Source organism: Pseudomonas sp. Tn43 (genome assembly GCF_014192635.1).
Classification (GTDB): domain Bacteria; phylum Pseudomonadota; class Gammaproteobacteria; order Pseudomonadales; family Pseudomonadaceae; genus Aquipseudomonas.
Window position 1 is genome coordinate 515,216 of the sequence record NZ_JACHYG010000003.1, and the last position, 57,034, is coordinate 572,249.

The 57,034-nt window shown below is 57.5% G+C and carries 56 protein-coding genes and 1 pseudogene (2 of these 57 cut by a window edge); 9 read left to right on the plus strand and 48 right to left on the minus strand.

What is annotated here, in order from left to right:
- Window positions 1–338: the 3' portion of a LysR family transcriptional regulator gene (locus tag FHW68_RS10965; RefSeq protein WP_095631635.1), read on the plus strand. 589 nt of this gene lie to the left of the window's left edge; 338 of the gene's 927 nt are visible here — the last part of the coding sequence; its start codon lies off the left edge, out of view; its stop codon occupies window positions 336–338.
- Here FHW68_RS10965 and FHW68_RS10970 read toward each other — a convergent pair.
- From FHW68_RS10970 to FHW68_RS10980, 3 genes are all read right to left on the minus strand, one after another.
- A complete protein-coding gene (locus FHW68_RS10970) occupies window positions 335–697 on the minus strand; it encodes a diacylglycerol kinase (protein WP_019580981.1) in 363 nt (120 codons plus the stop codon). The genes FHW68_RS10965 and FHW68_RS10970 overlap by 4 nt on opposite strands.
- Window positions 698–773: 76 nt before the next feature.
- A complete protein-coding gene (erdR, locus tag FHW68_RS10975; RefSeq protein ID WP_095631636.1) occupies window positions 774–1,424 on the minus strand; it encodes a response regulator transcription factor ErdR in 651 nt (216 codons plus the stop codon).
- Between the two features lie 229 nt (window positions 1,425–1,653).
- Complete coding sequence (locus FHW68_RS10980) at window positions 1,654–2,397, minus strand: tRNA-uridine aminocarboxypropyltransferase (RefSeq protein ID WP_095631637.1); 744 nt, start codon at window positions 2,395–2,397, stop codon at window positions 1,654–1,656.
- Window positions 2,398–2,586: 189 nt separating this feature from the next.
- Between FHW68_RS10980 and FHW68_RS10985 the strand changes: the two genes are divergently transcribed.
- Window positions 2,587–3,012: a PA3611 family quorum-sensing-regulated virulence factor gene (locus FHW68_RS10985; protein ID WP_095631638.1), complete on the plus strand. Its 426-nt coding sequence runs from the start codon at window positions 2,587–2,589 to the stop codon at window positions 3,010–3,012.
- Here FHW68_RS10985 and FHW68_RS10990 read toward each other — a convergent pair whose 3' ends face one another.
- Window positions 3,013–3,207: a hypothetical protein gene (locus tag FHW68_RS10990; RefSeq protein WP_095631639.1), complete on the minus strand. Its 195-nt coding sequence runs from the start codon at window positions 3,205–3,207 to the stop codon at window positions 3,013–3,015.
- A gap of 487 nt (window positions 3,208–3,694) precedes the next feature.
- Here FHW68_RS10990 and FHW68_RS10995 point away from each other — a divergent pair, with 487 nt between their 5' ends.
- Window positions 3,695–4,813, plus strand: a complete 1,119-nt coding sequence (locus tag FHW68_RS10995; RefSeq protein WP_183680390.1) for a TIGR00730 family Rossman fold protein — start codon at window positions 3,695–3,697, stop codon at window positions 4,811–4,813.
- A gap of 44 nt (window positions 4,814–4,857) precedes the next feature.
- On the opposite strand, the gene recX is transcribed toward FHW68_RS10995, so the two are convergent.
- The 7 genes and pseudogenes from recX to FHW68_RS11030 all read right to left on the minus strand — a co-directional run bounded on the left by recX (window position 4,858) and on the right by FHW68_RS11030 (window position 9,691).
- Window positions 4,858–5,325, minus strand: a complete 468-nt coding sequence (gene recX / locus FHW68_RS11000; RefSeq protein ID WP_183680392.1) for a recombination regulator RecX — start codon at window positions 5,323–5,325, stop codon at window positions 4,858–4,860.
- Between the two features lie 8 nt (window positions 5,326–5,333).
- Window positions 5,334–6,386: a recombinase RecA gene (gene recA, locus FHW68_RS11005; protein ID WP_095631643.1), complete on the minus strand. Its 1,053-nt coding sequence runs from the start codon at window positions 6,384–6,386 to the stop codon at window positions 5,334–5,336.
- 83 nt (window positions 6,387–6,469) lie between these two features.
- Window positions 6,470–6,970, minus strand: a complete 501-nt coding sequence (locus FHW68_RS11010) for a CinA family protein (RefSeq protein WP_095631644.1) — start codon at window positions 6,968–6,970, stop codon at window positions 6,470–6,472.
- An 80-nt stretch (window positions 6,971–7,050) separates the two neighbouring features.
- Window positions 7,051–7,346: pseudogene (locus FHW68_RS11015) on the minus strand (hypothetical protein).
- Window positions 7,328–7,870 (minus strand): glycoside hydrolase family 19 protein, encoded by a 543-nt coding sequence (locus tag FHW68_RS11020; RefSeq protein WP_183680394.1) that lies wholly within the window; start codon window positions 7,868–7,870, stop codon window positions 7,328–7,330. Before FHW68_RS11020 ends, FHW68_RS11015 begins: the two are co-directional and overlap by 19 nt.
- A 217-nt stretch (window positions 7,871–8,087) precedes the next feature.
- Window positions 8,088–8,435: a phage holin family protein gene (locus FHW68_RS11025; protein ID WP_095631646.1), complete on the minus strand. Its 348-nt coding sequence runs from the start codon at window positions 8,433–8,435 to the stop codon at window positions 8,088–8,090.
- 521 nt (window positions 8,436–8,956) lie between these two features.
- The gene (locus FHW68_RS11030; RefSeq protein WP_183680487.1) at window positions 8,957–9,691 is read right to left on the minus strand and encodes an XRE family transcriptional regulator; all 735 of its coding nucleotides are present in this window, start codon (window positions 9,689–9,691) and stop codon (window positions 8,957–8,959) included.
- Between the two features lie 395 nt (window positions 9,692–10,086).
- Here FHW68_RS11030 and FHW68_RS11035 point away from each other — a divergent pair, with 395 nt between their 5' ends.
- Entirely contained in the window at window positions 10,087–11,874 is a 1,788-nt protein-coding gene (locus tag FHW68_RS11035; protein ID WP_183680396.1) for a hypothetical protein, read from the plus strand.
- 44 nt (window positions 11,875–11,918) lie between these two features.
- Here FHW68_RS11035 and FHW68_RS11040 read toward each other — a convergent pair whose 3' ends face one another.
- From FHW68_RS11040 to FHW68_RS11065, 6 genes are read right to left on the minus strand one after another with little or no spacing between them, the layout of a single operon-like run.
- A complete protein-coding gene (locus FHW68_RS11040; RefSeq protein WP_183680397.1) occupies window positions 11,919–12,728 on the minus strand; it encodes a glycosyltransferase family 2 protein in 810 nt (269 codons plus the stop codon).
- 14 nt (window positions 12,729–12,742) lie between these two features.
- Entirely contained in the window at window positions 12,743–13,099 is a 357-nt protein-coding gene (locus FHW68_RS11045; protein ID WP_183680399.1) for an SMR family transporter, read from the minus strand.
- The gene (locus FHW68_RS11050; protein WP_183680401.1) at window positions 13,096–13,932 is read right to left on the minus strand and encodes a sugar phosphate isomerase/epimerase; all 837 of its coding nucleotides are present in this window, start codon (window positions 13,930–13,932) and stop codon (window positions 13,096–13,098) included. Before FHW68_RS11050 ends, FHW68_RS11045 begins: the two co-directional genes overlap by 4 nt.
- The gene (locus tag FHW68_RS11055; protein WP_183680402.1) at window positions 13,929–14,708 is read right to left on the minus strand and encodes an NAD(P)-dependent oxidoreductase; all 780 of its coding nucleotides are present in this window, start codon (window positions 14,706–14,708) and stop codon (window positions 13,929–13,931) included. The genes FHW68_RS11050 and FHW68_RS11055 overlap by 4 nt, the downstream gene beginning before the upstream one ends.
- Window positions 14,709–15,866 carry an FAD-binding oxidoreductase gene (locus tag FHW68_RS11060; protein WP_183680404.1) on the minus strand — a complete coding sequence of 386 codons (1,158 nt, stop codon included), beginning with the start codon at window positions 15,864–15,866 and terminating at the stop codon, window positions 14,709–14,711.
- Window positions 15,866–16,882 (minus strand): glycosyltransferase, encoded by a 1,017-nt coding sequence (locus tag FHW68_RS11065; protein WP_183680406.1) that lies wholly within the window; start codon window positions 16,880–16,882, stop codon window positions 15,866–15,868. The genes FHW68_RS11060 and FHW68_RS11065 overlap by 1 nt, the downstream gene beginning before the upstream one ends.
- A 303-nt stretch (window positions 16,883–17,185) precedes the next feature.
- On the opposite strand from FHW68_RS11065, the gene mutS reads away from it, so the two are divergent.
- A complete protein-coding gene (mutS, locus tag FHW68_RS11070) occupies window positions 17,186–19,753 on the plus strand; it encodes a DNA mismatch repair protein MutS (RefSeq protein ID WP_183680489.1) in 2,568 nt (855 codons plus the stop codon).
- A gap of 142 nt (window positions 19,754–19,895) precedes the next feature.
- Window positions 19,896–20,219, plus strand: a complete 324-nt coding sequence (fdxA, locus tag FHW68_RS11075; RefSeq protein WP_095631648.1) for a ferredoxin FdxA — start codon at window positions 19,896–19,898, stop codon at window positions 20,217–20,219.
- 497 nt (window positions 20,220–20,716) lie between these two features.
- Here the strand turns inward: fdxA and rpoS are convergent, their stop codons facing one another.
- The 8 genes from rpoS to FHW68_RS11115 all read right to left on the minus strand — a co-directional run bounded on the left by rpoS (window position 20,717) and on the right by FHW68_RS11115 (window position 27,990).
- Window positions 20,717–21,724 (minus strand): RNA polymerase sigma factor RpoS, encoded by a 1,008-nt coding sequence (gene rpoS, locus FHW68_RS11080; RefSeq protein WP_095631649.1) that lies wholly within the window; start codon window positions 21,722–21,724, stop codon window positions 20,717–20,719.
- Window positions 21,725–21,830: 106 nt separating this feature from the next.
- On the minus strand, window positions 21,831–22,688 hold the full coding sequence (locus tag FHW68_RS11085) for a peptidoglycan DD-metalloendopeptidase family protein (RefSeq protein ID WP_095631650.1): 858 nt from the start codon (window positions 22,686–22,688) through the stop codon (window positions 21,831–21,833).
- Window positions 22,689–22,898: 210 nt separating this feature from the next.
- Window positions 22,899–23,534, minus strand: coding sequence for a protein-L-isoaspartate(D-aspartate) O-methyltransferase (locus FHW68_RS11090; RefSeq protein WP_177409319.1), 636 nt, complete (start codon window positions 23,532–23,534; stop codon window positions 22,899–22,901).
- 41 nt (window positions 23,535–23,575) lie between these two features.
- Entirely contained in the window at window positions 23,576–24,325 is a 750-nt protein-coding gene (gene surE / locus FHW68_RS11095) for a 5'/3'-nucleotidase SurE (protein WP_095631652.1), read from the minus strand.
- Complete coding sequence (truD, locus tag FHW68_RS11100; RefSeq protein ID WP_095631653.1) at window positions 24,313–25,371, minus strand: tRNA pseudouridine(13) synthase TruD; 1,059 nt, start codon at window positions 25,369–25,371, stop codon at window positions 24,313–24,315. The genes surE and truD overlap by 13 nt, the downstream gene beginning before the upstream one ends.
- On the minus strand, window positions 25,368–25,841 hold the full coding sequence (gene ispF, locus FHW68_RS11105) for a 2-C-methyl-D-erythritol 2,4-cyclodiphosphate synthase (RefSeq protein WP_095631654.1): 474 nt from the start codon (window positions 25,839–25,841) through the stop codon (window positions 25,368–25,370). The genes truD and ispF overlap by 4 nt, the downstream gene beginning before the upstream one ends.
- A gap of 91 nt (window positions 25,842–25,932) precedes the next feature.
- Window positions 25,933–26,787, minus strand: coding sequence for an S-formylglutathione hydrolase (gene fghA / locus FHW68_RS11110; RefSeq protein WP_095631655.1), 855 nt, complete (start codon window positions 26,785–26,787; stop codon window positions 25,933–25,935).
- Between the two features lie 90 nt (window positions 26,788–26,877).
- Window positions 26,878–27,990 carry an S-(hydroxymethyl)glutathione dehydrogenase/class III alcohol dehydrogenase gene (locus FHW68_RS11115; RefSeq protein WP_095054145.1) on the minus strand — a complete coding sequence of 371 codons (1,113 nt, stop codon included), beginning with the start codon at window positions 27,988–27,990 and terminating at the stop codon, window positions 26,878–26,880.
- 106 nt (window positions 27,991–28,096) lie between these two features.
- Here FHW68_RS11115 and FHW68_RS11120 point away from each other — a divergent pair, with 106 nt between their 5' ends.
- Entirely contained in the window at window positions 28,097–29,005 is a 909-nt protein-coding gene (locus FHW68_RS11120; RefSeq protein WP_095631656.1) for a LysR substrate-binding domain-containing protein, read from the plus strand.
- On the opposite strand, the gene ispD is transcribed toward FHW68_RS11120, so the two are convergent.
- The 23 genes from ispD to rpsB form a co-directional block, all read right to left on the minus strand.
- A complete protein-coding gene (gene ispD / locus FHW68_RS11125; protein ID WP_095631657.1) occupies window positions 28,992–29,699 on the minus strand; it encodes a 2-C-methyl-D-erythritol 4-phosphate cytidylyltransferase in 708 nt (235 codons plus the stop codon). The two genes, FHW68_RS11120 and ispD, sit on opposite strands and share 14 nt — an antisense overlap.
- Complete coding sequence (ftsB, locus tag FHW68_RS11130; RefSeq protein WP_007907178.1) at window positions 29,696–29,974, minus strand: cell division protein FtsB; 279 nt, start codon at window positions 29,972–29,974, stop codon at window positions 29,696–29,698. The genes ispD and ftsB overlap by 4 nt, the downstream gene beginning before the upstream one ends.
- 242 nt (window positions 29,975–30,216) lie before the next feature.
- Window positions 30,217–31,506 carry a phosphopyruvate hydratase gene (gene eno / locus FHW68_RS11135; protein ID WP_095631658.1) on the minus strand — a complete coding sequence of 430 codons (1,290 nt, stop codon included), beginning with the start codon at window positions 31,504–31,506 and terminating at the stop codon, window positions 30,217–30,219.
- Between the two features lie 156 nt (window positions 31,507–31,662).
- Window positions 31,663–32,508, minus strand: coding sequence for a 3-deoxy-8-phosphooctulonate synthase (gene kdsA / locus FHW68_RS11140; protein WP_183680408.1), 846 nt, complete (start codon window positions 32,506–32,508; stop codon window positions 31,663–31,665).
- Between the two features lie 5 nt (window positions 32,509–32,513).
- Window positions 32,514–34,145 (minus strand): CTP synthase, encoded by a 1,632-nt coding sequence (locus tag FHW68_RS11145; RefSeq protein ID WP_095631660.1) that lies wholly within the window; start codon window positions 34,143–34,145, stop codon window positions 32,514–32,516.
- A gap of 274 nt (window positions 34,146–34,419) precedes the next feature.
- The gene (gene tilS / locus FHW68_RS11150) at window positions 34,420–35,748 is read right to left on the minus strand and encodes a tRNA lysidine(34) synthetase TilS (protein ID WP_183680410.1); all 1,329 of its coding nucleotides are present in this window, start codon (window positions 35,746–35,748) and stop codon (window positions 34,420–34,422) included.
- Window positions 35,749–35,895: 147 nt separating this feature from the next.
- A complete protein-coding gene (locus tag FHW68_RS11155) occupies window positions 35,896–36,843 on the minus strand; it encodes an acetyl-CoA carboxylase carboxyltransferase subunit alpha (RefSeq protein WP_095631662.1) in 948 nt (315 codons plus the stop codon).
- Window positions 36,844–36,994: 151 nt separating this feature from the next.
- On the minus strand, window positions 36,995–40,516 hold the full coding sequence (gene dnaE / locus FHW68_RS11160) for a DNA polymerase III subunit alpha (RefSeq protein ID WP_095631663.1): 3,522 nt from the start codon (window positions 40,514–40,516) through the stop codon (window positions 36,995–36,997).
- An 82-nt stretch (window positions 40,517–40,598) separates the two neighbouring features.
- Window positions 40,599–41,240, minus strand: coding sequence for a ribonuclease HII (rnhB, locus tag FHW68_RS11165; protein WP_095631664.1), 642 nt, complete (start codon window positions 41,238–41,240; stop codon window positions 40,599–40,601).
- The gene (gene lpxB / locus FHW68_RS11170; protein ID WP_095631665.1) at window positions 41,240–42,367 is read right to left on the minus strand and encodes a lipid-A-disaccharide synthase; all 1,128 of its coding nucleotides are present in this window, start codon (window positions 42,365–42,367) and stop codon (window positions 41,240–41,242) included. The genes rnhB and lpxB overlap by 1 nt, the downstream gene beginning before the upstream one ends.
- A 2-nt stretch (window positions 42,368–42,369) precedes the next feature.
- Window positions 42,370–43,146 (minus strand): acyl-ACP--UDP-N-acetylglucosamine O-acyltransferase, encoded by a 777-nt coding sequence (gene lpxA / locus FHW68_RS11175; protein ID WP_008010226.1) that lies wholly within the window; start codon window positions 43,144–43,146, stop codon window positions 42,370–42,372.
- The gene (gene fabZ / locus FHW68_RS11180; RefSeq protein ID WP_007907157.1) at window positions 43,143–43,583 is read right to left on the minus strand and encodes a 3-hydroxyacyl-ACP dehydratase FabZ; all 441 of its coding nucleotides are present in this window, start codon (window positions 43,581–43,583) and stop codon (window positions 43,143–43,145) included. Before fabZ ends, lpxA begins: the two co-directional genes overlap by 4 nt.
- Window positions 43,584–43,691: 108 nt before the next feature.
- On the minus strand, window positions 43,692–44,747 hold the full coding sequence (lpxD, locus tag FHW68_RS11185) for a UDP-3-O-(3-hydroxymyristoyl)glucosamine N-acyltransferase (RefSeq protein WP_095631666.1): 1,056 nt from the start codon (window positions 44,745–44,747) through the stop codon (window positions 43,692–43,694).
- Between the two features lie 3 nt (window positions 44,748–44,750).
- Window positions 44,751–45,254 (minus strand): OmpH family outer membrane protein, encoded by a 504-nt coding sequence (locus FHW68_RS11190; RefSeq protein WP_007907155.1) that lies wholly within the window; start codon window positions 45,252–45,254, stop codon window positions 44,751–44,753.
- Window positions 45,255–45,299: 45 nt separating this feature from the next.
- Window positions 45,300–47,690, minus strand: coding sequence for an outer membrane protein assembly factor BamA (gene bamA / locus FHW68_RS11195; RefSeq protein ID WP_095631667.1), 2,391 nt, complete (start codon window positions 47,688–47,690; stop codon window positions 45,300–45,302).
- 72 nt (window positions 47,691–47,762) lie between these two features.
- The gene (rseP, locus tag FHW68_RS11200; RefSeq protein WP_095631668.1) at window positions 47,763–49,115 is read right to left on the minus strand and encodes a sigma E protease regulator RseP; all 1,353 of its coding nucleotides are present in this window, start codon (window positions 49,113–49,115) and stop codon (window positions 47,763–47,765) included.
- 52 nt (window positions 49,116–49,167) lie between these two features.
- Window positions 49,168–50,358: a 1-deoxy-D-xylulose-5-phosphate reductoisomerase gene (gene ispC, locus FHW68_RS11205; protein WP_095631669.1), complete on the minus strand. Its 1,191-nt coding sequence runs from the start codon at window positions 50,356–50,358 to the stop codon at window positions 49,168–49,170.
- Window positions 50,355–51,161, minus strand: a complete 807-nt coding sequence (locus FHW68_RS11210; RefSeq protein WP_095631670.1) for a phosphatidate cytidylyltransferase — start codon at window positions 51,159–51,161, stop codon at window positions 50,355–50,357. Before FHW68_RS11210 ends, ispC begins: the two co-directional genes overlap by 4 nt.
- Complete coding sequence (gene uppS, locus FHW68_RS11215) at window positions 51,161–51,916, minus strand: polyprenyl diphosphate synthase (protein ID WP_095631671.1); 756 nt, start codon at window positions 51,914–51,916, stop codon at window positions 51,161–51,163. Before uppS ends, FHW68_RS11210 begins: the two co-directional genes overlap by 1 nt.
- A 13-nt stretch (window positions 51,917–51,929) precedes the next feature.
- Window positions 51,930–52,487, minus strand: a complete 558-nt coding sequence (frr, locus tag FHW68_RS11220; protein ID WP_095631672.1) for a ribosome recycling factor — start codon at window positions 52,485–52,487, stop codon at window positions 51,930–51,932.
- Complete coding sequence (pyrH, locus tag FHW68_RS11225; protein WP_003172271.1) at window positions 52,484–53,227, minus strand: UMP kinase; 744 nt, start codon at window positions 53,225–53,227, stop codon at window positions 52,484–52,486. The genes frr and pyrH overlap by 4 nt, the downstream gene beginning before the upstream one ends.
- Window positions 53,228–53,436: 209 nt before the next feature.
- Complete coding sequence (tsf, locus tag FHW68_RS11230; protein ID WP_095631673.1) at window positions 53,437–54,300, minus strand: translation elongation factor Ts; 864 nt, start codon at window positions 54,298–54,300, stop codon at window positions 53,437–53,439.
- Window positions 54,301–54,492: 192 nt separating this feature from the next.
- On the minus strand, window positions 54,493–55,230 hold the full coding sequence (gene rpsB / locus FHW68_RS11235; protein WP_007907989.1) for a 30S ribosomal protein S2: 738 nt from the start codon (window positions 55,228–55,230) through the stop codon (window positions 54,493–54,495).
- Between the two features lie 373 nt (window positions 55,231–55,603).
- On the opposite strand from rpsB, the gene map reads away from it, so the two are divergent.
- Both map and FHW68_RS11245 read left to right on the plus strand, forming a co-directional pair.
- The gene (gene map / locus FHW68_RS11240; protein WP_095631674.1) at window positions 55,604–56,386 is read left to right on the plus strand and encodes a type I methionyl aminopeptidase; all 783 of its coding nucleotides are present in this window, start codon (window positions 55,604–55,606) and stop codon (window positions 56,384–56,386) included.
- Between the two features lie 45 nt (window positions 56,387–56,431).
- Window positions 56,432–57,034, plus strand: partial view of a [protein-PII] uridylyltransferase gene (locus FHW68_RS11245; RefSeq protein ID WP_095631675.1) — the 5' portion only. The gene runs 2,100 nt beyond the window's last position; 603 of the gene's 2,703 nt are visible here — the first part of the coding sequence; it begins with the start codon at window positions 56,432–56,434; the stop codon falls past the right edge of the window.

Here is a 57,034-nt window from a genome sequence, read left to right on the forward strand (position 1 = left end):
GCTCGGGCACCCGGCTGACTTTCGACCAGGCCATGCGACACCATCGCAGCGCGCTGAACATTCGCCTGGAGCTGGAACACACCGAAGCGATCAAGCGCGCGGTGGAATCAGGTTTGGGGATTGGCTGCATTTCGCGCCTGGCGCTGCGCGATGCGTTCCGCCGCGGCAGCCTGGTGCCAGTGGAAACACCGGATCTGGACTTGGCTCGGCAGTTCTATTTCATCTGGCACAAACAGAAATATCAGACATCGGCGATGCGCGAATTCCTCGAACTGTGCCGCGCCTTCACTGCCGGGGTTCAGCGCAGCGACGAGATCGTCTTGCCCACTATCGCTTAAAGAAGAATCACCGCCCATACCAGCGCGATCATGCTCAACGCCACGAGTTGAGCAGCGCTGCCCATGTCCTTGGCGTTCTTGGACAGTGGGTGCAACTCAAGGGAAATGCGGTCGATGGCCGCTTCCACCGCCGAATTGAGCAACTCGACAATCAAGGCTAACAGGCAGACAGCAATCAGCAGCGCCTGCTCGACACGGCTGACGTTGAGGAAGAATGACAGCGGAATCAGGATGGCATTAAGCAATACCAACTGCCGGAAGGCCGCTTCACCGGTGAAGGCTGCGCGCAAGCCGTCCAGGGAATAGCCGGAGGCGTTGAGGATACGCTTGAGGCCGGTCTGGCCTTTGAAAGGTGACATAAAGTAGGCAACTGATCAAAAAGGAGTGGGGAAACTAGATGAAGCAAAGTCAAAAAAGCGTGAACACGTAGCGCCCTTAGTTACTCGAAATTGACTCAAGTTGTTGCAAGAGCAGCGCTGCCTGAGTCCGGGTCCGCACATTCAGCTTACGGAAAATGGCCGTGACATGGGCCTTGATCGTCGCTTCGGAAACGTTTAATTCGTAAGCAATCTGCTTGTTCAGCAAACCTTCACAAACCATGGTCAACACCCGGAATTGCTGAGGTGTCAGGCTGGCAAGACCTTCGCTGGCAGCCTTGGCTTCGGCGGAAACGCTCACCGTTTCAAAGGCCTGTGGCGGCCAGTAAACATCGCCATCGAGTACCGCGCGTACGGCTTTTTGAATGACATTCAAATCACTGGACTTGGGAATGAAACCGCTGGCGCCGAACTCACGGGATTTCACCATGATCGACGCTTCCTCCTGAGCCGACACCATCACCACTGGAATCTGCGGGTACTGCCCACGCAACAGCACCAACCCGGAAAAACCGTAAGCCCCCGGCATGTTCAGGTCCAGCAACACCAGATCCCAGTCGGCCTTTTCGTCCAGACGGGTTTCCAGCTCGGCAATGCTCGCCACTTCCACCAGACGGACATCCGGGCCCAGACCCAGGGTCAACGCTTGATGCAGGGCGCTACGAAAAAGAGGATGGTCATCGGCAATCAGGATTTCGTATGTGGCCATTTTTCAAATGATCCTGTTTTTTATGGGATGCCTGATGCATTTCAGGCCTCGCCAAAACAACTCGAGGTGCAGCCACGCAACGGCACCAACAGGGCACGTTCAACGCCAATTACCTAAAAAAAGCAGCGTTTCAAACTTGGCCGCGCCCTAATCGGCGCCCAGCATGCCCAGCCAAGCCAGGGTGGTCAAGTTGCCAGCAAGCCTGGTTCTTTTGCAGTATGGGCGATGATCAGAAAATGGCGGGCGCAGCGTGCTGTACAAAGGGCATCAGCTCAGCATGGGCCGGTGTTGCAACATTCATATCCAATTGATGTTTAGCGTCCAGGTAATGCTGGCTGAACACATCAAAATAAGCGTCCAGCGCCGACGCAGCGTCTGTATCGCCAGCCAGATCAAGGCACAGCGCCGCCACTTCGGCCGTGCACAGGTGCTCGCTGCGAGTGGACCTGCGTAACCGGTACCGGGAAAGCTTCTCGGGAAGCAGGCTCAGAATCGGGAACGCATCAAAATAGGGACTTTTGCGGAATATCTTCCGCGCTTCGGTCCAGGTGGCGTCCAGCAGAATGAACAATGGGCGTTTGGTGCTATCGACTTCGACGCTGTGGGTAACTCGCTCGGGTTCGACGTATTCGCCCGGAAACACCAGGTATGGCTGCCATTGCGGGTCGGCCAACAGCGCCAGCAATTGTTCATCGATTTCCGTGCGCGACCAAATGAATGCATGGTTGTCGCGCACCACATCGGCAATCAGCCAGCCGGTATTGCTCGGTTTGAACACTTCTTTATTGGTCATGATCAGGCACACACCGCTGCGGGTGTCGACCTGCGGGCGCCAGGCGCACAGGCAGTGGCTCTCGATCACACGGCAGGCCCGGCAACGGGTTGCTCGCCAGCCACGGGCCTGAATCGGCTTGATACCCTCTTCCTCTCGCTGATCGCGCAAGCGGGCTACGGCGTTGGGGGCGTGGTTCATCGTTGGCAACACCGGCAGACAGGAAAACTCGACACAAACGGTACTCGGCAAGGCAATAAAGGCCAGCAGTTTATCAGAGCAGCCGGCGCAAGCCTGTACCCTCCAGGCGGCCTCCCCTATAATTCGCCGCCACTGAACGCACAGTCACGTGACGGGTCGAATCACCAGTCACTGAACCAGGAGAGTTTCATGCTGCGCCTTATCGTTCCCACCGCTGCCATTCTGCTGGCGTCGTCCTTCAATGCTCAGGCTGCTTCCTTGAGTGAGCAGAATCTGAACAAAGAGCTGCGAAACGTCGCCGTACAAAGCAGCGTCGGCACTCCACGGGCGATCAACGAAGACCTTCTGGATCAGGGTTATACCGTCGAAGGCAATCAGCTGATCAATCATCTGAGCGTTCAGAGCAGCCACGCCGACAAGATGCGCGCCGATCCGAAAGCCGTGTACTTCCAGCTTGGCGCCTCCGTTTGCAGAAACGAGGGATTCCGCAAGCTGATGGCGAAGGGGGCGGTCATGCGCTACGACTTCACCGAAGTGAAAACCAATCGCCCGGTCGGCTCCGCAAGCTTTCAGGAATCGGATTGCCCGAAAGCCACCCCGACGAAGAAGAAATAATCAACGGGCGTTGGCGCGCCGCTGTTCATCTTCGGCGCGCAGCTCTGCCAACAACGCCTGCAGGTAACGCGAACGTCGCTCTCCGCCCTCCAGACGCCGACAGCACTCCTCTTCGAGACTCAAATGATTGGTCTCGGCTGATAACTTCAGCAATCGATACAATTGCGCATCGATTTCCAGAGTGATTCTGGGCATGGTTCCCGCCTCCGTGCACGCATTGATCATCTTGATCACGCGATTAAATCCCTGAATTACTTGAATATTACGTCTACCGTTGACGCAAATTTGTCGTGTCACGCCTGTCATTTAGTAAATCAGAGCGCAGGACAAACGGCTTGCGTTCAGACGAGCGGTGAAAGCACCTTGCAAATAGTCAATAAGCGATTGCCAGGAAAGACTTTGCGGCGCAATGATCAGGCAGCGCAAATCGTTGTGAGGGTCTAAATTCAAAGTGTTCACGTTGATTTTTTTCAGGGCAGAAAAGGGGCTGCCCATTGTGTGTCTTATTGTGCGAACGTTTCTTTCATTCAAGGAATAAGCAGAGCCCGTATGGATGGCTCGATTGCAAACGAGTCAAGTGGAGCGCCCAGGCAAGGGCTTGGGCAGACAGCGACACAAGGGGTGTCGCGGCACCGACGATTGTTTTGTCGGGCCAAGGGTTCTGTGCAGAAGGAGAAGTTGAATGCCTTACCAACCGAATGACCTCCTAAGCCGTCATTTTCAAGAAAGCGGCCACGACCTCACCAGCAAGGTCGAAGAACAACTCAACCTGGTTTCCCCCAATAGCCCCAACATCCCGATTTACCGCGACATGATCCTGACTGTGCTGCGCATGGCCCAGGAAGATCACAACCGCTGGAATGCCAAGATCACCCTGCAAACCCTACGCGAACTCGAACATGCCTTCCGTGTGTTGGAGCAGTTCAAGGGGCGACGCAAAGTCACCGTTTTCGGCTCGGCCCGCACGCCGATAGAACACCCACTGTATGGTTTGGCGCGGGAGCTTGGCGCCGCTCTGGCGCGCTCGGACATGATGGTCATCACCGGTGCCGGCGGCGGCATCATGGCGGCAGCCCACGAAGGTGCAGGCCTGGAACACAGCCTGGGATTCAATATCACCCTGCCTTTCGAGCAGCATGCCAATCCCACGGTCAATGGCACCGGGAATCTGCTGCCCTTCCACTTTTTCTTTACCCGCAAGCTGTTCTTCGTCAAGGAGGCCGATGCGCTGGTCCTGTGCCCGGGCGGCTTCGGTACGCTGGATGAAGCACTGGAAGTGCTGACTCTGATACAGACCGGCAAGAGTCCGCTGGTGCCCGTGGTGCTACTGGATGCGCCGGGCGGCAAATTCTGGCAAGGCGCGCTGGACTTCATTCACCATCAACTGGAGGAAAATCGCTACATCCTGCCGACTGACATGAAGCTGTTGAGTCTGGTCTACAGTGCCGAAGAGGCCGTGGAGCAGATCAATCAGTTCTACAGCAATTTCCACTCCAGCCGCTGGCTCAAACATCAGTTCGTGATTCGCATGAACCACAAACTCAGCGATCGGGCGCTGGAACACATGCAGAAGGCCTTCGCCGACCTGTGCCTGAGCGATCACTTCCATCAGCATGCCTACAATGGCGAGGAGCACGACGAACCGCAGTTCAGCCATCTGGCGCGACTTTCCTTCACCTTCAACGCCCGCGATCATGGCCGTCTGCGGGAATTGGTGGATTACATCAACCTGCCGGAAAATTGGGCCCAGTCCAAACCCCGGGCGCAACAACGCGCGCGTGAGCCATTCAAGGTGACGTGAGGCAAAAAAAAACGGCCCGCTATCGAAATAGCGGGCCGTTTTATTTAATCGTCGATCCCTCGGCCACTGAACAAGCGACTGATCATTTCCATGGAATATCCCCGATAACTCAGAAACCTGCCCTGTTTGGCACGTTCCTGAGCATCTATCGGTAAATGCCCGGAAAATTTGCGCCGCCAGGTGTCTTCCAGTTGTTCCTGCCAGTTGATTCCGCTCTCTCGCAAGGCGAGTTCGATGTCAGTACGTTGCAGGCCGCGCTGACTCAACTCTTCGCGAATTCGCAAAGGGCCATAACCGGAACGGGCACGATAGGAAACGAAGCTCTCGAGGTAACGGGATTCGGACAACAGACCCTCTTCCGTCAAGCGGTCGAGCGCTGTGTCGATCATTTCAGGGAGGGCGCCGCGCTGACGCAGTTTACGCGTCAGCTCGACTCGACCATGCTCGCGTCGCGCGAGCAGGTCCATTGCGGTTCGCCGCACCGCGACGAGTGTATCGAGTACGGCGGTCATCGGATCAATCAGATATCAGCGTCAGCCATGTCATCAGCCGTCTCTTGGATTGGCGATGCTTTGGCGTCCGGCGCTGGGGTCAGCAACTTGTCACGCAGTTGCTTCTCGAGCTTGGCGGCGATTTCCGGATTGTCTGCCAGGAACTTGGCCGAGTTAGCCTTACCCTGACCGATCTTGGTGCCTTCATAGGCATACCAGGCGCCGGACTTCTCAACGAAACCATGCAGCACACCCAGGTCGATCATCTCACCATTGAGGTAGATGCCCTTGCCGTAAAGAATCTGGAACTCGGCCTGACGGAACGGCGAAGCCACCTTGTTCTTTACGACTTTGACACGAGTTTCGCTACCGACAACTTCATCACCTTCTTTCACCGCGCCTGTACGGCGGATATCCAGACGAACCGATGCGTAGAACTTCAGCGCGTTACCCCCGGTGGTGGTTTCCGGGCTGCCGAACATTACACCGATTTTCATACGGATCTGGTTGATGAAGATCACCAGGCAGTTGGCGTTCTTGATGTTACCGGTGATTTTACGCAGCGCCTGGGACATCAGACGGGCTTGCAGGCCCACGTGCATGTCACCCATTTCGCCTTCGATTTCAGCCTTTGGCACCAGAGCGGCCACGGAGTCGACGATGATCACGTCAACCGCGTTGGAACGCACCAGCATGTCGGTGATTTCCAGGGCCTGCTCGCCGGTGTCCGGCTGGGAAACCAGCAGGTCGTCGACGTTGACGCCCAGTTTGCCGGCGTACTCAGGATCAAGAGCGTGTTCGGCGTCGACGAATGCGCAGGTCGCGCCGGCTTTTTGAGCCTGGGCGATCACCGACAGTGTCAGGGTGGTTTTACCGGAGGATTCAGGACCGTAGATTTCAACGATACGGCCTTTTGGCAGACCGCCAATGCCGAGCGCGATGTCCAGACCCAGAGAGCCAGTGGAAATAGCCGGGATCGCCTGACGGTCCTGATCGCCCATACGCATTACGGCACCCTTGCCGAATTGACGTTCGATCTGACCCAGGGCCGCAGCCAAGGCTTTCTTCTTGTTGTCGTCCATTAAAGTCCTCACGTAATCAATAAGGCCTGACGGCCAACACCTGTATAAGTAGCCAGTATTATTCCACAGCGTTTCAGGATCGCCTACCCCTGATTTGAGATTTCTCCAGCGGCATGGCGCAGCAGCCCCTCTAGCGCGGCCTTCACCGTTTGTCGGCGGACCTCGTCACGGTTACCGGCAAAGTACTGCACCTCGCTGAACACCTGCTCACCGACGCCCCAGGCCAGCCAAACCGTGCCCACAGGCTTGCTCGGCGAACCGCCATCCGGCCCCGCCACACCGCTAACGGCCACGGCAAAACGCGCCCGGCTTTTTTCCTGCGCGCCGCGGACCATGGCCTCGACCACCTCCCGACTGACCGCACCAACGGTCGAAAACAATTCGGCAGGGACATCCAGTTGCTGGGTTTTCTGACGGTTGGAGTACGTAACGTAACCTGCCTCGAACCAGGCCGAACTCCCTGGAATACGGGTGATCGCCTCGGCAATCCCACCACCGGTACAGGATTCGGCCGTGGTGACGTGGGCATTGAGAACCTGCAAGCGTCTGCCAAGTTCAGCGGCCAGCTGAGTGATATCTTTCACGGCTCTCTCCTGATCGAGCGGAATGAGGCCTACCGTACACGAGCCGATCACGCTTGCAAGGTTCAGAATCGATCAAAATGTTAGGGAGCGAGGGCTCTGACATGGGCCTGACACGCCTGCAGGGCAATCAGTCCGCTATCGCCTGCGTCGGTGATGGCGATAATTCGTTGAGCATGCGCCGGGGGCTCGCTACGTCGCGACTGCCACTGTCAACTGGTCGAGTTTCTCGGCCTGCAACCCGTTCCGCCAGTTGCCGGCCATAAAGCCAGTCCTGCAGTCGCCAGGCCAGCGCCGCCGAGCCGCCGGCCAACACAACCGGAAACACAACAACGCCAATGATGCGGTAAGACATCAGGATCAAACCGAAGGCTGGCATAACACCGCCCTCGCCCGCGCCCAGAGATGCAAGCGATCGTGCAAACCGTTCAGGCCGCCGTTGATGCGGCGGGTGATGCTGTTGAACTGGTCGCGGTCGGCCAGTTCATTGAAGCCATTTTGCTCCCAGAACCAGGCAGCCGATTCAGCGGCCCACCGGGGCTTTTCCAGAAGTTCTGGCAAAAACAGCAAACGATCATCACCGAAGAGTCCGAGACTGCACTGACGGTAATTGTCGCGACCCGTGATCTGAATCAGGCCTCGGCCACGGTATTTTTGACCGTCGCCGTCGGGCTCTGGCGTATTACCCAAGCGCATAGCCAGTGCGTATTGAGCGCAGCCCAACTCACGTATGTACTGCAACTGCCCCGACTCATGACCGAGTTGCGCAAGGAACGCAGCGATGCGTTTCGGGGTATTGATGTTGCGGTGGTTCATGGCGATGTTGAGCGCAGAAATGAAAACGCCTGCTTGGGAGCTGGCGTTGGGCATAACGATCTGTAGTTGTTGCTGCGTAACGGTCATATAGCCTCCAGAATGCCGGCGGCGACTCGATCTACAAGACTTGGGCAGTGATCACGCAGTTGGTCAATCAGTGGAATGATCTTCATCGTTTTCACCGGGTAATAAAACCCCGCTTGAGTGCGGGTTTGAGTGAAAGGTACTGGCCGTGGGAAACCCGCGTCCGTGCGGGTCGGATGCCGGTAGGCATCGCTGCTCGCCATTCCATTGGGCTTTGTATTCAGTGATCCTGGCGGGTATCTGGCGGCGGCACTTCGCAAACGCCAATCCGCTTGGCCGCCCAGCGCTCATAAAGGCCGATGGCGACATCCGCTCCAGCCATCGCCGTCAGACAACCGAACGCCCCAGCCGCCCAGATCGACATGCCGGCGGCGTACAGCAGCATGATGGCCGAGACCCCGCAGATCATGCAGGCCCCGGAGCGCAGCGCCAGGCGTCGCAGCAGCGACCAGCCACGGGCGCCCTCCTTGTCGGCGCGCCACATTTCGCCGGACACCCCGCCCACCAGGGCGAGAACGATGACCAGCCAGATCGGCATGTCCAGCAACGCTTGTTGCTCGTTTGTCATGTCACGCCTCCTGGGGGTGATTGATGAGTGATGTGTGTTGGGATCAAGCGATGTCTCTTGAGGTCGGCATTCCAAAAAGCCCGGTTGCCCAGGCTTTTCAGTAATGCGGTCCTTCGCCTTCCTTTAATCCTGTGTTCAAAAAAGGAAGCTGACCTTTCGGCGCTACTGGCGCGGTACGAGTCCATTCAAATTGTTTTTCCGACCGCGGTCCCTGCCCGCCGGATAACTGCTTGTGGTGCTTTACGCTGCACACCCGGGCCAGTTGCCAACCCTCTGAACCGTTGAGGCCGGTTCATCGCTGCCTTTGTGGTGGAACTAAAGAGCTTCGTTTCGAGCCGCCTTGTTGGGCCGCTTGAGACAAAGAATATGCATGGATGCATATACAATCAATGCACAAATGCATTTATTTATGCACTGGTAATGCACAGACGCATGAAAGCCCCGCAAGCAAAGGCGTTGGCGGTTTTTGACAGGCGAAAAAAAACCCGCCGAAAAGCGGGTTTTATCTGACAGCGGTGAGGTTAACGGGCGTACATGCCCCACCAGAAGACATGACCGAGGATGACAATCTGCTCTTCCTGGATTTCCTGGAAGCTGTAGTCCTCGTCCGGATGCTCATCGCGGTTGAAGCTGCGCAGGCGAATCCCTGTCGGCAGGCGATAAAGCTGTTTCACCCGCAACTGGCCGTTGTGATTGATGGCGTACAGGTCGCCGTCAATGATGTCGCCAATCCCGCATTTACCGGCATTCACCCCGACCGTGGCGCCATCGCGCAACACCGGCAACATGCTGTTGCCGCGCACGGTCACGCATTTGGCCTGGTCGAATTGCACACCATTGTGGCGCAGGCTGCGCTTGCCGAAGCGCAGGCTAGAGCGCTCACTCTCTTCGATGACGAATCTTCCTGATCCAGCAGCCAATTCAACCTCGCGAAGAAAGGGGACCGACACCTCGTCGTCATCGACTGGCGTATCGTCGTCCCACAGGCTTATGTCCTTGAGTTCCGAATGCGACTCATCGCGCCCAACGCTGGCGGCCTGCGCGACATCCGCACGGCCACGCAACTGGTCGGTGCTCACGGCAAAGTAGTCGGCAATTTTCGAAATATGTTTATCCGAAGGATCGACGATCTTCCCGCTGAGGATCCGCGAGAGAGTGGATTGAGGCACGCCGGTGCGACGGTGAAGCTCCGTGGGGGAGATCCCGTGCTGATCGAGCAGCGCTCTTAAGACAGTAGAAACATTGCGTTTTTGCATAACGCGCATAGTGCTTGATCTTTTTTCGGAAGACAAATGCTGATTCGCATAATACGAACATGGAACGTACATCGGAGGCATTCATGCCTGCGAGGTGCGGATCGCCCATGCTTGCGCCCGCCGCGAAAAGTCTGACAAGCACACTTCCTAATCCTTGACCGATTTTGCACCCTACGCAAAACGAGAAAGCCCCCGAATCTTACGATCCGGGGCTTTTTTGTGGACGATGATTTAGCAGCAAAATCTTGAACGGCCTGGAACCACTCCCAACCTTGGAGGATTCACCCTGAATTTCTTGAGCGTTTAAGTTAGTATCCCGGCGCTATCACTTAATTTGGCTCTGAGCCCAACAACGGTTTCAGAGGTTGATCGCACCTTCCAGGCAGGAGAAAAGGGTGACACAGGTATTAGTTGCGTATTTTGTTTTTTTGGGACTTAGCGCCTTCGTCTCGAGGCTATTTATTTCCAGGTACCACACCGAACACATCATCTCGCTGATTTTCACGATGATTGTTCTTTATGTATTCGGTTGCGTGCAACAACTGGGGGTCGGGATCAAAGTCGTGATCGCCTGTGCGGTGATTGGCGGCGGCCTCTCATTGTGGAGATTGCTCAAGGGTGGCGAGGGGCGCTTCGCATTACTGCGTCAGGCCGTCGAACTCGCCATTTTCTTTGCCATCGCACTGATTATTTCCTGGGGCGCGGAATATTGGGTCTGGGACGAGTTCTCGCATTGGGGAGCGGAAGTCGAGTTTTTATCCATCACCGGCAATTTGCCGATGGCCAAAGAATCACTGGTGTTTCCAAACTATATTCCCGGCATCACGCTACTGAGGTACTTCGCCACCACGCTATTGGACGGTAGCGGCGTGAGCGCGTCCTACTTCATGACTTGGCTGTTCAGTCTGGCGTGCCTGTACTGCGTTGCCTATTCACAATCCGTCAGCAAGTGGCTGGTCACTCTACTCGTCATATTCTTTACCTACCTGGCTCTTTTCCAGTCCCTGGTGCTGACGCTTCTGGTCGATCCGCTGCAGGCACTCCTATTCCTGTGCGCCCTACGGTTCGCGCGCGAGACCGACAATGAGAGCTTCTGGATCACGTTATTTTCGGTTGCTGGTCTGGTATTGCTCAAACATGTCGGCATCATTCTGGCGGTTTTCGTCTGCGCCTACTTCGTCGCCAACCGTTACTTGATCGCCAAACAAGACCTCAAATCCACGTTGATCAAGGGCTGTGTGCTCTTTGTTCCGGCGGTAGCGATCTATGCCTCATGGGAGATTTATGTAGCGGCCTATGACATGGTAATAAAATTTCGAGGGCCTTCAGTGCTGTTCATGGGCCCAGGGTTCGTCAGCAATACGGCATCGGGCATTCACCATGTCCTGACGAACCTGTTCCCCCACGCAAACTTCCTTGCTCCCGCCTATCCATTGGCGATTTTGACTCCAGGCATACCGCTGTGGGAGTTTATTTGCCTGATGACCGGTTTTGGGTGGCTGGTGAATTTCAGCACAAAGACTGATAAAAAATCAGCGGCGCTGGCATTCGCGCTTCTATTATTGACAGGCGTCGGTTACTTGTTTTTCCTGGCTTATGTGACAGTAGCCTCGGGTTGGTTCAACGATGTCCAATCTTTTTCTCGATACTTCCTTGTCGTGTTCTTCGCTACATTCCTCTTACTGTTCCTAGTGGCAAGGGAAAACCTCTCGATCGTGCGCGGCCTTTTGATTGCGATTGCCATGGCAGCGTTGAGTTATGTCGTTGCTCCGCCTATGGAATCGATTTTTGTTCAGAGCAAAAGACCGTCTGTTCCCCTGAACGAGGAATACCGGATCAAAGCTGCACAATTGAAAAAATACGCAACCGGCACCGAACTTATTTTATACATCGACGGGAAAGACTCGAGCTTCGGGTATTTCATGTTCCGGCAAAAAACGCTGCCTTTGAGATACATGTCGTATAACCAGACATACTTTATCCATCAGAGTGACAGTGAGATCCAAGACAGACTCAACCTTTTCCGCAAAAGGCTGTGCAGGTTTGATTATGTGTATGCCGACAACTCGTCGGAAGAGTTCTGGAAGCGCAATGCTTCCGTGTTCGACATACCCGGCGGCCATGTCTACAAAGTCACCCGAGTCGATGCCCAATATTGCTCTGCGACTCTGCTGGAAAAATAAGCATGGCTGGTAACGGCGCCACCCGGCGCCGTTACTGGTGGGTCTCACCGCGGGTTGAACTGCCCCCGACACGCCTTAAACAGTATCTCCAACACCGACAGATTGCCCTTGAAGGTGCTGATCTTCGTCGGTACCTCGCCTTTGGGGTAGCGCCGCACCGTCGGCAACTCCACGCAGCGGTAACCCAGTTTTGGCGCGCGATAAGACAGATACGCCAGCAACTCGTAAGTCATGAACACATCACGAAAAATTGCTACCTTCGGGTCCAGCAACAGCTTTCGGCTGTATGCGCGGAATCCCTGGGTGGTGTCGGTCCATTTGAAACCGGAAGTCAGACTCAACATCGGTGCGTGGATGAAGCGAATTGCAAAGTCCCGCGATGCAGGGGTGTTTTCCGCGACGCCACCGTCCACGAAGCGCGAGGCCTGGACAAAGTCGACACCCTGCTGGAGAGCCTCGATAAAACGCGGGATGGCATCAGGATCGTCCTTGTCGTTACCATCGATGGTGACAACACCTTCATAACCCTGATCCATCGCAAATGCATAGGCACAGCGCAATTGTGCACTGAGCTTGCCTGGGCCGGTCTTGACCAGCAGGCCACGAACACCGACCTGTTGCAACGCATCCAGCACCAGAGAGCCATCGGTGCTGCCACCATCGACAATAATGATGTCGGCGTGGGAGGCGATGCCCAGTGCAGCCATCCTGGCCAACAGGTTCTTGATCCGGTCACCTTCGTTGATCAGCGGAATGACCACGCAAAAGGCATGCTGACGGCCCAGCCACAGCGGTTTATCAAAGGCAGGTACCTGCCAGGTGCTGCGCACGACAGGGTCAATTACAGAAGACATAATTTTGTGTTCCATCAGGCCACGCGCGCCGTAATCAGCGCTACGCCGGAAATTACCAATAAAATCCCTGCCCCTGTCGTCCAGTGGAAGGGCTCACGAAAAATAAGGATGGAGGACAGTGCGACGGCCGCCACTGCGCCCGCCGTCAACACCGGGTGTGCAACGTTCAGTGGCAGGCGAGCGAGTGCCGCGGCATAGAGCAGGAACGCCGTGCCGTAAAGACCCAGTCCCAGCCAGAACGGCCAGTTGTTCAACGCGCTCATCGGATCGGCAGACGACGGAAACCGACGAGGCGGCGTCATGGCAATCTTGATCAGCACACTGGCCGACGCGTTGGACAAGATGCCCAGGATCAGAATCATCCACTTCATTGAACCCTCCCCTCATCTCGAACGCAGTAGAACTGAATGGCTTTGGCCAACGCACGTTCAATCGAGACGATATGCGGCTCGTTGGCAGTGGCGACCATTTCGATGGACACCACATGCTCCGGCAGATAGCACTGCACGGCAGCACTCATACTCCCGTGTTCGGTGCCACCGTCACCCAACGGCACCAGGTTCGGTTCACTGGCATGCACATGGCCGATCAGCTCGGCACTATCTTCCAACAGCGCCAGAGGGTTTTCCTCATTGATGGCCAGCGCACCGGTATCCAATTGCATTCGGATGGCGGGATGAGCAACCTGGCGCACCACATGCGCAGTTTCAGGACTGGTGGTCATGAAGTTCGCGCCGTAGCAGACCGGGTTCGGTTCCAGGCAAATGAAGACACCATTGGCTTGGGCGACATCGCCCAACTTGCGGAAAAACCTCACTGCTGCGTCCAGAGCCTGCTGATCATTCAGGCCGGTTCGATCGCGATTTTTCGGCGAACCGAACACCAGGCGCGTGGCCCCCAGCTCCCCGGCAATCCGGCAGATCGCGCTCAGGTGTCGCAACAACGCGGCCTGACTTTCATTAGAGCCAAACACGTTCAGCCCGGTGGTGCCAAACAGCAATGATTGCATGCCGGTGATTTCGATCCCCCGCTCAGCCCACCAGCCTTTGACCCGCGCGATGTCTTGGGCGCTAGCATCTGTTGGCACGGGGAAGTATTTGCCTGGCGCAATATCAATGGCATCGACGCCATAGCGTTGCAGCAATTCAGCCACCGCTTGATCTTCAGCGACGTCCCAAGCGATGTTGGAAATTGCCAGCCTCATGGATTCACGACCGCACGTGGCTCGGATTGCGCATAGGCCCTGACCGCCTGCAGGGTTTCACGGGTACTGTACTGATAGCGACCGGATGCCCCAAATACCGACGCATGGCGCGTTTGCATGTCGTAGAACCCGATCGGGTTACCCAATGTGGTGTCGAACGTCTGACCGAACCCGCCCAGCGAAACATCCGCCACGCTGATCGGCGCTGCGGTGAGATGTACCAGCTTCAGTCCAGCGTGCAGTGCCAATTGGATGTCATACCAGAGATTGACCATCGGATAGAACTGAAACACACCACGGCTATCGATCGCCTGCAGATTGTTGTCGTTCAAGAAGTCGAAGATCACGTTCTTGCGCAGGCCCGGGCCTACCAGCCCTGGGAGGCGAACGATCAGGTGCTCGGGGAAATGCGCCTCGACGAACTTCTCCAGCAAACGACGGTGCAAACCATAAGCGTGCAACTCGGTCTCATCCACGGGAGTGTCTTCATCGACGTCCACCGCTTTCTTGAACACATCGACTGTGCTGATGAGGATGAACCGGCGACAGGTGAGTGTCCTCAGGTGAGCGATCAAACCTTCGATTTTCAATCGATCGGCTTCCGGTTCACGGTTGGCGATCCACTTTTGCGCAGGTGCACCAGCGCATACCACCGTATCGAACGATTGCCCTTCAATATCGGCGATGTTGGTCGAACGATAAAGCGACTCGAACTGCGCTTGCTTGAGTAGCGTCCCTCCCACAAAACCCGAGAAACCTATCAATGCATTGTTCATTTATTGCTCCTGGCTGTTCCCCGGCTGACTCGTTGGAAATTCTTCTGAATCGAGCTTTTCCAGAACATCGTAAACATTGTCGATTTTTCCGCCCAATACCGAATAACAACCCGGCAGCTCGGCATGTTTCTCAAACAAAATGGGCCGACCATCGTCACTCTCATTCTTCACCAGCACTGTCTTGATTTCGAACAGCGACTCCACATAGCGCGCATCGAGCATCGCCGGGATGTACCGGCCGACGTCGCGAATCATCCGATCCACACGGCTGACACGGTCGTATTGCGACAGTTTTTGATAGGGATCGAGACCCTGCTGGTCATTCCAGTGCAAATGCGGGGTATAGCGGACATGGGACAGTGTATGCAGACCGCGAGCCGGGAATGGCATCATCGAAAAAAATGGCCCATCCATCACTGTTACCCCCAAGTCGTCCAGAGCCGGAGGCATCTGCATCAGTGCCATCTCGGTGATCTCCTGCTTCAGACCGGTGCTGACGCCGGGGAAATCTCCAGTCAACTGATTGAGGCCACTGTAACTGCAGTTGAATACATACCGGCTGGACAACTGCTCCAGGATGCCGTCGCGTCTCTGGACCGTAACGTTCAGCGCTGCGTCAGTCGATCTCGAAATCGCCGTCACTCGAGTCTGATAACGAATCTGCACTCCGCTCTCGCTGAGCTCACGCTCAGCCCAGGCGGCCAGTTTCGTACTGTCGAACGCGTATTCCTCGACCAGAAACACTTCTTCGATCAGTCGGGGATCAAACAGTGCATGCAAACCTGGGTCCGCTACCTGGATCTCGGCACCGATATTCCGGCAAAACCGTTCGAACTGCCGAGCCGTGCATTTCGAGTTGCGGCGGGCGATGGCATAGAGCTTGGTGAGATCAGTCTTGACCGCCTCTGGCCAGTCGCGGACAAAGCGGGGCAAATTGACCCGGCTGCGATAGGCCGTGGTAAAGCTACGCGGGTAGTGAAAACCGTTATGCACCCGCGCCTGATTATTATAGGAGGCGCGCGTCATTAACTGCGGTTCCCGCTCTACGAGTACTACGCGCTTGAGGCCACGTTGTCTGGCCAGGTAAACAGCGATGACAGCGCCGTAAAACCCGCCGCCGATCACCACCACATCCTGATCGGGATGCCGGTTCTGCATCAGGAAACCCTGTCACTGACGATCGTGGCCGGCTTTGAGCTCACCTCTTCAATATTCAGTTTCTCCAGACGAGTCATGCGCGCACTGGTGAACTCCTGACCCACATGGTATCTGGGCCCTTCGTTTGACAGACTGGCCATGTTCAGGATGTACTCGCCCAACACCAGTAGCACCAGGGAAATAAGGAAAAACATCCCTGACTGCTGCAACGAAACGCTGATCCAGCCCGGCGCTACATCGGTTTTCAGCAGGCCGACAGCGACGACATAAACGCAATAGACCAGATTGGCCAAGGCCCCGAACAGCGACAGCGTGGTTACCAGACGCATCGGCGCTCGGGTGGTCGAGACCAGCAGGCGCATCCCACGGTCGATGCTCTCACCCAAGCGTTTTTTCGGGCACGCTTTGGGCATCGAGCTATAACTCAGGTAGGCACGGGAAAACCCGCCCGTAGCGGGCAAGTGACGATAAGTGACCGTCGGCTGCGGGTGCTGAAGAATGAAATTGATCACACTTTTACTGAGGATTCGGTAGAACGGGGCCTCTTTGGCGAGGTGCACACCGTTGAACCAGTTATAAAGCCCATGAAACAGCGTGAACGCCCAGCGGTACGCCAGACTCTGAAGCGGTTTCTGCTCATTGTTGGCAAACACCACATCGGCACCTCTGACCGCCTGATCCAGCATTTCAGGCAAGAAGCCGATGTCATCCGCCAACGGATCGATTACCGCCACGAAATCCCCTAGCGCATTCTCCATTCCGACCCAAGAGGCCGCATCGGTGTCCACTTCCTGGGTCAGGGCATACACCTGCAGATTGGCCAGTCCCTGTTCACCGGCCAAACGTTTCATGACGGCAATACTGTCGTCATCCGAGGCGTTGTCGACGATGATCAGTTCATAATCACTGACAATCTGGCCGATAACAGACGCAGCATCCGTGAGGATTTTCTCGATCGAGAGCGCTTGATTGCGCACGACGAAAACCACGGATAGGAAACAGGGATAAAAATCCATTTAAAGTTCACTTCAATGTTTAAAGGAGTAATTAAAAAAGATCGCGCAGCATGATACACCGCTTAGGTTCGATCCAGGCACCTCTGCCGCTCGCCCCGCTATTTTCGCAATCCCGTCGAGACGCCGCCACAAGCGCAAATGCTCAGGCATCATACTGCCGGCTCCCGACTCACAATCACCAGGCATGTTAACCTTGCGTCATGTGCTGACCCCGCGAGCTATAGAGTCGCAATTTGCGAATCGAAACGCCCATTTCCGCCCAAGACTTTGATATTTATCCATAAGCCACTGATGAATAAAGCAATTTCAGATTTATCCAGCCACACCCCGATGATGCAGCAGTACTGGCGCCTGAAGAACCAGCACCCTGATCAATTGATGTTCTACCGCATGGGTGACTTCTACGAGATCTTCTATGAAGACGCGAAGAAGGCCGCCAAGTTACTGGACATCACCCTGACGGCTCGTGGGCAATCGGCGGGGCAGGCGATTCCGATGTGTGGGATTCCTTACCACGCCGCGGAAGGTTATCTGGCGAAACTGGTGAAGCTCGGCGAGTCGGTGGTGATTTGTGAGCAGGTCGGCGACCCGGCCACCAGCAAAGGGCCGGTGGATCGCCAGGTGGTGCGAATCATCACCCCCGGCACCGTCAGCGATGAAGCGCTGCTGGATGAGCGCCGGGACAACCTGATCGCAGCGGTGCTGGGCGACGAGCGCCTGTTCGGGCTGGCGGTGCTGGACATCACCAGCGGCAACTTCACCGTGCTGGAAATCAAGGGCTGGGAAAACCTGCTGGCGGAACTGGAGCGGGTCAATCCGGTAGAGCTGATGATCCCGGACGATTGGCCGAAAGACCTGCCAGCGGAAAAACGTCGTGGGGTTCGGCGCCGTGCGCCGTGGGATTTCGAGCGTGACTCGGCGCTGAAAAGTCTTTGCCAGCAGTTTTCCACCCAGGACCTGAAAGGTTTCGGCTGCGAGAACCTGACGCTGGCAATCGGTGCCGCCGGTTGCCTGCTCAGCTATGCCAAGGAAACCCAACGCACCGCCCTGCCGCATTTGCGCAGCCTGCGTCATGAACGCCTGGACGACACCGTGGTGCTCGATGGTGCGAGCCGTCGCAACCTGGAACTGGACACCAACCTGGCCGGCGGTCGCGACAACACCTTGCAATCGGTGGTTGATCGCTGCCAGACCGCCATGGGCAGCCGCTTGCTGACTCGCTGGCTGAACCGTCCGCTGCGGGATCTGAGCGTATTGCTGGCACGTCAGAGTTCGATCTCTTGCTTGCTCGACGGTTACCGCTTCGAAAAACTGCAACCGCAGCTCAAGGAAATCGGTGACATCGAGCGGATTCTGGCGCGGATCGGCTTGCGCAATGCCCGTCCTCGTGACTTGGCGCGTCTGCGCGATGCCCTTGGGGCGTTGCCAGAGTTGCAGGTAGCGATGACCGAGCTTGAAGCCCCGCACATCATCCAACTGGCGGTCACCACCAGCACCTATCCGGAACTGGCGGCGCTGCTGGAAAAAGCCATTATCGACAACCCGCCCGCCGTCATCCGTGACGGCGGTGTATTGAAAACCGGTTACGACAGCGAACTCGACGAACTGCAATCGCTCAGCGAAAACGCCGGGCAGTTCCTGATCGATCTCGAAGCGCGTGAGAAGGCCCGCACCGGCCTGTCGCACTTGAAGGTCGGCTACAACCGGATTCACGGCTACTTCATCGAGTTGCCGAGCAAGCAGGCCGAATCGGCGCCCGCGGACTATATTCGGCGGCAGACCCTCAAAGGTGCCGAGCGTTTCATCACGCCGGAACTCAAGGCCTTCGAAGACAAGGCGCTGTCTGCCAAGAGCCGCGCCCTGGCTCGCGAGAAAATGCTCTACGAAGCATTGCTCGAAGACCTGATCGCTCAGTTGCCGCCTTTGCAAGACACGGCCGCCGCCCTGGCCGAACTGGACGTACTGAGCAACCTCGCCGAGCGCGCACTGAACCTGGACCTGAACTGCCCGCGTTTTGTCAGCGAGCCGTGCATGCGCATCACCCAGGGTCGTCACCCGGTGGTCGAGCAAGTACTCACCACGCCGTTCGTGGCCAACGACCTGAGCCTTGACGACAATACCCGCATGCTGGTGATTACCGGTCCGAACATGGGCGGTAAATCCACCTACATGCGCCAGACCGCGTTGATCGTGTTGCTGGCGCATATCGGCAGCTTCGTCCCGGCGGCCAGTTGCGAATTGTCTCTGGTAGACCGAATCTTCACCCGGATCGGCTCCAGCGATGACTTGGCGGGCGGTCGTTCGACCTTCATGGTTGAAATGAGCGAAACCGCGAACATTCTGCACAACGCCACCGAACGCAGCCTGGTGCTGATGGACGAAGTCGGTCGCGGCACCAGCACTTTCGACGGTCTGTCCCTGGCGTGGGCGGCGGCTGAGCGTCTGGCACACCTACGGGCCTACACCCTGTTCGCTACTCACTATTTCGAGCTGACAGTGCTGCCGGAAGCCCAGCCCCTGGTGGCCAACGTGCACCTCAATGCCACCGAACACAACGAACGCATCGTGTTCCTGCACCACGTGTTGCCTGGGCCTGCCAGCCAGAGTTACGGCCTGGCGGTTGCGCAGTTGGCCGGCGTACCGAGCGAAGTGATCGTGCGGGCTCGCGAACATCTGAGCCGACTGGAATCCACAGCGCTGCCTCATGAAGTTCCCACGCCTGCCAAAGGCAAACCGGTCACGCCGCAGCAGAGCGACATGTTCGCCAGCCTGCCACATCCGGTGCTGGATGAACTGGCCAAACTGGATCTGGACGACATGTCACCGCGTCGTGCACTCGAAATGCTCTATACACTAAAGACACGGATCTAACGCACTTGCGTGCAAGCTGTTAGAATCTCGCGCGGTTTGGGATGCTGCAGGCCAATAGCCTGACCTGCAGACTATCGCTCCCAAACCTGGCGACCCCAACGTGAAGGGGCTCCGCTGCCGCCGCCTGAGGAGAAAATTAGAAATGACCTTCGTCGTCACCGACAACTGCATCAAGTGCAAGTACACCGACTGCGTAGAAGTCTGTCCGGTGGACTGCTTTTACGAAGGCCCGAACTTCCTGGTGATTCACCCGGATGAGTGCATCGACTGCGCCCTGTGCGAACCAGAATGCCCGGCACAAGCCATCTTCTCGGAGGACGAAGTGCCGGCCGGCATGGAGAACTTCATCGAGCTGAACGCCGAGCTGGCGGATATCTGGCCGAACATCACCGAGAGGAAAGATGCCCTGCCGGACGCCGAAGAGTGGGATGGCAAGCCAGGCAAGATTGCAGACCTCGAACGCTGATCCTTTCTGCATTCATCGAAAAGGCCCTTACGGGCCTTTTTGTTTGTTGGTGCTCAAGAAATCGCAGACAAAAAAGGGGCGGTATGACCCGCCCACATTTTTTCCCTATTCCTTGTGTTCCTTTTCATCGTCCTGATGAATCGCTTCCTGCGATGTCCGTTCCCCTCTTCCTTAAAGGGCGTGTCTATCCGTCGACACAGTTCAGATACTAGAGAATTCCCCATCAAGAGCAATCGGCCGCTGTCGCTGAAAGCGCCTGTCACACGCCGTTAATCTAAAAAAATACCTATATAAATCAATAATATAAAAAAATATCACAAATCAAATAGACAACTGCCAGCGTGTAAAAATAACGAACACTTACGAAAGAGTAAGCAAAGACTTACAGAACAAGACTACAAACCCGAGGTGATGTCGGGGGCAACTCACCTCCCATGTTTCAGGCAACAAAAAACCCCAAACCAGTCGGGGCTTTTGTTTCCTGCTGATCGAGTCGCTTATTGGAACAACGACTCACTCGACAGGCCGTTTTTCTCGAGAATCTCCCGAAGACGCTTAAGACCTTCAACCTGAATTTGTCTGACCCGCTCCCGGGTCAAGCCGATTTCCAGGCCTACGTCTTCAAGCGTGCTGCTCTCGTGACCTCGCAAGCCGAAGCGCCGAATGACCACCTCGCGTTGCTTGTCGGTCAGCTCCGAGAGCCATTGATCGATGCTTTGTGACAGGTCGTCATCCTGCAACAGTTCGCACGGGTCGGTGGGGCGGTCGTCGGTAAGGGTGTCCAACAGGGTTTTATCCGAATCCGGACCCAGCGAGACGTCGACCGAAGAAACCCGCTCGTTCAGGCCAAGCATGCGCTTGACTTCGCCTACCGGTTTCTCCAGCAGGTTGGCGATTTCTTCGGGTGAGGGTTCATGATCGAGCTTTTGCGTCAGCTCCCGTGCAGCCCGCAAGTACACGTTGAGCTCTTTGACCACATGAATCGGCAACCGGATGGTCCGGGTCTGATTCATGATCGCGCGCTCGATGGTCTGACGAATCCACCAGGTGGCGTAGGTCGAAAAGCGGAAACCGCGTTCAGGATCGAACTTTTCTACAGCCCGGATCAGGCCGAGGTTGCCCTCTTCGATCAGGTCCAGCAGCGACAGCCCACGATTGACGTAACGACGGGCGATTTTCACTACCAGCCGCAGGTTGCTTTCAATCATGCGCTTGCGTCCGGCCGGATCGCCACTTTGCGACAAGCGCGCAAAATGAACTTCTTCTTCCGGGGACAGCAATGGGGAAAAGCCGATTTCGTTGAGGTACAGCTGAGTGGCATCGAGTGCCCGTGTGTAATCGATGTACTTGTGTTGCTTAAGCGAAGCGGAGTGTTTGGATTTTGCACGAACGGAAGGTGATGCATCCCCTTCATCATTCGACATCGAATCCGTGGCGATGCCGGTCTCCATCAGGAGAACCTCATCGTCGATGTCAAACTCCGGCACTTCTTTACTGAGAGCCATTGTTATAGTCCTTTGGTGAGTTCGACCTCAAGCTCGAGCGGCGCCTTGATCCCTGGCAACGCTGGAGCCTGTTCCCTCTACGTGACGGAACAGGCTGGCTAACAAATCAACGACGTGGCAGGAATTGCAGCGGATCTACAGGTTTACCTTGTCGGCGAATCTCAAAATGCAGTTTCACCCGGTCTGTACCCGTTGACCCCATTTCGGCAATTGTCTGTCCGACCTTGACCTGCTGCCCCTCCCGAACCAACAGCCTGCGGTTATGTCCGTAGGCACTGACGTAGGTGTCGCTGTGTTTGATGATGACTAATTCGCCGTAGCCCCTTAAGCCACTCCCGGCGTATACCACCGTCCCATCAGACGCAGCTAAAACAGGCTGTCCCAAATCTCCGGCGATATCAATTCCTTTATTCAAACTACCGTTTGAAGAGAATTTTCCAATCAGAATGCCATTAGAAGGCCACCCCCAGCCCGTCGGGGCCGGACCGGCAGGAGGCAGTGGAGCAGGTGCCGGCTTGTTGGCGACGGACGGTGCAAGCACCGTTGTGGTAGTCGTCGCGCCATTTGCCTGACGCCGAATGACGGTGGTTTTACTCGATGACGAAGGCGAAGAACTGGACGAACTGACCACCGCCGTCGGCGTTGTACCGGTGCGACCATCGAAGCGAATTATCTGACCCGGATGGATCGTGTAAGGCGTAGGAATGTTGTTCCGTGCTGCGAGGGCTTTGTAGTCCCAACCGTAGCGAAAAGCGATGGAGAACAACGTGTCCTTGGGTCGGACAACGTATTGGCCAGTGGTCACGACCGGACGCTGGGCGACCGCCTTGTTGCGATCGACGACGCTCGCACTACCTGATTTGGTGCTGGAACATCCGACCAGCAAGGTACTCAAGACAAGGCCAGTCACCAGACGCTGAAAGCTCGTTATACCCATTCGCTGCGCAATGACTGTGAGACTCACCCGCCGCTCCCTTTGTGGTGGCTGAAATATGGATTGCCGTGCTCCGGCACGAAATGTCGCAAGTATAACGGGCCAAACAGGCTTTAACTTTAATGAAGCGGATTCGCTTCGCGCACACGTTTGCTGCCTGAAGATGAATTGCGTTTAACTAATCGATGCCGCTGTAAGACCCGGGCAATCGAAGAGAATTCAGCGCGTTGAAACAAATGCTCAGGCCAATGGCCCGTTGAGCAACGGGACAAAGCGCACTGCCCCCAGAACACGCCTGGAAAAGCCCTGCTCCTCCCGGATGATCAACATCAATTGTTGAACTTCACCAGAGCCGACCGGAATGACCAGTCGCCCACCCGGTGCCAACTGATCGAGCAATGCCTGAGGCACATCGGTGGCCACGGCGGTCACGATGATGCCGTTGTAAGGTGCCAATGCCGGCCAGCCTTCCCAACCATCGCCCCAGCGAAATACCACGTTGCGCAGGTTCAGTTCCAGCAGACGCTCCTTGGCCCGGTCTTGCAGAACCTTGATGCGCTCCACGGAAAAAACCCGTTCGACCAATTGCGACAGGACCGCCGTCTGGTAACCCGAACCGGTGCCGATTTCCAGGACCTTGTCCAACGGACCGGCTTCCAGCAGCAACTCGCTCATGCGCGCCACCATATAAGGCTGCGAGATGGTCTGGTTATGACCGATCGGTAGCGCCGTATCCTCATAGGCTCGATGAGACAACGCCTCATCGACGAACAGGTGACGCGGCGTGCGGCGGATGACTTCCAGCACCTTGGCGTTGGAGATACCTTCTTCATAGAGGCGCTGAATCAAACGTTCGCGGGTCCGTTGCGAGGTCATTCCGATACCGCGATGCAGAATGTGGTCTTGGTCACGAGCCATTAACGCAGCCCCTCCAGCCAGCCATCCAGACTTCTGAAGGCATCATTAAAGGTGCGATCCAGTTGCAGTGGCGTGATCGAAACATAGCCTTGCATCACCGCATGGAAATCGGTACCCGGGCCACCATCTTCCGCATCCCCGGCCGCGGCGATCCAGTAACCGGATTTGCCCCGCGGGTCGACCACTTTCATCGGTGCCGCAGCGCGGGCGCGATGGCCAAGGCGGGTCAACTGGATACCGCGGATGTGCTCCAGCGGCAAATTGGGAATGTTCACGTTCAGTACCGTGCGCGGTGGCAGATCAAGGTCCGCGTGAGCCTCTACCAGCTTGCGCGCAAAATAAGCGGCTGTGGGAAGGTTCTCTACTTGTCGTGAGACGAATGAAAAGGCAAACGAAGGACGCCCAAGGAAGCGCCCTTCGAGGGCCGCCGCCACAGTGCCGGAATACAGCACGTCATCCCCCAGGTTGGCCCCCAGGTTGATGCCGGACACTACCATGTCCGGCTCAAGCTCCAGTAAGCCGTTAAGGCCCAGGTGCACGCAGTCGGTGGGTGTGCCGTTAAGGCTGATAAAGCCGTTGGCCAGGGTTTGCGGGTGCAACGGACGGTCGAGCGTCAGTGAGCTGCTGGCGCCGCTTTTGTCCTGGTCCGGGGCGATAACCACACATTCGGTGTAATCCGCCAGCGCAGCATAAAGCGCGGCGAGACCGGGTGCGGCTACCCCATCGTCGTTAGAAATCAGAATACGCATGGGCTGTCCGTCTGCCCCACCGGCACCAGATCGACGAGTTCACGCACCAATACGGTGGCGAAGCATCCGGCCGGCAGGACGAATTCCAGTTGCAGAATGTCAGGCTCGGGATAATGCCACGTCAACCCACCAATGGGCAGCCGCAGGATGCGACGTTCGTGGCTCATTCCGGCGTTAATCAACCAATCGCGCAAATCCGCTTCGCGCGCGGCGATTGCCTGTTCCAATTCATGGACAGCGCCTGACGTCGGCGAGTCACCTTCGCCCCACTGCGGGCCGGTCGGGTGCAGGTCGAGAATCGCCAAGCGCGGGTCGTTGCATTCGGCTTCACCGGCCGGAAAAAAACTGCGGCTGTCAGTGAACGCCAGCAGATCGCCCACCTGCGCATGCTGCCAGGTGTCATCGGCGACGCGCGCCGCCAACACTTGATTGAACAGAAAACTGCGCGCAGCGGAAAGCAGCCGCGAACGCACATTGCGTTGCTCCGGCAGGGCTTTGCGCGCCGCCCAGGCACGAGCGTCGACGACGTTGCCGCCATCAAAGCCGAAACGCTGGGCGCCGAAATAATTGGGAATACCTTGCTTGGCGATCAGTTGCAGACGCGCGTCGATCGCCGCCTTGTCACCGGTGAACTGGGTCAAGCGCAAGGTAAAGCCGTTGGCCGAGTGGGCACCGCGTTGCAGTTTGCGTTTATGCCGACCGGTCTTGAGGATTTTCAACGTGTCGTTTTCCGCCGGCGACAGATCAGGGTCGGCCTTGCCCGGCAGTTGCACGCTGAACCACTGGCGCGTCAGGGCCTGGCGGTCCTTGAGGCCGGCATAACTGACGGTGCGCAATGGCACACCCGCCGCCTTGGCGATGCGCCGTGCCGCTTCCTCAGTATTCAGTCCGCGCTTTTCCACCCAGATCCACAGGTGTTCGCCATCGCCGCTCAAAGGAATATCAAGGACTTCATCGACCTGGAAATCTTCCGCCGTGGCTTTCAGTACCGCGCTGCCCAGGGCTTCACCATAGGCCCGCGGGCCCAGCAATTGCGCTTCGTTCATGCGCGCAACAACAGGGCAATGGAGTGCACCGCAATGCCCTCTTCGCGACCGACAAAGCCAAGCTTTTCGGTGGTGGTAGCTTTCACGTTCACTTGATCCAACTCAACTTGAAGATCCGCGGCAATCAGCGCGCGCATCGATTCGATATGGGGGGCCATTTTCGGCGCCTGGGCGACGATGGTGTTATCCACGTTGCCGACTTTCCAGCCTTTGGCATGGACCAGTGCGACGACGTGACGCAACAGTACGCGACTGTCGGCACCCTTGAATTGCGGGTCGGTGTCCGGGAAGTGCTTGCCGATATCACCCAGCGCAGCAGCGCCGAGCAACGCGTCGCTCAAGGCGTGCAGCAGGACGTCGCCGTCGGAATGGGCGAGCAGCCCGAAGCTGTGTGCAATCCGCACGCCGCCCAGAGTGATGAAATCGCCTTCAGCGAAACGGTGCACATCATAGCCGTGGCCAATACGCATAAAAAAACGCCCCGATTTTTGTCAGGGCGTGATTCTACCTGCATTAGGCGAGGGGGTGCTCCCAATTAGTTTCCCCGGCGCGGTAGGGAAACTAACTGAGCGTCCCACCTAGAGCGCGCGCATGATGTTGCAGGTGGTCGTCAATGAAGCTGGCGATGAAGAAATAACTATGGTCGTAGCCCGGTTGCAGACGCAACGTCAGCGGGTGACCCGCCAGTTTGGCGGCCTGCTGCAAAGCGTCAGGCTTGAGCTGGGTAGCCAGGAAATCATCGCGATCACCTTGATCGACCAGCAGTGGCAATTGCTCGTCCGCCTCGGCGATCAACACACAAGCATCCCACTCGCGCCACTTCGAACGGTCTTCGCCCAGGTAACGGGAAAAGGCTTTCTGCCCCCAAGGGCAATCAATCGGATTGTTGATCGGCGAGAACGCCGACACCGACAGATAACGCCCTGGATTACGCAACGCGCAGACCAACGCACCGTGGCCACCCATGGAGTGACCGCTGATGCCACGCTTGTCCGATGCCGGAAAATGCGCTTCGACCAATGACGGCAATTCCTGCACGACATAGTCATGCATCCGATAGTGGCGGGACCAAGGTTCCTGCGTAGCATTCAGATAAAACCCGGCTCCGAGACCGAAGTCCCAGGCCCCCTCCGGATCACCCGGCACATCGGGGCCGCGCGGGCTGGTATCCGGCGCGACGATGATCAGACCCAGTTCGGCGGCCATGCGCATGGCGCCGGCCTTTTGCATGAAGTTTTCGTCGGTGCAGGTCAGGCCAGACAACCAGTACAACACCGGCAGTTTGCCGCCCTGCTCCGCTTGCGGCGGCAGGTACACGGCAAACACCATGTCGCAGCCGAGCACGTCGGAGCGGTGCCGATAGCGCTTGTGCCAGCCGCCGAAGCTTTTCTGACAGGAGATATTTTCCAGGCTCATGGGCTTTTCAGCTGCAAGCTTCAAGCTTCGAGCTGCAAGTGGGCGTCGAGCTCACTTGCAGCTTGCGGCTTGAAGCTTTCTGCTGCTCCTTTAGAAATGGATGACAGTACGGATGCTTTTGCCTTCATGCATCAGGTCAAACGCCTTGTTGATATCTTCCAGTCCCATCGTGTGGGTGATGAAGGTATCCAGCGGGATTTCGCCGGTCTGGGCCATTTCGACATAGCTTGGCAATTCGGTGCGCCCACGCACGCCACCGAACGCCGAACCGCGCCACACGCGACCGGTTACCAGCTGGAACGGCCGGGTGGAGATCTCCTGACCGGCGCCTGCAACACCGATGATCACCGACTCACCCCATCCCTTGTGGCAGCACTCGAGCGCAGCACGCATCAACTGGACGTTGCCAATGCACTCGAAGGAAAAGTCGACGCCGCCATCGGTCATGTCAACGATCACTTCCTGAATCGGACGATCGAAGTCTTTCGGGTTTACACAATCGGTCGCGCCCAATTGCCTGGCGATCTCGAACTTGGCCGGGTTGATGTCAATGGCGATGATCCGCCCTGCCTTGGCTTTGACCGCGCCAATCACAGCCGACAGACCGATGCCGCCCAGACCGAAAATGGCAACAGTGTCACCCGGTTTGACCTTGGCGGTGTTGATGACCGCGCCGATGCCCGTGGTGACGCCACAACCCAGCAGGCAGACTTTTTCCAAGGGTGCTTCTTTAGGAATTTTGGCGACGGAGATTTCCGGTAGCACGGTGTACTCGGAGAAAGTCGAGGTGCCCATGTAGTGGAAAATCGTTTCGCCCTTGTAGGAAAAACGCGAAGTGCCATCCGGCATCAGGCCTTTACCCTGGGTCGCACGAATGGCCTGGCAGAGGTTGGTTTTGCCCGACAGACAGAATTTGCACTTGCCGCATTCCGGGGTGTACAGCGGGATCACATGGTCGCCGACCGCGACCGAAGTCACGCCCTCGCCAATCGCTTCGACCACCGCGCCACCTTCATGACCCAGGATCGACGGGAAGATGCCTTCCGGGTCAGCGCCCGAGAGGGTGTAGGCATCGGTATGGCAGACACCGGAGGCGACGACGCGCAGCAGAACTTCCCCAGCCTTGGGCATGGCGACATCGACTTCAACGATCTCGAGGGGTTTCTTGGCCTCGAAGGCAACGGCGGCGCGCGACTTGATCATGCTGACTCTCCAGTGAATAAAAACGAGACAAGGAGTGTAATACAGCGACATACGATGAATAATCAGGACAAAAGCAAAACATTATTGCCGTACAGGGATAATCCTGATGTCCGAAAACCGCTGGGAAGGCATCGATGAGTTCGTTGCTGTCGCCGAGTGCAGCCAATTCACTGCCGCGGCCGAACGCCTTGGGGTGTCTTCCTCACATATCAGTCGCCAAATCGTACGCCTGGAAGAGCGCCTGCAGACCCGCTTGCTTTATCGCAGCACCCGTCGGGTCACACTGACCGAAGCCGGGCAAACCTTTTTGCAACATTGCCAGCGTTTGCAGGACGGTCGCGAAGAAGCCTTGCGGGCTGTCGGCGACCTGACCAGCGAACCCAAGGGCATGCTGCGCATGACCTGTGCCGTGGCCTACGGCGAACGCTTCATCGTGCCACTGGTGACTCGCTTCATGGGGCTGTATCCACAACTGCGCGTCGACATCGAGCTGAGCAACCGTCCGCTCGATCTGGTGCATGAAGGGCTGGACCTGGCCATCCGCCTCGGCCGCCTGCAAGACTCAAGACTGGTCGCCACACGTCTGGCACCACGGCGCATGTACCTGTGCGCCTCACCGTCCTACCTGGAAAGGTACGGTCGCCCACACAGTTTGTCGGAACTGAGTCGCCATAACTGCCTCATCGGCAGCTCGGACATCTGGCAACTGGAACAGAACGGGCGGGAATTTTCCCAGCGAGTGCAGGGAAACTGGCGCTGTAACAGTGGGCAGGCAGTGCTGGATGCCGCATTACAAGGAGTCGGGTTATGTCAGCTGCCGGATTATTACGTCCTGGAATACCTGAAAAACGGTGGACTGATCTCGTTGCTGGAAGCCCATCAGCCGCCGAACACAGCCGTGTGGGCGCTTTATCCACAGCAACGGCATCTGTCGCCCAAAGTGCGCAAGTTGGTGGATTATTTGAAGGAAGGGTTGGCCGAACGGCCGGAGTATCGATCTTTTAGCGGCGGTTAGCCCAACGCTGGCGCAACCACTCAAGGTCTTCGGGACGAGTGACTTTGATGTTATCGGATCGCCCTTCAATCAAGCGCGGCGCCTGGCCTGACCACTCCATGGCCGAAGCTTCATCGGTGATAACAACGTCCGCCACCAGACTGTCCGCCAATGCCCGATGCAATGCACCCAGACGAAACATCTGCGGCGTATAGGCCTGCCAGATCACGCTACGATCGACCGTTTCCAGTACGCGTCCATGCTTGTCGACCCGTTTGAGGGTATCGCGAGCAGGCACCGCCAATAGACCGCCTACCGGATCGTCAGCCAGCTCACTGAGCAATTTATCGAGATCATCACGCGCCAGATTCGGTCGCGCGGCATCGTGAACCAACACCCAATCCTCATCGTCAGCGCCTTGGGCGTGCAGATGCAGCAAGGCATTGAGCACCGATCCGGAACGCTCGGCGCCGCCCTCAACCCGTTGAATACGCGGATCGGCAGCACACGCCAGGTTCGGCCAGTAAGGATCGTCGGTTGCAAGACTGACCACCAACCCTTTCAGGGCAGGATGATCGAGAAAACAGCCGAGGCTGTGTTCGAGAATAGTGCGCCCGCCCAGTTGCAAATATTGCTTGGGACGGTCCGCGACCATACGGGCACCAACGCCCGCGGCGGGAATCACGGCCCAGAAGGCCGGTAGCGAATTAATCATTGGGCCAACTGGTAAAGGGTTTCACCGTCCTTGACCATGCCCAACTCATGACGAGCCCGTTCTTCAACGGTCTCCATGCCCTTTTTCAGTTCGCTGACTTCGGCATCCATCACCCGATTGCGCTCCAGCAATGCCTCGTTCTCGGCGTGTTGATCCGCAATCTGCTGCTTCAGCTCAGCCACTTGCGCCAGGCTGCCATTACCCACCCACAGGCGGTACTGCAGGCCGGCCAGCAGCAAGAGCAAGACGAGAAACAACCAATTGGGACTGCGCATCGAATATCAGGTATCCAGTGAAAAAAGACAGCCATGCCATAACTTTGAAGCTTCTGATAGCACGAAGCCTGGAAAAACCAGGCTTGTGCTCTTAAGGCATCAGATTAGTGGCAAATCCGTCGCTGCTGCGATTTTTCCGACACAATCCGGTGTCTTTTTACTATCTCATGCCCCGCCTCGCTGATACGCAGCCTTTTGACACCGTCAAAAAGAATGAGTATTGGCGAGTCCGGGCACTTTACTCAGCCGCGGAATTCGCTACGACCGTTGTACTTGGCTTTGCCATTCAACTGCTCTTCGATACGCAGCAGTTGGTTGTACTTGGAGACGCGGTCGGAACGGCACAGCGAACCGGTTTTGATCTGGCCAGCCGCAGTGCCCACCGCCAGGTCGGCAATGGTCGAATCTTCGGTTTCGCCGGAGCGGTGCGAGATGACGGCGGTGTAACCAGCGGCCTTGGCCATCTGGATCGCTTCCAGGGTTTCGGTCAGGGTGCCGATCTGGTTGAACTTGATCAGGATCGAGTTGGCGATCTTTTTATCGATGCCTTCTTTCAGGATCCTGGTGTTGGTCACGAACAGGTCGTCGCCTACCAGCTGAGTCTTCTCGCCGATCTTGTCGGTGAGGATTTTCCAGCCAGCCCAGTCGGATTCGTCCAGACCGTCTTCGATGGAGATGATCGGATAACGCTCGGTCAGGCCTTTCAGGTAATCGGCGAAACCTTCAGCGGTGAACACCTGGCCTTCGCCGGACAGGTTGTACTTGCCATCTTCGTAGAATTCGCTGGCTGCGCAGTCCAGGGCCAGGGTCACGTCGGTGCCCAGCTTGTAACCGGCGTTGGCTACTGCTTCGGAGATCACTTTCAAAGCGTCTTCGTTGGAAGCCAGGTTCGGTGCGAAACCACCTTCGTCACCGACGGCAGTGCTCAGGCCGCGAGCCTTCAGAACGGCTTTGAGGTGATGGAAAATCTCGGTGCCCATGCGCAGACCTTCCGAGAAAGACTTGGCGCCAACTGGCTGAACCATGAATTCCTGGATGTCGACGTTGTTATCGGCGTGCTCGCCACCGTTGATGATGTTCATCATCGGAACCGGCATCGAGTAAACACCCGGGGTGCCGTTCAGGTTGGCGATGTGAGCGTACAGCGGCAGGTCCTGGTCCTGTGCTGCTGCCTTGGCCGCAGCCAGGGAAACGGCGAGGATCGCATTGGCGCCCAGAGTCGCTTTGTTTTCGGTGCCGTCCAGCTTGATCATCGCGTGATCCAGCGCTTTCTGGTCGCTTGGGTCGGTACCCAGCAACAGGTCACGGATCGGACCGTTGATGTTGGCGACGGCTTTCAGAACGCCTTTGCCCAGGTAACGGCTCTTGTCGCCATCACGCAGCTCGAGTGCTTCACGCGAGCCAGTGGAAGCACCGGATGGCGCGCAAGCGCTGCCGATGATGCCGTTATCGAGAAGCACATCGGCTTCCACAGTGGGATTGCCACGGGAGTCGAGAACTTCACGACCTTTGATGTCGACGATTTTTGCCATTGTTGTGAACACTCCAAAGTTGACGAAAACGACGCAGCTGAAGGAAATCTTTGATCGTCGGCAAGTGACAGACAGGGGGCAGGCTTGCAGACGACAAGGCTCAAGCCCGAGGGCCTGAGCGTTAAACCGTGCAGTACTTTACCGGAGAATCGGGGTTTACGCGGTTTCTACTGTCGGAAAACTTTTAACCAATTCGTCCAGTGCCTTGAGCTGGGTCAGAAAGGGCTCCAGTTTGTCCAGACGCAAGGCGCAAGGGCCGTCACATTTGGCATTGTCCGGGTCCGGGTGCGCTTCCAGGAACAGACCGGCCAGCGACTGGCTAATGCCGGCCTTGGCCAGGTCGGTGACCTGGGCGCGACGACCGCCGGCTGAATCGGAGCGACCACCTGGCATTTGCAGCGCGTGGGTCACGTCGAAGAATACCGGGTATTCGAACTGCTTCATGATGCCGAAGCCAAGCATGTCGACGACCAGGTTGTTGTAGCCGAAACTCGAACCGCGTTCGCAGAGGATCAACTGATCGTTACCGGCTTCTACGCATTTGTTCAGGATGTGTTTCATTTCCTGAGGCGCAAGGAACTGGGCTTTCTTGATGTTGATCACCGCGCCGGTCTTGGCCATCGCGACCACGAGGTCGGTCTGGCGCGACAGGAAGGCCGGCAACTGGATGATGTCACAGACTTCAGCGACAACCGCGGCCTGATCAGGCTCGTGGACGTCGGTGATGACCGGCACGCCGAAGGCTTGCTTGATGTCCTGGAAAATCCGCATGCCCTCTTCCAGGCCGGGGCCACGGTAAGAGGTCACAGAAGAACGGTTCGCTTTGTCGAAACTGGCCTTGAACACATAAGGGATACCGAGCTTTTCGGTGACCTTTACGTACTCTTCGCAGACCTGCATCGCCATGTCGCGGCTTTCCAGCACGTTCATGCCACCGAACAGCACCATTGGCTTGTCGTTGGCAATTTCGATGTTGCCTACGCGGATGATCTTCTGTGCCATCTGGTTTACGCCTTCTTCTGGTGTTGGGCCAAAGCGGCTTTGACGAAGCCGCTGAACAACGGGTGACCGTCGCGTGGCGTCGAGGTGAACTCAGGGTGGAACTGGCAAGCGACGAACCATGGATGATCCGGCGCTTCGACCACTTCAACCAATGCGCCATCACCGGAACGACCGGAAATTTTCAGACCAGCCTCGATGATTTGCGGCAGCAGGTTGTTGTTCACTTCGTAGCGATGACGGTGACGCTCGACGATCACGTCCTTGGCATAGCAATCGTGCACCAGGGAACCTGGTTCAAGCAGGCAATCCTGAGCGCCGAGGCGCATGGTGCCGCCCAGGTCGGAGCTTTCGGTACGGGTTTCGACTGCGCCGGTGGCATCTTCCCACTCGGTGATAAGGCCCACGACCGGGTGACCGCTGGTGCGATCGAATTCGGTGGAGTTGGCGTCTTTCCAGCCCATGACGTTACGAGCGAACTCGATAACGGCCACTTGCATGCCCAGGCAGATACCCAGGTACGGGACCTTGTTTTCACGAGCGAATTGAACGGCAGTGATCTTGCCTTCAACGCCACGCAGGCCAAAGCCGCCCGGTACCAGAATCGCGTCGACGCCTTCCAGCAGCGCGGTGCCCTGGTTTTCGATGTCTTCGGAATCGATGTAACGCAGGTTGACCTTGGTGCGGTTGCTGATGCCCGCGTGACTCATCGCTTCGATCAGCGACTTGTAGGCGTCCAGCAGTTCCATGTATTTGCCGACCATGGCGATGGTGACTTCGTGCTCCGGGTTGAGCTTGGCATCAACTACCGCTTCCCACTCGGACAGATCGGCGCTGTCGCATTGCAGGCCGAAACGCTCGACGACGAAATCATCCAGGCCCTGGGAATGCAGAATGCCCGGGATCTTGTAGATGGTGTCGGCGTCTTCCAGCGCGATCACCGCACGTTCTTCAACGTTGGTGAACTGCGCGATCTTGCGACGCGAAGAAATGTCGATCGGGTGATCGGAACGGCACACCAGCACGTCTGGCTGCAGGCCAATGGAACGCAGTTCCTTGACCGAGTGCTGGGTTGGCTTGGTTTTGGTTTCGCCGGCAGTGGCGATGTACGGCACCAGCGTCAGGTGCATCAGCATCGCGCGCTTGGCGCCGACTTCGAAACGCAATTGACGGATCGCTTCGAGGAACGGTTGCGATTCGATGTCACCCACGGTGCCACCGATCTCGACCATGGCCACGTCGGCATCGCCGGCGCCCTTGATGATCCGGCGCTTGATTTCGTCGGTGATGTGCGGGATCACCTGAATGGTTGCGCCCAGGTAATCACCACGGCGCTCTTTGCGCAGGACGTGCTCGTAGACACGGCCGGTGGTGAAGTTGTTGTTCTGGGTCATGGTCGTGCGGATGAACCGCTCGTAGTGGCCCAGGTCCAGGTCGGTCTCGGCGCCGTCGTGGGTGACGAACACTTCACCGTGCTGGAACGGGCTCATGGTGCCCGGGTCAACGTTGATGTACGGGTCCAGCTTCAGCATGGTGACCTTAAGTCCCCGCGCCTCCAGGATGGCCGCCAATGAAGCCGAGGCAATGCCTTTCCCCAATGAAGAAACAACACCGCCCGTGACGAATATGTAGCGCGTCATGAAAAACCCTAGAAGTCTGCGTTAAAGCGGTCCGAGCCGCCGGGGAAAGCGAAGGAAGGCCGAAGCCCCCGATCACCTGCATTAATTACAGTGCACCTTTCAAAAAAACCGCCGCGTTGGGACAGACCGGTAGATGAAACACCGGTAGGTTGCTCGCTACACATTTTTTGGAATCGCCCAGCAAAGACTGCTTGGTAATCGGCAACTCCTGCGATTCAGGCGAATCCACAGAAGTTGTATCAAGAAGGGAGCGTAGTCTACCGGAAAGCCCCTTTCAGCTCAAACCTTGATCTTCGACTTGCGGCTGCCAATGCAAATGCCAGCCATCTTGCTCACCGCCATTTAGCCCCCGCAGGTTCGCCACCGCCAGCAATTGCTGGCCGCTGTAGACCAGCGGCAATCTGCCACGGGCGAAGCCTGGCACACCGCTTTCGTTGAGCAAACGCTTCAGGTCACGGTGGCCGCGACCGGGCAGGCTCATGACCTCGCCTCCCTCACGATAGCGAATTTGCAGTGGGCCCGCGGGGATCTGACCGGTAAATTTGAGTACGCCATTATCCGGCAACGCCAGCGATACCGAGGGCTCAGCCCATGACACCGGGGATGGCGGAATGCGCAGCCAGCCACCCGACAACCACCACAGACGCCCACCGGCGCGATGCAATTCCCCCCCCGCCAGCCGCCAGACCGGACGCGCATCGCCGGTCGCATCGCGCACATTCTCCCAACCCGACCAATGGTCACTGTCCGGCAAAGTCGTCAGCGGTTTGAGCCAATGGCTTAGCGCGTTACGCTGACGTGCATCAGACAGTTTTTCCAGCGGTGCCAGCTCCAGCGACGGCAAACCCAGCCAATCGAAATCGCTGACAGTGCCGGCGTGGGCCAGATCGATTTGCGCCAATTCGTCGAGCAGTCCCTGCGCTTCGCTCAGGTGCGCAGCGCTGCGGGCCATGGTCGCCATCGCTTGCGGCCAGCGTGCGGTCAGCACGGGGAACACCTGATGACGCAGATAATTGCGCGAGAACTGGCAGTCCTGGTTCGACGGATCCTCGATCCAGCTCAATTGGTACTCAGTCGCGTAGGCCTCAAGCTCCGCGCGAGTGGCATCGAGCAGGGGTCGCAGCAGATGCCCACGCCCCAAAGGACGCTCCCTCGGCATCCCCGCCAACCCTCTCACCCCTGCCCCACGCATCAGCCGAAACAACAGGGTTTCCGCCTGATCGTCGCGGTGCTGGCCAGTGAGCAGCACCTCACCGACCTGAGTCGCCGCGACGAAGGCGCCATAACGCGCATCCCGCGCCGCGCGCTCAAGGCTGGCGCCGGGTTCAACCTGAACCCGCACAACCTCCAGCGGCACCCCCAACGCATCACAGATCGACTGACAATGCTCCGGCCACGCATCAGCCGCAGCCTGCAGGCCGTGGTGAACATGAATGGCGGTCAACGCCGGCAGGGATTGGGTTTTTGCGAGATGGGCGAGAAGGTGCAGCAGGACGGTGGAGTCGAGACCACCGGAAAAGGCGATGCGCCAGGTTGTGGCGTTGCGCCAAGGCGTGAGATTGCGCAGGAGCCTGGTAGACAGATCAATCGGGGGCTGACTCATATCTATCACTTCGCACAAATAAAATGTGGGAGCGGGCTTGCCCGCGAAGGCGGCGGAACAGCCAACAAATTCGTTGAATGTTACATCGCTTTCGCGGGCGAGCCCGCTCCCACAGTTTTTTCTATTGTCAGCCGAATCTGCGTCAGATCAGAGACCGTAGCTCATCAGACGCTCGTAACGACGGGCCAACAGCGCCTCATTATCGAACTTCTTCAACATCGCCAGTTGCGAGCTCAGCTCAGCGCGGATCGAGGCAGCCGCAGCAGCCGGATTGCGATGAGCGCCGCCCAATGGTTCGCTAATCACTTTATCGACAATGCCCAGGCCCTTCAGACGCTCGGCAGTAATGCCCATGGCCTCAGCGGCATCCGGAGCCTTCTCGGAAGTTTTCCACAGAATCGAAGCGCAACCTTCCGGCGAAATCACCGCATAGGTCGAGTATTGCAGCATGTTCAGCTGATCGCAGACGCCGATCGCCAATGCACCACCGGAACCACCTTCACCGATCACGGTGGCAATGATTGGGGTTTTCAGACGCGCCATGACGCGCAGGTTCCATGCGATCGCTTCGCTCTGGTTGCGCTCTTCGGCGTCGATGCCCGGGTAAGCACCCGGTGTGTCGATGAACGTCAGGATCGGCATTTTGAAACGCTCGGCCATTTCCATCAGACGGCACGCCTTGCGGTAGCCTTCCGGACGCGGCATACCGAAGTTACGGCGAACTTTCTCGCGCACTTCGCGGCCTTTCTGGTGACCGATAATCATCACCGGCTGATCATCCAGACGGGCAACCCCTCCCACGATGGCAGCGTCGTCGGAGAAGTGACGGTCGCCGTGCAGTTCATCGAACTCAGTGAAGATGTGTTCGATATAGTCCAGGGTATATGGACGTTTCGGGTGACGCGCCAGACGTGCGATCTGCCAGCTGGTCAGCTTGCCGAAAATGTCTTCGGTCAGCGTGCTGCTTTTGTCCTGCAGGCGGGAAATCTCATCGCCGATATTCAGCGAATTGTCATTACCGACCAAGCGCAACTCTTCGATCTTGGCTTGCAGGTCGGCGATCGGCTGTTCGAAATCTAGAAAATTCGGGTTCATAGGCGTCCGTCTTGGGTCGACCTTCCAAAAGAGCTTGGGCCGGCCGGTTGTCTATTCGCGCCTTACCTTAAGGGACAGGCGCGTTCAGGTCGAGATTAAAAATTCGGGTCGGGGTCAGGCGCGTTCCAATGCAAGGAATGGCACCTGGCCGTCAACGGTATTGGAGGAAGACGTTGTCTCGCCCGAACTGGTCACGCAGGGCTTGAATCAAGGCATCCGCCGGGTCGATTCGCCAGGTCTCGCCGAACTGCAACAAGGCCTTCGCATCGGGACTGGTGTACTCCATGGTGATCGGACACGCGCCGCGGTGGCGCTTGAACAGCTCACCCAGCCAGCGTAGCTGATCACCCTTCAAATCCTTGGTGTGCAATTTCAGGCGCAGGCTTTCGGCCAGGTTGGTGCGGGCATCTTCCATGCTCATCACGCGCTTGACCCGCAGCCGCAGGCCACCAGAGAAATCGTCATTGCTGACTTCACCTTCGACCACCACCATCGCGTCGGTCTGCAACAGCGACTGCGCGGAATGGAAGGCATCGGCGAACAGCGAGGCTTCGATCCGCCCGGAGCGGTCATCAAGGGTAATGAAACCCATCTTGTCGCCCTTTTTGTTCTTCATCACACGCAGGGCGATGATCATGCCCGCGACCGTCTGGGTATCGCGAGCCGGCTTCAGGTCGATGATGCGTTGACGGGCGAAGCGACGGATCTCGCCTTCGTATTCGTCGATCGGATGGCCGGTCAGGTACAGGCCCAGGGTGTCTTTCTCCCCTTTCAGGCGCTCCTTGAGGGTCAGTTCCTTGGCTTTGCGATGATTGGCGTAGACATCGGCGTCTTCTTCGACAAACAGCCCGCCAAACAGGTCGGCGTGGCCACTGTCGTGGGTGCGCGCGGTTTGTTCGGCAGCCTTGATCGCTCCTTCCATCGCGTTCAACAACACCGCGCGATTACGGTCGATGCCGGATTGATAGGCTTTGGGTTCGTCATGGAAATACGGGCCCAGACGATCCAGCGCGCCACTGCGGATCAAACCGTCCAGGGTGCGCTTGTTGATCCGTTTGAGATCGACACGGGCGCAGAAATCGAACAGATCTTTGAACGGTCCATCCAGACGCGCCTCGGTGATCGCTTCCACCGGCCCTTCGCCCACACCCTTGATTGCGCCGAGGCCATAAATAATGCGGCCTTCGTCATTCACCGTGAACTTGAACTCCGAAGTATTCACATCCGGCGCGTCGAGACGCAGCTTCATGGTGCGAATTTCTTCGATCAAGGTCACGACCTTGTCGGTGTTGTGCATATCCGCCGACAGCACCGCGGCCATGAACGGCGCCGGGTAGTGGGTTTTCAGCCACGCGGTCTGGTATGACACCAGACCATAGGCGGCGGAGTGGGATTTGTTGAAGCCGTAACCGGCGAACTTTTCTACCAGGTCAAAGATGTTACCGGCCAGGTCGGCGTCAATATTGTTGGTGGCGCAACCTTCAATGAAACCGCCACGTTGCTTGGCCATCTCTTCGGGTTTTTTCTTACCCATGGCGCGACGCAGCATGTCTGCACCGCCAAGGGTGTAACCAGCCATGACCTGGGCAATCTGCATCACCTGTTCCTGATACAGGATGATGCCGTAAGTCGGCGCCAGGACTGGCTTGAGGCCTTCGTACTGGTAATCCGAGTGCGGGTACGCCAGTTCCGCGCGACCGTGCTTACGGTTGATAAAGTCGTCAACCATGCCTGATTGCAACGGGCCCGGACGGAACAGGGCCACCAGTGCGATCAAGTCTTCCAGGCAGTCGGGCTTGAGCTTTTTGATCAGCTCTTTCATGCCGCGCGACTCGAGCTGGAACACCGCGGTGGTCTCAGCTTTTTGCAACAGCGTATAGGTCGGTTTGTCGTCCAGCGGAATGAACGCGATATCCAGCGGCGGCTCGTTGGCCTTGGCGCGATCGCGGTTGATGGTTTTCAGCGCCCAGTCGATGACCGTCAGGGTCCGAAGCCCCAGGAAGTCGAATTTCACCAGGCCGGCCGCCTCGACGTCGTCCTTGTCGAACTGGGTTACCAGGCCATCGCCCGCTTCGTCGCAATAAATCGGCGAGAAGTCGGTCAGCTTGGTTGGCGCGATCACCACACCACCGGCGTGCTTGCCGACGTTACGCACAACGCCTTCAAGCTTGCGCGCCATTTCCCAGATTTCCGCTGCCTCTTCATCGACCTTGATGAAGTCGCGCAGGATTTCTTCCTGCTCGTAGGCTTTTTCCAGAGTCATGCCGACTTCGAACGGAATCATCTTGGACAGACGATCCGCCAAGCCGTAGGACTTGCCCTGCACCCGCGCCACGTCACGGACCACCGCTTTTGCCGCCATGGAACCGAAGGTGATGATCTGGCTAACCGCGTTACGGCCGTATTTTTCGGCCACGTAATCGATCACCCGATCACGGCCGTCCATGCAAAAGTCGACGTCGAAGTCGGGCATGGAAACCCGTTCCGGGTTAAGGAAACGTTCAAACAGCAGGTCATATTCCAACGGGTCGAGGTCGGTGATCTTTTGCACATAGGCCACCAGCGACCCGGCGCCCGACCCACGGCCGGGGCCCACCGGCACGCCGTTGTTCTTGGCCCACTGGATAAAGTCCATCACGATCAGGAAGTAACCGGGGAAGCCCATCTGGATGATGATATCCAGTTCGAAATTCAACCGGTCGACATAAACCTGACGCTTGGCTTCGTAGTCTTCGGTGGTGTCCTTGGGCAGCAGAACGCTGAGGCGCTCTTCCAGACCGTCGAAGGACACCTTGCGGAAATACTCGTCGATGGTCATGCCATCGGGAATCGGGAAGTTGGGCAGGAAGTGCTTGCCCAGTTTCACCTCGATGTTGCAGCGTTTCGCGATCTCGACCGTGTTTTCCAACGCCTCGGGCAGGTCGCTGAACAGCTCGGCCATTTCCTCGGCGCTTTTCAGATATTGCTGATCGCTGTAATTCTTCGAACGCCGCGGATCGTCAAGGGCGCGGCCCTCACCGATGCAAACGCGGGTTTCGTGGGCTTCGAAGTCTTCCTGCTTGATGAAACGCACATCGTTGGTCGCCACCAGCGGCGCGCCGATTTTCGTTGCCAGGGCCACGGCGCCGTGCAGTTGCTCTTCATCATTGGGGCGACTGGTGCGCTGCACTTCCAGATAGAAGCGATCCGGGAACACCGCCATCCACTCGCGAGCCAGGGTTTCGGCTTCATCCGGGTTGCCGCTGAGCATGGCCAGACCGATCTCGCCCTCTTTCGCCGCCGACAGCATGATCAAGCCTTCGCTGGCTTCAGCCACCCACTCGCGCTCGATGATCACCGAACCATTGCGCTGGCCGTCGATGAAGCCACGGGAGATCAGCTCGGTGAGGTTGCGGTAACCCACCGCATTCATCGCCAACAGACTGATCCGGCTCAAGGGGTTGTCCGGATCCTTGTTCGACAACCACAGGTCGGCGCCGCAGATCGGCTTGATCCCCGCCCCCATGGCCGCTTTATAGAATTTGACCAGGGAACACATGTTGTTCTGGTCCGTGACCGCCACGGCAGGCATGTTCATGCCGACCAGGGTCTTGACCAGCGGTTTGATCCGCACCAGACCGTCGACCAGGGAATATTCAGTGTGCAGGCGTAGATGAACGAATGAAGCCGGCATAGTGATCCTGTCTAGAAACTAGAAACGTAAAGACAACAAGGCCCGGATTGTACCGGGCCTTGAGTAAAACATCAGCCTGCGCCTAACTGCCCATCAGGTTTTCCAACGCTTCGTAAGCCTCACGCACTGGCGCGAACGAACGGCGGTGGATGGGCGTAGGACCGAGGCGCACCAGCGCCTCGAGATGAACGGCTGTTGCGTAGCCTTTGTGGCTGCCGATGCCATACCCCGGATAAATCAATTCGAACGCGGCCATTTCGCGATCACGGCTGACTTTGGCCAGAATCGATGCCGCAGCAATGGCCGGTACCTTGCCATCACCCTGGATCACCGCTTGCGCACGCATCGAGAGTTTCGGGCAACGGTTGCCGTCGATCATCGCCAGTTTCGGCTGGATGTGCAGCCCTTCGACCGCGCGCTGCATGGCCAGCATGGTGGCGTGAAGAATATTCAGCTCGTCGATTTCTTCGACTTCGGCGCGAGCGACATACCAGCTCAGGGCTTTTTCGCAGATTTCGTCGTAAAGCTCTTCGCGACGGGCTTCGGTGAGCTTCTTCGAATCGTTGAGGCCGAGGATGGGGCGGCTCGGATCGAGGATCACTGCCGCCGTCACCACTGCACCGCACAGCGGGCCGCGACCGACTTCATCGACACCCGCCACCAGATCTTCAAGTTCATCGACTAGCATAAAATCCAGGCCCAGCTGCTTACTCGCTTTGCTCATTATGCTCTGCCAATCAGGTTCAGTACCGCATCCGCAGCCTGATTGGAGGCATCCAAGCGCAGCGTTCGGTGGATTTCGTCAAAGCCTCGGGTCTGCTCCTGGCCACCTTCGATCAGTGGCGACAGGGTCTGGGCCAAGGCCTCTACCGTCGCATCGTCCTGCAACAATTCCGGCACCAGCAGGCGCTGGGCCAGCAGATTCGGCAACGAGACGTAGGGACTCTTCACCATCCGCTTGAGAATCCAGAACGTCAGCGGTGCCAAACGATAAGCGACCACCATGGGCCGCTTGTACAACAATGCTTCCAGCGTAGCGGTGCCCGAAGCAATCAACACGGCGTCGCAAGCAGCCAGGGCCAGATGGGACTTGCCGTCGAGCAAGGTCAGTGGCAAATCACGACCGGCCAGCAGTTCTTCAAGCTGAGCCCGCCGCTCCGGGCTCGCGCAGGGCATGACGAACCGCACGCCCGGGCGCATGGCGCGCACGCGCTGGGCGGTGTCGAGGAACAGCGCCCCCAGGCGACCGACCTCGCCACCCCGGCTACCCGGCATCAGGGCGACCAGCGGCCCCTCCGGCAAGCCAAGTTCGGCCCGCGCTGCGGCGCGATCAGCCTCAAGCGGAATCGCATCGGCCAAGGAATGGCCGACAAACCGCACCGGCACACCCTTCTCTTCATAAAATTTAGCTTCGAACGGGAACAGCGTCAGCATCAGGTCGCAACCTTCGCGAATCTTCAGCACCCGCTTCTGCCGCCAGGCCCAGACCGACGGGCTGACGTAATGCACGGTCTTGATCCCGGCCTGACGCAGTTTGAGTTCGATATTGAGGTTGAAATCCGGAGCATCGATACCGATGAACACGTCCGGCTTCTGGGCGATCAGGTCCGCGACCAGTTTCTTGCGACGTGCCAACAGCTCGCGCAAACGGCCCAGCACTTCCACCAAGCCCATGACAGAAAGGCGCTCCATCGGGAAATACGACGCCAAGCCTTCAGCCAGCATCAGCGGGCCGCCGACACCGATGAATTCGACTGCCGGATGCCGGGCCTTGAGCGCGCGCATGAGCCCCGCACCCAGAATGTCACCGGAAGCCTCTCCCGCCACCAGCGCAATACGCAAATTGGCCATGGTTAACGGGTGATGCCGCGGGTCGAAGACTGGATGGAGTCACGGAACACCGCGACTTCCGGGAACTGCAGCGAGGGTTCGGCCAATTCGGCAAGCGCCTGCTCGACCGTCAGGCCCTGGCGGTAAACCACCTTGTAGGCACGACGCAGGGCGTGGATCGCATCTTCGCTGAAACCGCGACGGCGCAGGCCTTCGAAGTTCATGCTGCGGGCTTCGGCCGGGTTGCCGAATACCGTTACGTAGGCTGGAACGTCCTTGCCAATGGCAGTGCCCATGCCCGAAAAGCTGTGGGCGCCAATATGGCAATACTGGTGAACCAGGGTAAAACCGGACAGGATCGCCCAGTCTTCAACGTGCACATGGCCGGCCAACGCGGTGTTGTTGACCAGAATGCAGTGGTTGCCAATAACGCTGTCGTGACCGATGTGGGCATAGGCCATGATCAGGTTGTGATCGCCCAGGGTCGTTTCCGAACGGTCCTGAATGGTCCCGCGGTGAATCGTCACGCCTTCACGGATGACGTTGTGATCGCCGATGACCAGACGGGTTTCTTCGCCCTTGTACTTCAAATCGGGCGTGTCCTCGCCTACCGAAGAAAACTGGTAGATGCGGTTGTGCTTACCGATTCGGGTCGGGCCCTTGAGAATCACATGCGGCCCGATCACTGTCCCCTCGCCGATTTCCACACCTGCGCCGATGATCGACCAAGGGCCGACTTCGACGTCGTCGGCCAGAATGGCCGTCGGATCGATGATTGCGCGAGGGTCAATCAAACTCATAGTTTGCGTTCCGCGCAGATGATTTCAGCGGAGCAGACTGGCTTGCCATCAACCGACGCCTGGCATTCGAACTTCCAGATCTGACGCTTGCAGCTCAGGAACTTGGCTTCCAGGATCAATTGATCACCCGGCAGCACGGGCTGACGGAAGCGCAGTTTGTCGGAGCCTACGAAGTAGTAAAGCGTGCCGTCGGCAGGCTTCACGTCGAGCATTTTGAAACCAAGGATCCCGGCAGCCTGAGCCATCGCTTCGATGATCAGTACGCCCGGCATGATTGGATGCGCAGGGAAGTGACCATTGAAGAACGGTTCGTTGATGCTGACATTCTTGTAGGCGCGAATGCGCTTGCCTTCCACATCCAGATCCACAACCCGGTCCACCAGCAGGAACGGGTAACGGTGAGGCAGGTATTCGCGAATCTCGTTGATGTCCATCATTTCGGGGGGAAGCCTATGTAAAGATTGGGAGCGCGCGACTGACGCGCACTCCTCTAGCAAATCAAGGAGGCAGTCTAACGGCTGTGCACACTTGATATGGAAATGGTATCAGCCATCTGATGAAGCATTACCGCCAGGGGTCACGTCCCCTACACGCTTTTCCAGCTGTCGCAAACGTCGCGCGATGTCATCGAGCTGACGGATACGGGCCGCGCTTTTGCGCCATTCGGCTGCCGGTTGCATCGCCGTACCGGAAGAATATGAACCCGGCTCGGTAATGGAGTGGGTCACCATGGTCATCCCGGTCAGGAAAACGTTGTCGCAAATCTCGATGTGGCCCACCAGCCCTACGCCACCGGCGAGCATGCAATGCTTGCCGATTTTCGTGCTCCCGGAGATCCCCACACAGGCGGCCATGGCGGTATGGTCACCGACCTGGACGTTGTGAGCGATCTGAATCTGGTTGTCGAGCTTCACACCATTACCGATAACGGTATCGGCCAATGCTCCGCGATCAATAGCGGTATTCACGCCTATTTCTACGTCATCGCCGATCGAGACACCGCCAATCTGGGCGATTTTTTGCCAGACGCCTTTCTCGTTGGCAAAGCCGAAGCCTTCACCACCAAGCACAGCACCGGATTGAATCACCACCCGTTTGCCGATGCGCACGTCGTGATACAGCGTGACACGTGGGGCCAACCAGCCGCCTTCGCCGAGTTCGCAGCGCGCACCAATGAAGCAATGAGCCCCAACGGTCACACCCGCGCCAATACGCGCGGCACTTTCAATCACCGCAAAAGCACCGATGCTCGCCGCCGGATCGACCACTGCATCCGCCGCCACCACCGCTGTCGGATGAATACCGGCAGGCGCCTTGGGCTTGGGATCGAACAGGTGGGAAACCCGTGCGTAGGCCAGGTAAGGATCCGGCACCACCAAGGCATCACCGGCAAACGCTTCAGCATCAGCGGCCTTGAGCAATACGGCGGCGGCCTGACAGTCAGCCAGGTATTTGCGGTATTGAGGATTTGCCAGAAAGCTCAACTGAGCTGGGCCAGCCTCTTGCAAAGTGGCTAGCCCAGTAATTGCTTTCTTCGGGTCGCCACGTAAGGTGGCGCCGAGGAACTCGGCCAACTGGCCGAGCTTTATAGTCGCTGTCATGGGTTACTTCAGCTGATTCATGCGCTCGATAACCTGGCGAGTGATGTCGTACTGAGGCTTGACATCAATCACTGCGCCACGCTCGAAGACCAGGTCAAAAGCACCTTTCTTGATGACTTCTTCCACAGCACTGTCCAGTTTCGGCTTGAGCTGCTTCAGCATTTCACGGTCGGCAACAGCCTTGGCTTCGTTCAGCTCCTTGGACTGGAACTGGAAATCACGGGCCTTTTGCTTGAACTCGAGTTCCAGACGTTCACGCTCGCCTTGCTGCATCTTGTCGCCACCAGCCATCAGACGGTCCTGGATACCCTTGGCGCTGCTTTCCAGGCTCTTGAGCTTGGTCAGTTGCGGGCCGAACTTCTTCTCGGCGTCCACGGCGTATTTTTTCGCCGCATCAGATTCCAGCAGGGCCATCTGATAATTCAGAACGGCGATTTTCATGTCGGCAAAAGCCGGTCCTGCAACCAGTACGGTCGCCAGGAGAACCAATTGAGTCAACTTACGCACGATGCACTCCTACAAAATCCATTGTCGTTATCTTGGGTCAGACGCTTAGAACGTCTGGCCGAGGGAGAATTGGAACACTTGAGTCTCAGCGTCATCCGGTTTCTTGATCGGCATGGCCAACGCGAAGCTCAAAGGACCCAGCGCGGTAACCCAGGTCACGCCGAGACCGACGGAGCTGGCCACGTTGCTCAGGCTAATGTCGTTGCATTCGGTTTGAGCGGTCGAGCCGACATTGGCGTTGGTCGTTTTGTCGCAATTGGAGTCGAATACGTTACCCACGTCCCAGAATACCGAAGTACGCAGGGAACGCTGATCCTTGACGAAGGGCAGCGGGAACAATACTTCGACACCACCCTGGATTAGGACGTTACCACCGAATGGCAGCGGATCCTGGTCCGGGTCGGCGAGCGTACCGGCGTTACCCGTGACAGCCTCACCACGGCTAGGTGTACTGCGTGGACCAAGTGTACTGTCCTTGAAACCACGAACCGAGTTGAAACCACCAGCATAGTAGTTCTCATAGAACGGCAAGCCATCGGTCGAACCGTAGCCATCGCCATAACCCAGTTCGGTGTGAAGACGCACTGTGTAGTTTTCAGTAATGGGCTGGAACAACTGGCCGCGGTAATCAAGCTTGAAGAACGACAGGTCGCTACCCGGGGTGGTGGTTTCCAGAGTCAGGCTCTGGGAATGGCCACGGGTCGCCAATACACCTTTGTTCAACGTGGACTCGGACCAACCGGCCGAAGCCTTGAAGTTCAGGTAGCTGTCGCCCTCACGGTTAACGAAGTCAAAAATTTCGTCAACGGTGTACTGGCCGGTCTTGATCTCGTCCTGCTGCGCCGTCAGACCAAAGGTCAGACGCGAAGTTTCGCTGATCGGGTAGCCGACGCTCACGCCAGCACCCAGGCTGTCTACGGCATAGCTGGCCACGTCGACATCGAGGTCGTCGTAGTCGGTAGTGCGGTAGAAAGCGTTGTAACCCAGGCTCACGCCGTCTGCAGTCCAGTACGGATCGACATAACCGAAGTTATAGCGGCTCTGGTATTCGCTGCGGGTCAAACCGACGCTGACCTTGTTACCGGTACCGAGGAAGTTGTTCTGGGTGATCGAACCACCGAGGATCAGACCGGCACTCTGGGCGAAACCGACGCTGGCGGTAATCGAACCGGACGCCTGCTCTTCAACGCTGTAGTTCACATCAACCTGGTCATCGACACCGGGCACGGCTGGCGTTTCGACGTTGACTTCCTTGAAGAAGCCCAGACGTTCCAGACGCGTCTTGGATTGATCGATCAGGTAAGTCGAAGCCCAACCGCCTTCCATTTGACGCATTTCACGGCGCAGCACTTCGTCTTCGGACTTGGTGTTGCCACGGAAGTTGATGCGGTTCACGTAGGCACGCTTGCCCGGATCGACAGCAAACGTGATGTCGACCGTATGATCTTCATCATGAGGCTGAGGCACGCCGTTGACGTTGGCGAAGGTGTAACCCTCGTTACCCAGGCGACGGGTGATCAGTTCGGACGTGGTGGTCATCAGCTTGCGCGAGAACACCTGGCCTTTCTGAACCAGCAACAGGGACTTGACCTGGTCTTCAGGTACTTTCAGGTCGCCGCTGAGCTTGACGTCACGAACGGTGTACTTCTCGCCTTCGTTGACGTTGACGGTGATGTAGACGTGTTTCTTGTCCGGGGTGATGGATACCTGGGTCGAGGCGATATCCATATTGATGTAGCCGCGATCCAGGTAGTAGGAACGCAGACGCTCCAGGTCACCGGAGAGTTTTTCACGAGCGTACTTGTCGTCGTTCTTGAAGAACGACAACCAGTTGCTGGTCTTGAGTTCGAACAGGTCGATGAGGTCTTCTTCAGGGAAAACCGTGTTACCCACCACGTTGATGTGCTGGATAGCTGCAACGGTGCCTTCGTTGATGTTGACTTTCAGGCCCACGCGGTTACGCGGCTGTGGCACCACCTCGGTATCGACGGTCGCGGAGTAGCGGCCTTGAGCGACGTACTGACGCTGCAGCTCGTTACGCACACCTTCAAGGGTGGCGCGCTGGAAGATTTCGCCTTCGGCCAGACCGGATTGCTTGAGACCCTTCATCAGGTCTTCAGTGGAAATCGCCTTGTTGCCTTCGATCTCGATACTGGCGACTGACGGACGCTCGACTACAGTAATGACGAGGACGTTGCCATCGCGCCCCAGCTGGATATCTTGAAAGAACCCGGTTTTGAACAACGCCCGAGTGGATTCCACCAGGCGACGATCATCCGCCTGTTCGCCGACGTTCAACGGCAAGGCACCAAAGACGCTACCCGCGGAGACCCGCTGTAGGCCATTGACGCGAATATCAGAGATAGTGAAGGACTCGGCGTGAACTTCGGCGATCATCAATACGGTGAGAACCGCAGTTAGCAGCAGACGTTTCATGAAGTCCTTTCTTATTCCAACTGGCAATAAAAACTGCCGCAAAATGCGGCAGATTCGCAATTAAGCGAAGCGTTACAGTCGACCCAGATCATTGACCAGAGCAAGCAACATCACCCCGACCACCAAACTGATACCGATCTGTATCCCCCAACTTTGCACCCGATCCGACAAGGGGCGACCACGCGCCCACTCGATCAGATAAAACAACAAATGCCCCCCATCCAGTACAGGAATGGGCAACAAATTCAGAACCCCCAGGCTAATACTCAGATAAGCAAGGAAATTCAGGAAATCAGCGACGCCCGACTGGGCGGAAGCGCCCGCCACTTTAGCAATGGTTATCGGTCCACTCAAGTTTTTTACCGAGAGCTCACCGAACAACATTTTCTTGAGCGAATCGAGCGTCAATACGCTCATGGTCCAGGTGCGTCGGGCACCTTCGCCAATCGCAGCCACCGGACCGTAACTGATTTCGCGAATCATCTCTGGCGGCCAATCGACCGCTTTCACCCCGGCCCCCAGATAACCACTGGGCGACTTGCTCTCGCCACGAGCGGCCAACGTCACAGGGACGTCGATTTGAGCACCATCACGCTCCACGCGCAGCATGATTTTGGTATCCGGATGCTTACGGACGATGTCGACTACCTGCTGCCAGTCGTCCAGCGCCTTGCCATCAAGGGCCAACAAGCGGTCACCCGGTTTCAGGCCGGCGGCCTTCGCCGGCCCTTTCGGATCAAATTCGGCCAGCACGGGCGGTAACGCCGGACGCCAAGGGCGAATGCCCAACGAGTGAATCGGATCTGGTTCCTCAACCCCCTTGAGCCACTTGTCCAGCACCAGCTCACGGGGCGAGTCCACCGTGGAGCCCTGTTCACGGACCATCAATTGAACGGCACCGCTCTCACCCAGACGACGGATCAGTTGCAGGTTCACCGCAGCCCAGCCAGAGGTTGGCTCGCCATCGATGGCCATGATTTCCTGGCCCGGGCTCAAACCTGCCCTGGAGGCAATACTGCCAGACTCGACCGCGCCGATAACTGGCCGCACTTGCTCGCTGCCCAGCATTGCCAATGCCCAGAAAAACACCAATGCCAATAGAAAGTTGGCGATCGGGCCGGCCGCGACAATGGCGATGCGCTGACGGACAGATTTGCGATTGAAAGATTGATTGACCTGGTTGGCCGGGACCTCGCCTTCGCGCTCGTCGAGCATCTTCACGTAGCCACCCAACGGGATGGCGGCGATGACGAACTCAGTGCCTTTGCTGTCGTGCCAGCGCAGTAACGGCGTGCCAAAGCCCACGGAGAAACGCAGCACTTTGACCCCACAGCGACGCGCGACCCAGAAATGGCCGAATTCGTGGAAGGTGACCAGCACACCCAGCGCTACCAGGGTGCCGACAATCATATAGAGCGCGCTCATGTACTTTCTCCGCAATCCTATCAGTGCTGCATGGGGCAACGTTTTGCAGCACTTATCGCCCGTGACGGCTCAACCATTGCCCGGCCAGTACTCGTGCTTTCGCATCAGCCGTAAACACTGCCTCGAGATCATCCACTGCAACCACAGGCTCGAGGTTCAACACTTCCTCGATAATACTCGCGATTTCCAGATAGCGAACCCGCCCGTCGAGAAAGGCCGCCACCGCCACTTCATTCGCGGCATTGAGCATGGCCGGCGCGCTATTGCCGGCTTCGGCGGCTTGACGCGCAAGGCGCAGGCACGGAAAACGTTCCTCATCGGGCGCCTGGAAATCCAGGCGAGCGATGGCAAACAGGTCCAGCGGCGCAACACCCGAGTCGATTCGTTCCGGCCAGGCCAGGGCATTGGCGATCGGCGTACGCATGTCCGGATTACCCAATTGCGCCAATACCGAACCATCGACGTAATCGACCAGCGAATGAATCACGCTCTGCGGGTGAATAACCACTTCAACCTGGGACGGCGTGGCATTGAACAGCCAACAGGCCTCGATCAGCTCGAGCCCTTTGTTCATCATGCTGGCCGAATCCACTGAAATCTTGCGCCCCATGGACCAATTCGGATGGGCACACGCTTGCTCGGGGGACACATGCTCCAGTTCGGCCAGGGGCGTCTGCCGGAACGGACCGCCAGAAGCGGTCAGTAAAATGCGACGCACCCCGACCGGGCCGAGCCCACGAGCAAAATCCTGTGGCATGCACTGGAAAATCGCGTTGTGTTCGCTGTCGATCGGCAACAGCACTGAACCGCTGTTGCGCACGGCCTGCATGAACAGCGCACCGGACATCACCAGCGCTTCTTTATTGGCCAGAAGAATCTTCTTGCCAGCTTCGACCGCCGCCAGCGTCGGACGCAAGCCCGCCGCACCGACAATGGCCGCCATGACCGCATCGACCTGCGGATCGGAGGCGATCTGACACAAGCCCTCCTCCCCGACCAGCACCCGGGTCGACAGACCGGCCGCGCGCAAATCGTCCTGCAAGCGTCGGGCAGCGCCAGATTCCGGCACGACGGCAAAGCGCGGCACATGCCGCACACACAGCGCCAGCAGCTCACTCAAACGCGTGAAACCACTCAAGGCGAAAACCTGATAACGCTCGGGATGACGGGCGATGACGTCGAGGGTACTCAGACCAATCGAACCGGTCGCCCCCAGCACGGTAATCTGTTGTGGGCGGCTCACGGTGCGGCCATCCACAGCAGCACGGCGAATACCGGAATCGCCGCCGTCAGGCTATCGATGCGATCCAGCACGCCACCGTGGCCGGGCAGCAGATTACTGCTGTCCTTGATCCCCGACTGGCGCTTGAACATGCTTTCGGTGAGATCGCCCACCACCGAAATGAACACGATAATTGCGGCGCCGAACAACCCCATCAGCATCTGGGCGAAACTCCAGTCCCGCACAAAGCCGACGACTGCGGTAATCACCAGACTCACGATCAAGCCGCCGTACACACCTTCCCAGCTCTTGCCAGGGCTGACCTGTGGCGCCAGCTTGCGTTTGCCGAAGGCCCGACCGGAAAAGTACGCACCGATATCGGCCCCCCACACCAGCACCATTACCGCCATGATCAGCCAGTTACCCAAAGGCTGCTGCTTGATCAGCACCAGGCCTTGCCACGCCGGCAACAGAATCAACAAACCGATCACCAGTTTGCAGGCAGCACTGGCCCAATGTTGACTGGACTGTGGAAAGGTCAATACCAGGTAGGTGGCCACGCCCCACCAGAGCACCGCAGCCCCCAATACCCAAGGCGCGAGCCCCGGCAGGATGTGCATGAAAAACAGCATCAACGCGACCACAGCGGCATAGGCCAGGCGAATCGACTGGACAGCGAAACCCGCCAACCGCGCCCACTCCCATGCCCCAAGCGTCACCACCAGCCCGATGAACAGCGCAAAACCGGACCCTTCGAGCAGGAAAAACCCGCCCAGGGCAATCGGCAGCAGAATCAGTGCCGTGATGATTCGTTGTTTAAGCATTAAACCCGGGCTCCAGCCTCAACCTGCTCGCTCGTTTTACCGAAGCGACGCTGGCGAGAAGCGAAATCGGCTAGCGCATTGCGCATGGCGTCGTGTTTGAAGTCCGGCCAGAACAGGTCGGAGAAGTACAACTCGGCGTAAGCCAGCTGCCACAGCAGGAAATTGCTGATGCGATGCTCGCCACCGGTTCGGATGCACAAGTCTGGCAACGGCAGATCACCGGTCGCCAGGCAGGTTTGCAACAGCTCGGGGGTAATGTCTTCCGGACGCAGATGCCCGGCCTGAACTTCGCGGGCCAGACGCTGCGCGGCTTGCGCGATATCCCACTGACCGCCGTAATTGGCAGCGATCTGCAGGATAAAGCGATTGGCGCCGACAGTCATCGCCTCGGCTTCGCGCATGGCGGCCTGAAGCTCCGGGTGAAAACGCGAGCGATCGCCAATGATGCGCAAACTGATGTTGTTGTCGTTGAGGCGCTTGGCCTCGCGACGCAATGCCTTGAAGAACAGATCCATCAAGGCACTGACTTCATCGGCTGGACGCTGCCAGTTCTCGCTGGAGAACGCGAACAGGGTCAATACTTCGACCCCGGCCTCGGCACACACCTCGATCACCGCGCGCACCGCATCCACGCCCGCTTTATGCCCGGCGACACCGGGCATAAAGCGTTTTTTCGCCCAGCGATTATTACCATCCATGATGATCGCGACATGGCGCGGCACCGCGGACGGCGCAGTCTGCTTTGTCTTATCCATTAAAACGTGACCCTTATACGGCCATCAGGTCTTTTTCTTTCTGCGCCAAATTCGCGTCGATTTCAGCCACGTATTTTTTGGTCAGATCATCAATTTCGCCAGCAGCGCGACGCTCTTCGTCTTCGCTGATTTCCTTTTCCTTGACCAGATCCTTGAGCTGGCTGTTCGCATCACGACGGATGTTGCGCACGGCAACACGGGCGTCTTCAGCGACATCGCGAGCCTGCTTGGTGAAGCCCTTGCGGGTTTCTTCGGTCAGGGCCGGCATGGAGATCAGCAGCAACTCGCCGAGGTTGGTCGGGTTGAGGTTCAGACCCGCGCTACCGATGGCCTTGTCGACGGCACCCAGCATGTTGCGCTCAAAGGCGACCACTTGCAGGGTACGGGCGTCTTTTACGGTGATGTTCGCCACTTGCTTGATCGGCGTGTCGGCGCCGTAGTACGGAACCATCACACCTTCCAGAATGCTCGGGTGCGCCTGGCCCGTACGAATACGACCGAAGTTGTGCATCAGCGATTCGACGGATTTTTTCATGCGCTCTTGAGCGTCTTTCTTGATTTCGTTGATCATTGTTGGCCTTCCTCGATCAGGGTCCCTTCAGCGCCGCCATGTACGATGTTCAGCAGGGCGCCGGGCTTGTTCATGTTAAATACGCGCAACGGCATCTTGTGGTCGCGGCACAGACAAATGGCGGTCAGATCCATCACGCCCAGCTTGCGATCCAGTACTTCATCATAAGTCAGATGATCGAACTTCTCGGCATGCGGGTCTTTGAATGGATCAGCCGTGTAAACGCCATCGACCTTGGTTGCCTTGAGCACGACGTCAGCGTCGATTTCGATTGCACGCAAGCAGGCTGCCGAATCCGTGGTGAAAAACGGATTACCGGTACCGGCGGCGAAAATCACCACTTCCTTGGCGTTCAGGTGACGCATGGCTTTGCGGCGATCGTAGTGATCGGTCACGCCAACCATGGAAATGGCCGACATCACGATGGCCGAGATATTGGCACGTTCCAGCGCATCGCGCATCGCCAGGGCGTTCATCACAGTGGCCAGCATGCCCATGTGGTCGCCAGTCACCCGATCCATGCCCGCCGCGCTGAGCGCCGCGCCGCGGAACAGGTTGCCGCCACCGATCACCAGACCGACCTGAACACCGATGCCGACCAGTTGGCCAACTTCCAGCGCCATGCGATCCAGAACTTTCGGATCGATCCCGAACTCTTCCGAGCCCATCAGGGCCTCGCCGCTAAGCTTGAGTAGAATGCGTTTATAGCGAGCCTGATAACCACTGCCCTGCTGAGCCATTGCGAATCTCTCCTGCGGCGTATTTTAAAAAATTCTTTGCGGGCTGTTTGCAGCCTGCATCCACTCTAGCTTGACGCTATCACAGCGCCATCGGAACACGGCTTTGTAAGCCAGTTCCGACGAGAAGCCAAATAAATTGGCATCCCCATCTGAAAAGAGGCTGCGCGCGTGAGCGGGCAGCCTCTTCAGGGCGACAGTTAAAAACCGTCTTATTGCTTGGCAGCAGCCAGTTGGGCAGCCACTTCTTCAGCAAAGTTGTCGACCGGCTTCTCGATGCCTTCGCCTACTTTGAAGTAAGTGAAGGAAACGATTTCAGCACCGGCTTTCTTGGCCAGTTCGCCGACCTTGATTTCAGGGTTCTTGACGAACGCCTGCTCAACCAGGCTAGCTTCGGCCAGGAACTTGCTGATACGGCCTTTGACCATGTTTTCAACGATGTTTTCCGGCTTGCCGGCGATCTTGTCGGCGTTGAGAGTCAGGAACACGCCTTTCTCACGCTCAATCGCTTCGGCGGAAACTTCCGACGGCAGCAGGAATTCAGGGTTGGTCGCCGCTACGTGCATAGCGATGTCCTTGGCCAGCTCAACGGTGCCGCCCTTGAGAACAACCGCAACACCGATCTTGTTGCCGTGCAGGTAACCACCAACAACGTCACCTTCAACGCGCGCCAGACGACGGATGTTGACGTTTTCGCCAACTTTGCCGACCAGTACCAGGCGATCGGCTTCTTGAGCTTCGATCAGCGGAGCGACGTCAGTCAGCTTGTCAGCGAACGCTTTTTCAACGCTTGCAGTAACAAATGCCTTGAAGTCGTCCTGCAGAGCCAGGAAGTCGGTCTGCGAGTTCACTTCCAGCAGAACGGCGGATTTGCCGTCTTCCTTCAGAGCGATAGCGCCTTCAGCTGCGACGTTGCCAGCTTTCTTGGCAGCCTTGATGGCGCCCGAAGCACGCATGTCATCAATGGCTTTTTCGATGTCGCCGCCAGCCTTGGTCAAGGCCTTTTTGCAGTCCATCATGCCTTCGCCGGTACGCTCGCGCAGTTCTTTGACCAACGCTGCAGTAATCTCTGCCATTTTCAAATTCCTCTTGGATAGGTTTTCAACCATTCCACCCGATCGAACGGGCGTTCAATTCTTCCCGAACCACCTTTGTTAGCCGCTGCACGTTACAAATGCTGTAGCTGCGCTGCTCACAAATGGTTTTCGAGGTGGCAAAAAGGGGGCCAAGCCCCCTTTTTGCTTACTGAGTCAACGCCAGGGCGTCAATTACTCAGCTGCAGCTGCCGGAGCTTCTTCAACGAACTGCTCGGTACCGCCAGCAACGTGGTTGCGACCACGGATTACAGCGTCAGCCATCGAACCCATGTACAGCTGGATAGCGCGGATTGCGTCATCGTTGCCTGGGATGATGTAGTCAACGCCTTCCGGGCTGCTGTTGGTATCGACTACGCCGATAACCGGGATGCCCAGCTTGTTGGCTTCGGTGATCGCGATGCGCTCGTGATCAACGTCGATAACGAACAGAGCGTCTGGCAGACCGCCCATATCCTTGATACCACCCAGGGAACGATCCAGCTTCTCAAGATCGCGAGTGCGCATCAGCGCTTCTTTCTTGGTCAGCTTGGCGAAAGTACCGTCTTCGGCTTGTACTTCAAGGTCACGCAGACGCTTGATGGAAGCACGGATGGTTTTGAAGTTGGTCAGCATGCCGCCCAACCAGCGGTGATCGACGTACGGCGAACCGCAACGTGCTGCTTCTTCAGCAACGATCTTGCCAGCGGAACGCTTGGTGCCAACGAACAGGATCTTGTTTTTGCCCTGGGCCAGACGCTCTACGAAAGTCAGAGCTTCGTTGAACATTGGCAGGGTTTTTTCAAGGTTGATAATGTGGATCTTGTTACGCGCGCCGAAAATGTACTTGCCCATTTTCGGGTTCCAGTAACGGGTCTGGTGACCGAAGTGCACACCGGCCTTCAGCATATCGCGCATGTTGACTTGGGACATGATAGTTCCTTAATAAGTCGGGTTTGGCCTCCACGTATCCCAATGACCAACCAGCAGCATCAGCTGAAGGCACCCAGGTCATCGTGTCGACACGTGTGTGGATTTAAGCTTTTCAGGGCATCCCCGGAAAGCGGCGCATTTTATATCACAAGGCAGAAAAAAACGGAACCCGGATTCCAAAAACCAGAGGAATGCTTTTGGCCCCTGCCTTGGAATCTCCCCAGAATGCGCCATCCTGTAGAGAGAAGCGATGCACAGAGGCTCAGATTTGCACTGATCGTCTGGTAGAATCGCGTTTTTCAGGGCTGCGAAGATCACTCGCGCAATGCCCATTTCGTTTTAGAAGGCGCCATTGAGCGCAGAGAGAGCCTGTATGACCGTCACCCTCAAAACCCCAGAGGACATCGCAAAAATGCGGATCGCCGGCAAATTGGCCGCCGATGTGCTGGAAATGATTGCCGATTATGTCAAGCCGGGTGTCACCACCGAAGAACTGGACCGCATCTGCCACGACTATATCGTCAATGAGCAGAAAGCCATTCCTGCCCCGCTCAACTACAAGGGCTTCCCGAAGTCGATCTGCACCTCGATCAACCATGTGGTCTGCCATGGCATCCCGAACGAGAAACCGTTGAAGGATGGCGACACGCTGAACATCGACGTCACTGTGATCAAGGACGGTTACCACGGCGACACCAGCCGCATGTTCCACGTCGGTACCGTGCCGGTCTGGGCCGAGCGCCTGTCCCAAGTGACTCAGGAATGCATGTACAAGGCCATCGAACTGGTCAAACCGGGCTGCCGCCTGGGCGATATCGGTGAAGTGATCCAGAAGCACGCCGAAAAGAATGGTTTCTCGGTGGTTCGCGAGTTCTGCGGCCACGGTATCGGCAAGGTGTTCCACGAAGAACCACAAATCCTGCACTACGGCCGCGCCGGCACCGGCATGGAACTGAAGGCCGGCATGACCTTCACCATCGAGCCGATGATCAACCAGGGCAAGGCCGACACCAAAGTGTTGGGCGACGGCTGGACCGCTATCACCAAGGATCGCAAGCTGTCGGCGCAGTGGGAACACACTTTGCTGGTGACCGAAACCGGTTACGAGATCTTCACCCTGCGCAGCGACGATACCATCGCGCGCGTTTCGGCCTGATCCCGCCCGCTCCGCTCCCAGCCTTATAGAAAGGAAAGCCAATCGATGCCGCAGGTGGACCCCGAACTCTTCGACCGTGGCCAGTTCCAGGCTGAACTGGCCCTGAAGGCAAGCCCTATTGCTGCTTTCAAGAAGGCGATCCGTCAGGCCCGCGAGGTGCTCGACGAGCGGTTCCGCAGTGGCCGTGACATTCGTCGGTTGATCGAGGATCGCGCCTGGTTTGTCGACAACATCCTGCAACAAGCCTGGGAACAGTTTAACTGGAGCGAAGACGCCGATATCGCCCTGGTGGCAGTCGGCGGCTACGGTCGCGGCGAGTTGCACCCCTATTCCGACATCGATCTGCTGATCTTGCTGGACAGCGCCGACCACGAAATTTTTCGGGATTCCATCGAACGCTTTCTGACGTTGTTGTGGGACATTGGCTTGGAAGTCGGCCAGAGCGTTCGTTCGGTGGAGGAATGCGCCGTCGAGGCCCGTGCCGACCTGACGGTCGTCACCAACCTGATGGAAAGCCGCACCATTTGCGGCCCCGAACGCCTGCGCCAGCGCATGCTGGACGTCACCAGCACCGAGCACATGTGGCCCAGCAAGGAGTTCTTCCTGGCCAAACGCGCCGAGCAGAAAGCCCGCCACCACAAGTACAAC

What these genes read in the sequence shown, in the direction of transcription:
- FHW68_RS10970 (WP_019580981.1), bottom strand. Translation starts at nt 697, where the DNA reads ATGTCACCTTTCAAAGGCCAGACCGGCCTCAAGCGTATCCTCAACGCC.
- erdR (WP_095631636.1), bottom strand. Translation starts at nt 1,424, where the DNA reads ATGGCCACATACGAAATCCTGATTGCCGATGACCATCCTCTTTTTCGT.
- FHW68_RS10980 (WP_095631637.1), bottom strand. Translation starts at nt 2,397, where the DNA reads ATGAACCACGCCCCCAACGCCGTAGCCCGCTTGCGCGATCAGCGAGAG.
- FHW68_RS10985 (WP_095631638.1), top strand. Translation starts at nt 2,587, where the DNA reads ATGCTGCGCCTTATCGTTCCCACCGCTGCCATTCTGCTGGCGTCGTCC.
- FHW68_RS10990 (WP_095631639.1), bottom strand. Translation starts at nt 3,207, where the DNA reads ATGCCCAGAATCACTCTGGAAATCGATGCGCAATTGTATCGATTGCTG.
- FHW68_RS10995 (WP_183680390.1), top strand. Translation starts at nt 3,695, where the DNA reads ATGCCTTACCAACCGAATGACCTCCTAAGCCGTCATTTTCAAGAAAGC.
- recX (WP_183680392.1), bottom strand. Translation starts at nt 5,325, where the DNA reads ATGACCGCCGTACTCGATACACTCGTCGCGGTGCGGCGAACCGCAATG.
- recA (WP_095631643.1), bottom strand. Translation starts at nt 6,386, where the DNA reads ATGGACGACAACAAGAAGAAAGCCTTGGCTGCGGCCCTGGGTCAGATC.
- FHW68_RS11020 (WP_183680394.1), bottom strand. Translation starts at nt 7,870, where the DNA reads ATGACCGTTACGCAGCAACAACTACAGATCGTTATGCCCAACGCCAGC.
- FHW68_RS11025 (WP_095631646.1), bottom strand. Translation starts at nt 8,435, where the DNA reads ATGACAAACGAGCAACAAGCGTTGCTGGACATGCCGATCTGGCTGGTC.
- FHW68_RS11030 (WP_183680487.1), bottom strand. Translation starts at nt 9,691, where the DNA reads ATGCAAAAACGCAATGTTTCTACTGTCTTAAGAGCGCTGCTCGATCAG.
- FHW68_RS11040 (WP_183680397.1), bottom strand. Translation starts at nt 12,728, where the DNA reads ATGTCTTCTGTAATTGACCCTGTCGTGCGCAGCACCTGGCAGGTACCT.
- FHW68_RS11045 (WP_183680399.1), bottom strand. Translation starts at nt 13,099, where the DNA reads ATGAAGTGGATGATTCTGATCCTGGGCATCTTGTCCAACGCGTCGGCC.
- FHW68_RS11050 (WP_183680401.1), bottom strand. Translation starts at nt 13,932, where the DNA reads ATGAGGCTGGCAATTTCCAACATCGCTTGGGACGTCGCTGAAGATCAA.
- FHW68_RS11055 (WP_183680402.1), bottom strand. Translation starts at nt 14,708, where the DNA reads ATGAACAATGCATTGATAGGTTTCTCGGGTTTTGTGGGAGGGACGCTA.
- FHW68_RS11060 (WP_183680404.1), bottom strand. Translation starts at nt 15,866, where the DNA reads ATGCAGAACCGGCATCCCGATCAGGATGTGGTGGTGATCGGCGGCGGG.
- FHW68_RS11065 (WP_183680406.1), bottom strand. Translation starts at nt 16,882, where the DNA reads ATGGATTTTTATCCCTGTTTCCTATCCGTGGTTTTCGTCGTGCGCAAT.
- fdxA (WP_095631648.1), top strand. Translation starts at nt 19,896, where the DNA reads ATGACCTTCGTCGTCACCGACAACTGCATCAAGTGCAAGTACACCGAC.
- rpoS (WP_095631649.1), bottom strand. Translation starts at nt 21,724, where the DNA reads ATGGCTCTCAGTAAAGAAGTGCCGGAGTTTGACATCGACGATGAGGTT.
- FHW68_RS11090 (WP_177409319.1), bottom strand. Translation starts at nt 23,534, where the DNA reads ATGACCTCGCAACGGACCCGCGAACGTTTGATTCAGCGCCTCTATGAA.
- surE (WP_095631652.1), bottom strand. Translation starts at nt 24,325, where the DNA reads ATGCGTATTCTGATTTCTAACGACGATGGGGTAGCCGCACCCGGTCTC.
- truD (WP_095631653.1), bottom strand. Translation starts at nt 25,371, where the DNA reads ATGAACGAAGCGCAATTGCTGGGCCCGCGGGCCTATGGTGAAGCCCTG.
- ispF (WP_095631654.1), bottom strand. Translation starts at nt 25,841, where the DNA reads ATGCGTATTGGCCACGGCTATGATGTGCACCGTTTCGCTGAAGGCGAT.
- fghA (WP_095631655.1), bottom strand. Translation starts at nt 26,787, where the DNA reads ATGAGCCTGGAAAATATCTCCTGTCAGAAAAGCTTCGGCGGCTGGCAC.
- FHW68_RS11115 (WP_095054145.1), bottom strand. Translation starts at nt 27,990, where the DNA reads ATGATCAAGTCGCGCGCCGCCGTTGCCTTCGAGGCCAAGAAACCCCTC.
- FHW68_RS11120 (WP_095631656.1), top strand. Translation starts at nt 28,097, where the DNA reads ATGTCCGAAAACCGCTGGGAAGGCATCGATGAGTTCGTTGCTGTCGCC.
- ispD (WP_095631657.1), bottom strand. Translation starts at nt 29,699, where the DNA reads ATGATTAATTCGCTACCGGCCTTCTGGGCCGTGATTCCCGCCGCGGGC.
- ftsB (WP_007907178.1), bottom strand. Translation starts at nt 29,974, where the DNA reads ATGCGCAGTCCCAATTGGTTGTTTCTCGTCTTGCTCTTGCTGCTGGCC.
- eno (WP_095631658.1), bottom strand. Translation starts at nt 31,506, where the DNA reads ATGGCAAAAATCGTCGACATCAAAGGTCGTGAAGTTCTCGACTCCCGT.
- kdsA (WP_183680408.1), bottom strand. Translation starts at nt 32,508, where the DNA reads ATGGCACAGAAGATCATCCGCGTAGGCAACATCGAAATTGCCAACGAC.
- FHW68_RS11145 (WP_095631660.1), bottom strand. Translation starts at nt 34,145, where the DNA reads ATGACGCGCTACATATTCGTCACGGGCGGTGTTGTTTCTTCATTGGGG.
- tilS (WP_183680410.1), bottom strand. Translation starts at nt 35,748, where the DNA reads ATGAGTCAGCCCCCGATTGATCTGTCTACCAGGCTCCTGCGCAATCTC.
- FHW68_RS11155 (WP_095631662.1), bottom strand. Translation starts at nt 36,843, where the DNA reads ATGAACCCGAATTTTCTAGATTTCGAACAGCCGATCGCCGACCTGCAA.
- dnaE (WP_095631663.1), bottom strand. Translation starts at nt 40,516, where the DNA reads ATGCCGGCTTCATTCGTTCATCTACGCCTGCACACTGAATATTCCCTG.
- rnhB (WP_095631664.1), bottom strand. Translation starts at nt 41,240, where the DNA reads ATGAGCAAAGCGAGTAAGCAGCTGGGCCTGGATTTTATGCTAGTCGAT.
- lpxB (WP_095631665.1), bottom strand. Translation starts at nt 42,367, where the DNA reads ATGGCCAATTTGCGTATTGCGCTGGTGGCGGGAGAGGCTTCCGGTGAC.
- lpxA (WP_008010226.1), bottom strand. Translation starts at nt 43,146, where the DNA reads ATGAGTTTGATTGACCCTCGCGCAATCATCGATCCGACGGCCATTCTG.
- fabZ (WP_007907157.1), bottom strand. Translation starts at nt 43,583, where the DNA reads ATGATGGACATCAACGAGATTCGCGAATACCTGCCTCACCGTTACCCG.
- lpxD (WP_095631666.1), bottom strand. Translation starts at nt 44,747, where the DNA reads ATGACAGCGACTATAAAGCTCGGCCAGTTGGCCGAGTTCCTCGGCGCC.
- bamA (WP_095631667.1), bottom strand. Translation starts at nt 47,690, where the DNA reads ATGAAACGTCTGCTGCTAACTGCGGTTCTCACCGTATTGATGATCGCC.
- rseP (WP_095631668.1), bottom strand. Translation starts at nt 49,115, where the DNA reads ATGAGCGCGCTCTATATGATTGTCGGCACCCTGGTAGCGCTGGGTGTG.
- FHW68_RS11210 (WP_095631670.1), bottom strand. Translation starts at nt 51,161, where the DNA reads ATGCTTAAACAACGAATCATCACGGCACTGATTCTGCTGCCGATTGCC.
- uppS (WP_095631671.1), bottom strand. Translation starts at nt 51,916, where the DNA reads ATGGATAAGACAAAGCAGACTGCGCCGTCCGCGGTGCCGCGCCATGTC.
- frr (WP_095631672.1), bottom strand. Translation starts at nt 52,487, where the DNA reads ATGATCAACGAAATCAAGAAAGACGCTCAAGAGCGCATGAAAAAATCC.
- pyrH (WP_003172271.1), bottom strand. Translation starts at nt 53,227, where the DNA reads ATGGCTCAGCAGGGCAGTGGTTATCAGGCTCGCTATAAACGCATTCTA.
- tsf (WP_095631673.1), bottom strand. Translation starts at nt 54,300, where the DNA reads ATGGCAGAGATTACTGCAGCGTTGGTCAAAGAACTGCGCGAGCGTACC.
- rpsB (WP_007907989.1), bottom strand. Translation starts at nt 55,230, where the DNA reads ATGTCCCAAGTCAACATGCGCGATATGCTGAAGGCCGGTGTGCACTTC.
- map (WP_095631674.1), top strand. Translation starts at nt 55,604, where the DNA reads ATGACCGTCACCCTCAAAACCCCAGAGGACATCGCAAAAATGCGGATC.